Annotated in this window: 47 protein-coding genes and 4 pseudogenes (1 of these 51 running past the window's edge); 30 read left to right on the top strand and 21 right to left on the bottom strand. The window is 65.6% G+C overall.

Translation table 11 applies throughout. The annotated features are described in order from the left end of the window. Window positions 1–886 (top strand): annotated as a pseudogene (locus IPK20_00825) (arginine/lysine/ornithine decarboxylase); it begins 1,360 nt to the left of the window's first position. Between the two features lie 21 nt (window positions 887–907). On the opposite strand, the gene IPK20_00820 reads toward IPK20_00825, so the two are convergent. Continuing rightward, entirely contained in the window at window positions 908–1,396 is a 489-nt protein-coding gene (locus IPK20_00820) for a dihydrofolate reductase (GenBank protein MBK8015369.1), read from the bottom strand. A 113-nt stretch (window positions 1,397–1,509) separates the two neighbouring features. Between IPK20_00820 and IPK20_00815 the strand changes: the two genes are divergently transcribed. After that, on the top strand, window positions 1,510–2,244 hold the full coding sequence (locus IPK20_00815) for an SDR family oxidoreductase (GenBank protein ID MBK8015368.1): 735 nt from the start codon (window positions 1,510–1,512) through the stop codon (window positions 2,242–2,244). A gap of 40 nt (window positions 2,245–2,284) precedes the next feature. Here IPK20_00815 and IPK20_00810 read toward each other — a convergent pair whose 3' ends face one another. Next, window positions 2,285–3,202: a LysR family transcriptional regulator gene (locus IPK20_00810; GenBank protein MBK8015367.1), complete on the bottom strand. Its 918-nt coding sequence runs from the start codon at window positions 3,200–3,202 to the stop codon at window positions 2,285–2,287. Window positions 3,203–3,300: 98 nt separating this feature from the next. On the opposite strand from IPK20_00810, the gene IPK20_00805 reads away from it, so the two are divergent. Both IPK20_00805 and IPK20_00800 read left to right on the top strand, forming a co-directional pair. Next, entirely contained in the window at window positions 3,301–4,521 is a 1,221-nt protein-coding gene (locus IPK20_00805) for an acyl-CoA dehydrogenase family protein (protein ID MBK8015366.1), read from the top strand. A gap of 61 nt (window positions 4,522–4,582) precedes the next feature. Beyond that, window positions 4,583–4,960 carry a PaaI family thioesterase gene (locus tag IPK20_00800; protein MBK8015365.1) on the top strand — a complete coding sequence of 126 codons (378 nt, stop codon included), beginning with the start codon at window positions 4,583–4,585 and terminating at the stop codon, window positions 4,958–4,960. 12 nt (window positions 4,961–4,972) lie between these two features. Here the strand turns inward: IPK20_00800 and IPK20_00795 are convergent, their stop codons facing one another. The 6 genes from IPK20_00795 to IPK20_00770 all read right to left on the bottom strand — a co-directional run bounded on the left by IPK20_00795 (window position 4,973) and on the right by IPK20_00770 (window position 11,615). Beyond that, window positions 4,973–5,401: an FKBP-type peptidyl-prolyl cis-trans isomerase gene (locus IPK20_00795; protein ID MBK8015364.1), complete on the bottom strand. Its 429-nt coding sequence runs from the start codon at window positions 5,399–5,401 to the stop codon at window positions 4,973–4,975. A 91-nt stretch (window positions 5,402–5,492) separates the two neighbouring features. After that, on the bottom strand, window positions 5,493–6,677 hold the full coding sequence (locus IPK20_00790; protein MBK8015363.1) for an acetylornithine transaminase: 1,185 nt from the start codon (window positions 6,675–6,677) through the stop codon (window positions 5,493–5,495). A 118-nt stretch (window positions 6,678–6,795) separates the two neighbouring features. Then, the gene (locus IPK20_00785; GenBank protein ID MBK8015362.1) at window positions 6,796–7,332 is read right to left on the bottom strand and encodes a flavin reductase family protein; all 537 of its coding nucleotides are present in this window, start codon (window positions 7,330–7,332) and stop codon (window positions 6,796–6,798) included. 58 nt (window positions 7,333–7,390) lie between these two features. Further along, the gene (locus IPK20_00780) at window positions 7,391–7,816 is read right to left on the bottom strand and encodes a thioesterase family protein (GenBank protein MBK8015361.1); all 426 of its coding nucleotides are present in this window, start codon (window positions 7,814–7,816) and stop codon (window positions 7,391–7,393) included. 23 nt (window positions 7,817–7,839) lie between these two features. Beyond that, window positions 7,840–8,634: a thymidylate synthase gene (locus IPK20_00775; GenBank protein ID MBK8015360.1), complete on the bottom strand. Its 795-nt coding sequence runs from the start codon at window positions 8,632–8,634 to the stop codon at window positions 7,840–7,842. A gap of 62 nt (window positions 8,635–8,696) precedes the next feature. Next, window positions 8,697–11,615: an EAL domain-containing protein gene (locus tag IPK20_00770; GenBank protein ID MBK8015359.1), complete on the bottom strand. Its 2,919-nt coding sequence runs from the start codon at window positions 11,613–11,615 to the stop codon at window positions 8,697–8,699. A gap of 104 nt (window positions 11,616–11,719) precedes the next feature. Here IPK20_00770 and aroC point away from each other — a divergent pair, with 104 nt between their 5' ends. The 17 genes and pseudogenes from aroC to IPK20_00685 all read left to right on the top strand — a co-directional run bounded on the left by aroC (window position 11,720) and on the right by IPK20_00685 (window position 31,908). Further along, entirely contained in the window at window positions 11,720–12,889 is a 1,170-nt protein-coding gene (gene aroC, locus IPK20_00765; protein ID MBK8015358.1) for a chorismate synthase, read from the top strand. Between the two features lie 75 nt (window positions 12,890–12,964). Continuing rightward, window positions 12,965–14,143: an MFS transporter gene (locus IPK20_00760; protein ID MBK8015357.1), complete on the top strand. Its 1,179-nt coding sequence runs from the start codon at window positions 12,965–12,967 to the stop codon at window positions 14,141–14,143. 70 nt (window positions 14,144–14,213) lie between these two features. Further along, entirely contained in the window at window positions 14,214–15,620 is a 1,407-nt protein-coding gene (leuC, locus tag IPK20_00755; protein MBK8015356.1) for a 3-isopropylmalate dehydratase large subunit, read from the top strand. A 12-nt stretch (window positions 15,621–15,632) separates the two neighbouring features. Next, window positions 15,633–16,271, top strand: coding sequence for a 3-isopropylmalate dehydratase small subunit (leuD, locus tag IPK20_00750; GenBank protein ID MBK8015355.1), 639 nt, complete (start codon window positions 15,633–15,635; stop codon window positions 16,269–16,271). Window positions 16,272–16,314: 43 nt separating this feature from the next. After that, the gene (gene leuB / locus IPK20_00745; GenBank protein ID MBK8015354.1) at window positions 16,315–17,394 is read left to right on the top strand and encodes a 3-isopropylmalate dehydrogenase; all 1,080 of its coding nucleotides are present in this window, start codon (window positions 16,315–16,317) and stop codon (window positions 17,392–17,394) included. Between the two features lie 51 nt (window positions 17,395–17,445). Beyond that, window positions 17,446–18,557, top strand: a pseudogene (gene asd / locus IPK20_00740) (aspartate-semialdehyde dehydrogenase). Between the two features lie 261 nt (window positions 18,558–18,818). Next, window positions 18,819–21,755 (top strand): hypothetical protein, encoded by a 2,937-nt coding sequence (locus IPK20_00735; protein MBK8015353.1) that lies wholly within the window; start codon window positions 18,819–18,821, stop codon window positions 21,753–21,755. Window positions 21,756–21,856: 101 nt separating this feature from the next. Continuing rightward, window positions 21,857–22,621, top strand: a complete 765-nt coding sequence (gene truA, locus IPK20_00730; protein ID MBK8015352.1) for a tRNA pseudouridine(38-40) synthase TruA — start codon at window positions 21,857–21,859, stop codon at window positions 22,619–22,621. 151 nt (window positions 22,622–22,772) lie between these two features. Beyond that, window positions 22,773–23,396: a phosphoribosylanthranilate isomerase gene (locus tag IPK20_00725; protein ID MBK8015351.1), complete on the top strand. Its 624-nt coding sequence runs from the start codon at window positions 22,773–22,775 to the stop codon at window positions 23,394–23,396. Continuing rightward, window positions 23,389–24,582, top strand: coding sequence for a tryptophan synthase subunit beta (trpB, locus tag IPK20_00720; GenBank protein ID MBK8015350.1), 1,194 nt, complete (start codon window positions 23,389–23,391; stop codon window positions 24,580–24,582). Before IPK20_00725 ends, trpB begins: the two co-directional genes overlap by 8 nt. Before the next feature lie 91 nt (window positions 24,583–24,673). Continuing rightward, window positions 24,674–25,471, top strand: a complete 798-nt coding sequence (locus IPK20_00715) for a tryptophan synthase subunit alpha (protein MBK8015349.1) — start codon at window positions 24,674–24,676, stop codon at window positions 25,469–25,471. A gap of 67 nt (window positions 25,472–25,538) precedes the next feature. Further along, entirely contained in the window at window positions 25,539–26,405 is an 867-nt protein-coding gene (locus IPK20_00710) for an acetyl-CoA carboxylase carboxyltransferase subunit beta (GenBank protein MBK8015348.1), read from the top strand. 25 nt (window positions 26,406–26,430) lie between these two features. Next, a pseudogene (gene folC, locus IPK20_00705) lies at window positions 26,431–27,739 on the top strand (bifunctional tetrahydrofolate synthase/dihydrofolate synthase). Between the two features lie 3 nt (window positions 27,740–27,742). Beyond that, on the top strand, window positions 27,743–28,498 hold the full coding sequence (locus tag IPK20_00700; protein ID MBK8015347.1) for an SPOR domain-containing protein: 756 nt from the start codon (window positions 27,743–27,745) through the stop codon (window positions 28,496–28,498). Then, window positions 28,498–28,995, top strand: a complete 498-nt coding sequence (locus IPK20_00695) for a CvpA family protein (protein MBK8015346.1) — start codon at window positions 28,498–28,500, stop codon at window positions 28,993–28,995. Before IPK20_00700 ends, IPK20_00695 begins: the two co-directional genes overlap by 1 nt. Window positions 28,996–29,037: 42 nt before the next feature. Beyond that, window positions 29,038–30,561 carry an amidophosphoribosyltransferase gene (gene purF, locus IPK20_00690; protein MBK8015345.1) on the top strand — a complete coding sequence of 508 codons (1,524 nt, stop codon included), beginning with the start codon at window positions 29,038–29,040 and terminating at the stop codon, window positions 30,559–30,561. A gap of 171 nt (window positions 30,562–30,732) precedes the next feature. Next, a complete protein-coding gene (locus IPK20_00685) occupies window positions 30,733–31,908 on the top strand; it encodes an O-succinylhomoserine sulfhydrylase (GenBank protein MBK8015344.1) in 1,176 nt (391 codons plus the stop codon). A 145-nt stretch (window positions 31,909–32,053) separates the two neighbouring features. Here the strand turns inward: IPK20_00685 and IPK20_00680 are convergent, their stop codons facing one another. The 8 genes from IPK20_00680 to IPK20_00645 all read right to left on the bottom strand — a co-directional run bounded on the left by IPK20_00680 (window position 32,054) and on the right by IPK20_00645 (window position 38,840). After that, window positions 32,054–32,413, bottom strand: coding sequence for a c-type cytochrome (locus IPK20_00680; GenBank protein MBK8015343.1), 360 nt, complete (start codon window positions 32,411–32,413; stop codon window positions 32,054–32,056). Window positions 32,414–32,560: 147 nt separating this feature from the next. After that, window positions 32,561–34,294: a PQQ-binding-like beta-propeller repeat protein gene (locus IPK20_00675; protein MBK8015342.1), complete on the bottom strand. Its 1,734-nt coding sequence runs from the start codon at window positions 34,292–34,294 to the stop codon at window positions 32,561–32,563. 318 nt (window positions 34,295–34,612) lie between these two features. Beyond that, a complete protein-coding gene (locus IPK20_00670; GenBank protein MBK8015341.1) occupies window positions 34,613–35,347 on the bottom strand; it encodes a UDP-2,3-diacylglucosamine diphosphatase in 735 nt (244 codons plus the stop codon). 54 nt (window positions 35,348–35,401) lie between these two features. Further along, window positions 35,402–35,896, bottom strand: coding sequence for a peptidyl-prolyl cis-trans isomerase (locus IPK20_00665; GenBank protein ID MBK8015340.1), 495 nt, complete (start codon window positions 35,894–35,896; stop codon window positions 35,402–35,404). 13 nt (window positions 35,897–35,909) lie between these two features. Beyond that, window positions 35,910–36,482 carry a peptidyl-prolyl cis-trans isomerase gene (locus IPK20_00660; GenBank protein ID MBK8015339.1) on the bottom strand — a complete coding sequence of 191 codons (573 nt, stop codon included), beginning with the start codon at window positions 36,480–36,482 and terminating at the stop codon, window positions 35,910–35,912. 32 nt (window positions 36,483–36,514) lie between these two features. Continuing rightward, a complete protein-coding gene (locus IPK20_00655; protein ID MBK8015338.1) occupies window positions 36,515–37,231 on the bottom strand; it encodes a L,D-transpeptidase family protein in 717 nt (238 codons plus the stop codon). Then, window positions 37,141–37,758, bottom strand: coding sequence for a hypothetical protein (locus tag IPK20_00650; protein MBK8015337.1), 618 nt, complete (start codon window positions 37,756–37,758; stop codon window positions 37,141–37,143). Before IPK20_00650 ends, IPK20_00655 begins: the two co-directional genes overlap by 91 nt. Further along, window positions 37,755–38,840, bottom strand: coding sequence for a tetratricopeptide repeat protein (locus IPK20_00645; GenBank protein ID MBK8015336.1), 1,086 nt, complete (start codon window positions 38,838–38,840; stop codon window positions 37,755–37,757). The genes IPK20_00650 and IPK20_00645 overlap by 4 nt, the downstream gene beginning before the upstream one ends. Window positions 38,841–39,219: 379 nt before the next feature. On the opposite strand from IPK20_00645, the gene IPK20_00640 reads away from it, so the two are divergent. From IPK20_00640 to IPK20_00620, 5 genes are all read left to right on the top strand, one after another. Continuing rightward, window positions 39,220–40,590: a cysteine--tRNA ligase gene (locus IPK20_00640; protein ID MBK8015335.1), complete on the top strand. Its 1,371-nt coding sequence runs from the start codon at window positions 39,220–39,222 to the stop codon at window positions 40,588–40,590. Window positions 40,591–40,651: 61 nt separating this feature from the next. Beyond that, entirely contained in the window at window positions 40,652–43,003 is a 2,352-nt protein-coding gene (locus IPK20_00635; GenBank protein ID MBK8015334.1) for an EAL domain-containing protein, read from the top strand. A gap of 234 nt (window positions 43,004–43,237) precedes the next feature. Continuing rightward, window positions 43,238–43,684 carry a prepilin-type N-terminal cleavage/methylation domain-containing protein gene (locus IPK20_00630; GenBank protein ID MBK8015333.1) on the top strand — a complete coding sequence of 149 codons (447 nt, stop codon included), beginning with the start codon at window positions 43,238–43,240 and terminating at the stop codon, window positions 43,682–43,684. A gap of 61 nt (window positions 43,685–43,745) precedes the next feature. Next, window positions 43,746–45,293, top strand: a complete 1,548-nt coding sequence (locus IPK20_00625) for a hypothetical protein (GenBank protein ID MBK8015332.1) — start codon at window positions 43,746–43,748, stop codon at window positions 45,291–45,293. A 6-nt stretch (window positions 45,294–45,299) separates the two neighbouring features. After that, window positions 45,300–45,968 (top strand): sulfite exporter TauE/SafE family protein, encoded by a 669-nt coding sequence (locus IPK20_00620; protein MBK8015331.1) that lies wholly within the window; start codon window positions 45,300–45,302, stop codon window positions 45,966–45,968. 67 nt (window positions 45,969–46,035) lie between these two features. On the opposite strand, the gene IPK20_00615 is transcribed toward IPK20_00620, so the two are convergent. Beyond that, a complete protein-coding gene (locus tag IPK20_00615) occupies window positions 46,036–46,911 on the bottom strand; it encodes an NAD(P)-dependent oxidoreductase (protein MBK8015330.1) in 876 nt (291 codons plus the stop codon). A 258-nt stretch (window positions 46,912–47,169) separates the two neighbouring features. Here IPK20_00615 and IPK20_00610 point away from each other — a divergent pair, with 258 nt between their 5' ends. Continuing rightward, window positions 47,170–50,499, top strand: coding sequence for a carbamoyl-phosphate synthase large subunit (locus IPK20_00610; protein MBK8015329.1), 3,330 nt, complete (start codon window positions 47,170–47,172; stop codon window positions 50,497–50,499). Between the two features lie 64 nt (window positions 50,500–50,563). Here IPK20_00610 and eda read toward each other — a convergent pair whose 3' ends face one another. The 4 genes and pseudogenes from eda to zwf form a co-directional block, all read right to left on the bottom strand. Beyond that, window positions 50,564–51,226, bottom strand: coding sequence for a bifunctional 4-hydroxy-2-oxoglutarate aldolase/2-dehydro-3-deoxy-phosphogluconate aldolase (gene eda / locus IPK20_00605; protein ID MBK8015328.1), 663 nt, complete (start codon window positions 51,224–51,226; stop codon window positions 50,564–50,566). Then, entirely contained in the window at window positions 51,223–53,091 is a 1,869-nt protein-coding gene (locus IPK20_00600; protein ID MBK8015327.1) for a phosphogluconate dehydratase, read from the bottom strand. The genes eda and IPK20_00600 overlap by 4 nt, the downstream gene beginning before the upstream one ends. An 8-nt stretch (window positions 53,092–53,099) precedes the next feature. Next, the gene (pgl, locus tag IPK20_00595) at window positions 53,100–53,825 is read right to left on the bottom strand and encodes a 6-phosphogluconolactonase (protein MBK8015326.1); all 726 of its coding nucleotides are present in this window, start codon (window positions 53,823–53,825) and stop codon (window positions 53,100–53,102) included. Continuing rightward, window positions 53,815–55,308 (bottom strand): annotated as a pseudogene (zwf, locus tag IPK20_00590) (glucose-6-phosphate dehydrogenase). The gene pgl and the pseudogene zwf overlap by 11 nt, the downstream one beginning before the upstream one ends. A 504-nt stretch (window positions 55,309–55,812) precedes the next feature. Here zwf and IPK20_00585 point away from each other — a divergent pair. The 3 genes from IPK20_00585 to IPK20_00575 form a co-directional block, all read left to right on the top strand. Further along, window positions 55,813–56,475, top strand: a complete 663-nt coding sequence (locus tag IPK20_00585; protein MBK8015325.1) for a carbonic anhydrase — start codon at window positions 55,813–55,815, stop codon at window positions 56,473–56,475. Between the two features lie 19 nt (window positions 56,476–56,494). After that, complete coding sequence (locus IPK20_00580) at window positions 56,495–57,235, top strand: carbonic anhydrase (GenBank protein MBK8015324.1); 741 nt, start codon at window positions 56,495–56,497, stop codon at window positions 57,233–57,235. A 162-nt stretch (window positions 57,236–57,397) separates the two neighbouring features. After that, the coding region (locus tag IPK20_00575; protein ID MBK8015323.1) for a diacylglycerol kinase at window positions 57,398–57,671 on the top strand (274 nt) is incomplete at its 3' end.

Here is a 57,671-nt window from a genome sequence, read left to right as displayed (position 1 = left end):
CGCTCGTCGAGGAGTCGATTCTCGAGGCCATGGACTTCCGCCGCGCGATGCGCAAGGTGGACGAGGAATTCGGTGCCGACTGGTGGTTCAAGGTGTGGGGGCCGGACCATCTGCAGGAGGAAGGGCTGGGAACGCGCGAAGACTGGATGCTGCGCAACAACGAGAGCTGGCACGGCTTCCAGAAGCTCGCGCCCGACTTCAACATGCTCGATCCGATCAAGGCGACGGTCATCACGCCCGGACTGGACATGGCGGGGAGCTTCGCGGACGACTTCGGCATTCCGGCCGCGATCGTGACGAAGTACCTGGCGAGCACGGCATCATCGTCGAGAAGACCGGCCTCTACTCGTTCTTCATCATGTTCACCATCGGCATCACCAAGGGCCGCTGGAACACGATGGTGACCGAACTGCAGCAGTTCAAGGACGACTACGACAAGAACCAGCCGCTGTGGCGTGTCCTGCCGGAGTTCGTCGCCAAGCACCCTCGATACGAGCGCGTCGGCCTGCGCGACCTCTGCGTGCAGATCCACGACATCTATCGCCGCAACGACATCGCCCGCCTGACGACGGAGATGTATCTTTCGGACATGGAACCGGCCATGAAACCGGCGGACGCCTTCGCGCGAATGGCGCATCGGGAGATCGACCGCGTGCCCATCGACGAACTGGAGGGCCGGGTCACCGCCGTGCTGCTCACGCCTTACCCCCCGGGCATTCCCCTCCTCATTCCGGGCGAGCGGTTCAACCGGACGATCGTGCGCTACCTGCAGTTCGCGAAGGAGTTCAACACGCGCTTCCCCGGCTTCGAGACGGAGATCCACGGTCTGGTGGACGAGAACGAGGACGGCACGCTTCGCTACTACGTCGACTGCGTGCGGCAGTAACGGAGCGCTGCGGTACAGCCGTCAGCGGCGGCGCTCGTAGTCGACGAAGGTGTATCGCAGCCCGTCGGCCGTGAGATGGGGCGACCGCAGCGTCTCGATCCACTTCGAGCGATCGATGTCGGGAAACCACGCATCCGCGTCGGGCGAGAGATCGACTTCTGTGATGAAAAGCCGGTCCGCGAGGGCCAGCGATTGCGCGTAGATCTCGCCGCCTCCGATCACGAAGATTTCCGCCGCGTCGCCCGACGCGGTCAGCGCCCTTTCGAGCGAATTCGCGACCGTGGCACCTTCTACGGCGAAACCGGGTTGCCGCGACACGATCACCGTCCTGCGTCCCGGCAGCAGGCGCCCGATGGATTCGTATGTCTTGCGGCCCATGACCATGGTGTGGCCCATGGTGAGCGCCTTGAAGCGCTTGAGGTCCTCGGAAAGATGCCAGGGGAGCGCGCCATCCTTGCCAATTGCTCCGTTGCGGGCGACGGCGGCGATGAGAGAGATTCGAGAGGGCATGAGCCTGCCGGAGTGCTGTTTCCGACCGATTGTACCGCTCGCCTCCGTGGCGCCGTCCATGCGTTAGCATGATGCACATCATCCAAACCGCACGCCGTGCCGGCGGAGGCAGCATGGAATCCGACACAGTCCGGGTAGCGCTTGTTGTGGGAGCAGGGGACGCCACGGGCGGGGCGATCGCCCGCCGCTTTGCGAGAGAAGGCTACGTGGCCTGCGTGTCGCGGCGCAATGGCGACAAGCTCCAACCGCTCCTGGACAGCATTCGCGCAGAGGGTGGAACCGCGCACGGCTTCGCGTCGGACGCACGCCGTGAGGATGCGGTGATCGAGCTGGTCACGGCCATCGAACGCGACATCGGACCCGTCGAAGCCGCTGTCTTCAACGTGGGCGGCAATGTCCGCTACGGCATCACCGAAACGACCGAGCAGGTATACCGCAAAGTCTGGGAGATGGGCTGCCTTGCCGGCTTCCTCGTCGGCCGGGAGGTCGCCCGGGTGATGCGGCCGCGCGGTCGGGGCACGATCGTCTTCACCGGCGCCACGGCCAGCCTGCGGGGAGGTGCCGGTTTCGCCGCGTTCGCCAGCGCCAAGCACGGGCTGCGGGCGCTCGCCCAGAGCATGGCGCGGGAACTCGGGCCCGCGGGAATTCATGTCGCCCACGTGGTGATCGACGGTGCCATCGACACGGAGTTCATCCGGGATCGGTTTCCCGATCGCTACGCCCTCAAGCCGCAGGACGGCATCCTGAATCCGGAAGACATCGCGGAAGCCTACTGGCAGCTTCACCGCCAATCCCGCAGCGCCTGGACGCACGAGCTGGACCTGCGGCCGTGGATGGAGAAATGGTGACGCGCGAACGTCCGGTGCGTGGCGGAAGAATCCCCTCCCCTCAGCGGGGCTCGAACGCCGGAGTCGCGACGTCGGTCACGAGCTGTCTGAGCCATGCATTGGCCGCCGAGGAATCGGCTGCCTCGTGCCAGTAGAGATAGCGGTCAAGCCCCGCGTCCGGCGCCGGGAAGGGCACGATGGCGTGACCGAAAGCCGAGTTCATCACGGCTGCCTGGCTGGCCGGCAGGGTGAGCGCGAAGCCGGTCTCTGCCACGACCCTGAACGCGGCGAAGTACTGCTGGCAGCGGAGTGCCACATGCCGCTGTGCACCGCGTTTCTGCAGGGCGACGTCCTCGAGGCTGGCGCCGCGGCGCCGCGAGCTCACCAGCACATGGTTCCATTCGAGGTAGGTTTCGAGATCCGGCGCGGTGCCTGCACCCGGGTGGTTCTGCCGCACGACCACCACGAGCGAGTCCGTGCCGAGCCGGGTCTGGCGCAAGGCGCCCGACCCGGGCAGCAGCACGTCGATCGCGGCATCGAGCAGACCTGACGCGAGATCGGCCTCCACGCGGCGCCGGTCGATCCGCACCGCGGCCAGTTCCACGGACGGCGCTGTGGCAGACACCCGCGCCACCAGAGCTGGCAGCAGCACCGCTTCCAGCTCCGCCCTCAGGCCCAGAACAAAGCGCCGGTGGCTCGCGACCGGATCGAAGGGTCCCGATTCGTTCAGCGTGCCTTCCAGCGTCCGCAGTGCCTGGCGCACCGGCTCGACGAGATTGCGTGCCAGCGGCGTGGGGTTCATCGACTGCCCCTGCCGCACGAACAGCGGATCCCCGAACATCTCGCGCAGGCGTGACAGCGCGTGGCTGATGGCCGGCTGGGACAGGTGCAGCTTCTCCGCGGCCCGGGTGATGCCACCTTCGGAGTAGATGGTCTCGAACACCACGAAGAGATTCAGGTCGACGCGGGAGATATGCAGGGCTCTCATGACCGCCATTCGGAGAACGCATTGGCCCCATTGTCGCTGCCGGTCTACGCTGCCGGCAATCCCGCTGGGGAAGCTACCGGAGGCAGGCAATGCAGTTCGAGCACACCACGAAGGTCAGGCAACTCATGGAGCGCGTGAGCGCGTTCATGGAGGCGCACGTCTATCCGAACGAAGCCCGATTCGAGGCGGAGGTGGCCGAAGGCGACCGGTGGGCACCGACCCGGCTCATCGAGGAACTCAAGGCGAAGGCAAGGGCACAGGGTCTGTGGAACCTGTTCCTGCCCGAATCGTCGCATGGCGCCGGACTCACGAACCTCGAGTACGCACCGCTTGCCGAGATCATGGGGCGCGTCCAATGGGCCTCCGAAGTCTTCAACTGCAGCGCGCCGGACACCGGCAACATGGAAGTGCTCTCGCGTTACGGCAACGAGGCGCAGAAGGATCGCTGGCTGAAGCCGCTGCTGGCCGGCGAGATCCGTTCTGCCTTCGCGATGACCGAACCGGCCGTGGCGTCGAGCGACGCCACGAACATCCAGGCGAGCATCGCCCGGCAGGGTGACGACTACGTGATCAACGGGCGCAAGTGGTGGACCTCGGGTGCGAACGACCCGCGGTGCAAAGTCCTCATCTTCATGGGCAAGACCGCGCCCGACCATCCGAACCGGCACGAACAGCAGTCCATGCTGGTCATGCCGATGGATCTGCCGGGTATCCGCGTGCTGCGCCATCTGCCCGTGTTCGGTTACGACGATGCTCCGCATGGACACGCCGAAGTGGATTTCAAGGATGTGCGGGTAAAGGTCGCCGACAGTCTGCTGCTCGGCGAAGGCCGAGGTTTCGAGATCGCGCAGGGCCGTCTGGGCCCCGGGCGGATCCATCACTGCATGCGCCTGATCGGCTTGTCCGAACGCGCGCTGGAGCGGATGTGCCGGCGCACGCTGGACCGCGTTGCCTTCGGCAAACCGGTCGCGGAACAAGGCGTCACGCTGGAGCGCATCGCAGAGTCACGCATCATGATCGACCAGACGCGTTTCCTGGTCCTGAACGCCGCGTACATGATGGACACCGTGGGCAACAAGGCCGCGCGCAAGGAGATCGCCATGATCAAGGTGGCGGCGGCGAACATGGCCTGCCGTGTGATCGACTGGGCGATCCAGGCCCATGGCGGCTGTGGGGTGACCGATGACTCGGGCCTCCCGCACGCCTATGCGAGCGCCCGCACGCTGCGGCTGGCGGACGGCCCGGACGAAGTGCACCGCAACCAGATCGGCAAGCTCGAGCTGGCGCGCTACAAGGCGCCTCGCCACTGAGCACCGCATGGGCAACGTGACCTACGATCCCGCGGCGTCCATCGTGGCGGCTGTCACCTCCATGCCGATGGCGAAGGAACTCGGGCTCCGGTTCCTGCAGATCGGCGCGGGTGAGGCCGTGGTGGAGATTCCTTTCGACGAGCGCTGGACGTTCCGGCCGGGGCAGTATCAGGCCACGCCAGTCTTTGCGGTGGCCGACTTTGCCGGCGTCTGCGCGGCGGCCAGCGTGCTGGCAGAGGGCTGGTTCGTCGCGACGGTCGACGTGTCGCTGAAGATGCTCGCCCCTGCGAAGGAGGGCGATCTGCGGGCGCGCGGCCGGGTCGTCGGTCCGGGCAAGCTCCTGACGGTGGCATCGGCCGACGTCTATTGGGTCAAGGACGGGCGGGAAACCCTGTGCGCCACGGCGCTGGTGACCGCGCGCAATCTCCCGCCTGTCTGAAGCGGTGCCGACTCAGCGCCGCACGTCGAGCAGTTCGACCTCGAAGACGAGCACGGCATTGGGAGGGATGACGCCACCCGCTCCGCGCTCTCCGTAGGCGATACCGGGGGGGCACGTAAGCTTGGCCTTGCCGCCGACCTTCATCTTCTGCACGCCCTCGGTCCAGCACTTGATCACGCGGTTCAGGCGGAATTCCGCAGGTTCGTTGCGCGAATACGAACTGTCGAATTCGCGTCCATCCGGAAACATGCCCTTGTAGTGCACCTTCACCGAGTCCGACGCGGCAGGGCTTGCTCCCTTTCCTTCCTGCAGCACGCGGTACACGAGGCCGCTGTCGGTGACGGCGGCGCCGGGTTCCTTCGCCGCGGCCTTGAGAACGTCCGATTGCGCCCACGCGGAAACACTGGCCGAGAACAACAGGAGTGCGAGGATTCGTTTCATGGCGATTTTCCGGGGAGTGAAGAAAGGCGCGGATGATTCCATGCCCCGCATCCGTACGCAAACGCGCAGCGGCATGCCCATCGCGCCACGATCACCGGGCCATCGCTTTGAGAAGTGCCGTCTCGGTCATGGTCAGCATGATGTCGATCTCCTCGGCCGTCACATTGAGGGCAGGCATGAGCCGCAGGAAGTTGGGCCGCGGAGCGTTCAGCAGCAGGCCATCTTCCCGTGCGATGTCCACGACACCGGCCGCGATGTCCCGACCGAGATCCAAGGCGAGCAGCAGCCCGCGTCCGCGCACGTCGCCCAGGCCGTGGCGGGAGGACAACTGCTTCAGTCCCTGAGTGAGCCGCATGCCCAGGGCCTCGACGCCCGCCAGGAATCCGGGCGCGAGCACGGCATCCATCACCACGCTCCCCACGGCCGTCATGAGCGGATTGCCGTTGTAGGTGCCGCCTTGATCACCATGATCGAAGCAGGACACCGCCTTGGTCGCCACGAGCGCGGCAAGCGGCACGCCGCCTCCCAGCATCTTGCCCAGCGTCATGATGTCGGGCGCCACGTCGGCATGCTCGTATCCCCACAGCTTGCCCGTGCGTCCGACCCCGGTCTGGATCTCGTCCACGATCAGCAGCAGTCCGCGACGCTGTGTGAGCGCCCGCAGGTCGCGCAGGAATTCGCTGGTGGCGGGAATCACTCCGGCTTCGCCCTGGATCGGCTCCAGCATCACGGCGACCGTCTTGTCGGTGATCAGACGCTCCACCGAAGCAAGATCGTTCAGCGTCGCCTTGGGAAAGCCGGGCACCTTGGGTTCGAAAAGATCGCGGAACGCGGCCTTGCCGGACGCCGACATGGTGGCCAGGGTCCGTCCGTGGAACGAGTTGTCGAAGGTGATGATCTCGTAGGCTCCGCCACGATGGCGCGAGCCCCACTTGCGCGCGAGCTTGATCGCCCCCTCGTTGGCTTCGGCGCCGCTGTTGGTGAAGAACACCTGGTCGAACACACTGTGCCTGACGATGCGCTCGGCGAGACCGATGGACGGCTCGTTGAAGAACGCCGGGCTGGGCGTGATGAGCTTGCGGGACTGTTCGGCGAGCACATCGCTGATGGCACGGGGCGAATGTCCCAGGCAGTTGACCGCCCACCCCTGAACGAAATCGAGATAGCGCTTGCCCGTGTGGTCCCATAGCCACGAACCTTCGCCGCGGACGAAGACGATGGGAGGGCGGGAGGTGATCTCCATGAGGGTGGAGACCGGGTAGTCGCTGAAGTTCATTTGACGGTGCTCGAGGGTTGGGACGGGTGCACTGCCGCATCCGGAATGCCGGGCCGGGCACGCGCACCGGCAATTCTCCGGCCCGTGCGGAATCCCGGTCAAGAAACGCGATGAGGTCCTACCGCATCCTGGACGGTGTCCTGACGGTCGGACCCGCCTGCATGAATGCTCCCCAGCCGCGGTGGTGGAGCGTGCGGGGATCCGCCACCGTCCGGTCGACGCGGGCGCGAAGCACTTCGAGGACGAAGAAGTTGTAGGCCTTGACGAAGCGCGTGTCGATCACCCTGCATTCCAGGTTGGCATAGCATTCACGCACCAGCGGGACGTCCACCGCAGTGCCGGCCACGCGGGTGAGACCGAAGGCGTCGAACTTGTCGCCGTCTCGTCCCGACGTGTTGCCGCACCCCACCACGGCGTCGGTCAACTCCGCTGTCGGGATGTTGATGGCGCACTGCTTCGAACCCCTGAGCAGCGAGAAGCTGTGGTTGCGGTTGCTCACGACGCAGCCGACCTTCGGCGGTTCGAACTCCATCATCACGTGCCACGAGAGCGTCATCACGTTGTCGCGTCCGCGATGGGACGTGGACAGCAGCACCACAGGCCCCGGTTCGAGCAGACCGTAGACGTCGCGCAGCGGAAAGGCGCGCTTGCTCAAGAGGGAGGGCCGCCGTCGGGAACGGCAGGGCCCGGCTCCGTCAGTGCAGCAAGGGGCCTCAACCCGCCTTGGCTGCCTTGCTCGCCAGCTTCTGGTCGAAGCGCTCGCGATTGATCACGAAGCGCTCGTGCCGGCCACGGGAGATGACGTCGACGCCGTCCGTGGCCTCGACCGTGAAGACGAGCTTCTTGCCTTCCACCGCGATCAGCTCGGCGTCGACGGTCACGCGCATGCCGGGCGGAGTGGCGGCCTCGTGGCTCACGTCGATGTGGGTACCCACGGTCTGCTCGGCCGGCCAGTCCAGATGGGGAAGGGCGAGCTCGAGGCAGGCCCATTCGAGCAGTCCCACCATGAAGCCCGTTGCGAAGACCTCCGGCATTTCCTGGAACCGCTCCGACTCCGGATAGAGCGCTGCGACGGTCTTGGTCCTGGGTACGACGAAACTGTGCTGGTGCTTGAGTCCCGGTTTGAGCGATTCCTTCATGCGGTGTCCTTTTCCGGCCCGGCTCAGACGGCCACGGGCGCCTTGATGTGGGGGTGAGGATCGTATCCGACGAGCGTGAAATCCTCGAAGCGGAACGCGAAGAGATCATCCACCGCGGGGTTGAGCTTCATCACGGGCAGCGGGCGCAGTTCACGGCTCAGCTGTTCCCGGGCCTGATCGAGGTGGTTCAGGTAGAGGTGGGCATCGCCGAAGGTGTGAATGAACTCTCCGGGAGCGAGCTTGCACACCTGCGCGACCATGAGCGTGAGCAGCGCATAGGATGCGATGTTGAATGGCACGCCAAGGAAGATGTCTGCGCTGCGCTGGTAGAGCTGGCAGGACAGACGCCCGTCGGCGACGTAGAACTGGAAGAGCGCATGGCAGGGGGCGAGCGCCATTCGCGGAATGTCCGCCGGGTTCCATGCCGATACGATCAGACGGCGCGAATCCGGCGAGCGGCGGATATCGGCGAGAAGCTGGGCGATCTGATCGACATGTCCGCCCTCCGGGGTCGGCCAGGATCGCCACTGGTGGCCGTAGACAGGTCCCAGCTCGCCGTTCTCGTCCGCCCATTCGTCCCAGATGCTGACGCCGTTCTCGCGGAGATAGCGGACGTTCGTGTCCCCCGAGAGGAACCACAGCAGTTCGTGGACGATCGATTTGAGGTGAAGCTTCTTGGTCGTGACGAGCGGGAAGCCATCGGCGAGGTCGAAGCGCAACTGGGCGCCGAAGACGCTCAGCGTGCCCGTGCCGGTGCGATCGGTCTTGCGCGTGCCGGTTTTCAGCACCCGCCGCATGAGGTCGTGATATTGCTCCATGGAGTCTCCGGCGCGCAGGCGGCCGAGTACGGACGAAGCCGAATGTTATCGGATCGGACGCCTCAGTCCGCCGTCCGCGAGCGGATCCATGCCTCGAGCGCGTCCCGGTCCATGGGGCGGCCGAAGTGGTATCCCTGGGCCTTGTCGCAGTGTTCGGCACGCAGAAAGGCAAGCTGCTCGTCCGTCTCCACCCCTTCGGCCGTGATGGACAGCCGCATGCTGCGGCCGATGGCGATGATGGCGCGCACGATGCTGGCGTCGTTCTCGTCATCGACCACGTCGCGCACGAACGACTGGTCGACCTTGAGCGAATCGATGGGGAATCGCTTGAGGAACGACAGCGAGGAATACCCTGTGCCGAAGTCGTCCACCGAGATGCGCACGCCGCTCGATCGCAATTGCCGCAGGATGTGCGTCGCCGCCTCGGGGTTCTCCATCATGCTGCTCTCGGTCACCTCCAGCTCGAGCCTTGCCGGATCGAAGCCCGTCGTCTGCAGCACCAGCGCGATCCTGGCGGCGAGGTCGCGCTCCCGGAATTGCCGCGGCGACAGATTCACCGCCACCCGCAGCTGATCCGCCCCGGGCGCATCGAGGCTGCCCAGCTGGCGGCAGGCCTCCTCCAGGACCCACGCGCCGATGGGCACGATGAGGCCCGTGTCCTCGGCGAGCGGAATGAACTTGCCCGGAGCCACGAGACCGAGATCCGGATGCCGCCAGCGCAGCAGCGTCTCCACGCCCTCGATGCGGCCCGAACACAGGTCGATGATGGGCTGGTAATGCAGCACCAGTTCCCGGCGGTCCAGCGCCTTGCGCAGTGCCGTCTCCAGCATGAGATGCTCGAACGACGCAGCCGTTGCCTCAGGCGAGTGGAACTGAAAGCCGTTCCGTCCCTGCTGCTTGGCGCGGTACATCGCGATGTCCGCGTTCTTGAGCAGCGTCTGCGCGTCCGTGCCGTCGTCGGGTGCCACGGCGATGCCGATGCTTGCCGACACGTAAAGATCGTGCCCGTCGACCCGGAGTGGCTCGGTGAGGACCCCGATCAGCTTCTGCGCCAGCGTGGCGGCTTCCTGCACGCCATGCACATCGTCCATCAGCACGACGAACTCGTCGCCGCCCAGGCGGCATATGGTGTCCGCGGACCGCACGTTCTGCCGGAACCGTGCCGCCACAGCCTGGAGCAGGCGGTCGCCGGCGTCGTGGCCCAGCGTGTCGTTCACGTTCTTGAAACGGTCCAGATCCACGAACAGCACGGCAGTCTGGTGCTGACCGCGTACGCCCCGCGCCAGGGCGACCTGCAGGTGCTCGGCGAGCATGGAGCGGTTGGGCGGTTGCGTGAGCTGGTCGTGGGTCGCGAGGTATTCCAGCATCTGCTCGTTCTGTTTGCGCGCCGTGATGTCGTTCACGATGCCGAAGTGGCCCAGGACGTGTCCCTGGGCATCCACATGCGGAAGATAGTGGACGTCCAGGAAGTGCTCGCGGCCTTCGTGGTCGCGCGATTGCCTCTCGTAGCGCACCTCGTGGCCGTTCTGCACCTGGGCCAGCCTGGGGCCGATCTCCTCGTAGAGCTTGACACCGATGATGTCCCGGGACAGCTTGCCCAGTGCCTGCTCGCGAGTGGTCCCGAACCAGCGTTCGAACGCGCGGTTCACGAACTCGTAGCGCTGGTCCTGGTTCACGTAAGAGATGATCATCGGCAGCGCGTCGAGAATCATCCGCAGCTGTTCCCGCCCGCGGCCGATCTCTGCAAGCGCGCGGTCGCGTTCCATGGTGATGGCCAGGACATTGGTGCCGATGTCCAGCAGCTTGCGTTCGGCCGCGGTCGGGGCACGCGGTTCGCCGTAGTAGGCCGCGAAGCTGCCGAGGACCGCGCCGTCCGCGCCCACGATGGGCACGGACCAGCATGCCCTCAGTCCATGCGGCAGGGCAGCGGCCCGGAAGTCCCGCCACAGGGGATCGGTGGCGATGTCCTCGACGATGACAGGCTCCCGCCGATAAGCCGCCGTTCCGCAGGACCCCACGCTGGGTCCGATGGCCAGCCCTTCGATGGCGGCGCAGTATTCCGCAGGAAGACTCGGGGCCGCGATGCCGTACAGATGGCCGTCGCGCAATTCCAGCACGGAGCAGCGGATCCCCGGACACTGCGCCTCGACGGCGATCGCCAAGGCTCCCGCCACGTCGGCCACGGGGCGTCCGCGCGACGCCATGTCGAGAAGCTGCTTCTCCGTCTCGAGCCGTTCGCCTGCGACCCTGGCCTCGGTCACATCCTGGGCATCCAGCAGGTACAGCGCGCCACCATCGGCCGGATCGGTGAGGCGCAGGCACTTCACGTCATGCCAGCGCGGACCGTTCTGCGTTTCGATTTTCAGCCGCCGGGAGAAGATCCGCCCCGAGCCCGCAACCGCACGCGCCTCCTCTGCCGTCCTTGAGCTGCCGAGTTGCAGAGCCAGATCGTCGAAGTACCGATCCACGGCACGGGGGCCGAACGCGTGCTCGACGGCCGGATTGCGCGCAATGGACGCGCCGTCCGGCCGGTGAAGCGAAACCAGCGCTGCCGTATGGGTGAACGCCTCGACCTTTCTCAGGAGGGAATCGCGGTCTTCGTCGCGCGCGAGGTCGGCGGCCTCGAACATCAGGGCCGTGTCGCCGCCCTCCATCGCCAGGGCCCGAACGTGGACGTCCTTGATCACTGCCGCGCCCGCTTGCCCGAACGACCACCGCTGGACAATGCGGGCGCCGCCACGCACTTCGTCGAGCAGAGCGGGGCTCCACGACCTGGCGATCCCGCCGCCGTTCGCAAGATCGCGGGCCGCGAGTATCTCGATGCTGTCCGCTTGCCAGAGGGCGAGCGCGGCATCGTTGGCCCAGAGCAGACGTCTGCCGCGAGGATCGCTCAGCCACACGGGTGTGGTCAGTTCGTCGAAGAGGCGCAGTTCGTCGAGGTGAAGCGGAATCCGCGGTATGGCCGCGGCAGGATGTCTCACGGCTGCCGTCTCACGTGCCGGAGAACCGGCATTCCCGTCGCGAAGGCCCGCAGCGGCTGCGAGGGCCGTGGTACGCTGCAATTTTGGCGAAGACGGGTTGGACGATGTCGGGTAATACGCTGGGACGTTCGTTTTGCGTGACTTCCTTCGGGGAAAGCCACGGTCCGGGAATCGGGTGCGTGGTGGACGGGTGCCCGCCGGGCATGGCGCTCACGGAGGCGGACATCCAGGCAGATCTGGACCGCCGCAAGCCCGGCACGTCGCGTTTCGTCACCCAGCGCAAGGAAGGAGACATCGTCGAGATCCTCTCCGGCGTGTTCGAAGGCCGTACCACCGGAACACCCATCGCGCTGCTGATCCGCAACACCGACCAGCGGAGCCAGGACTACGGCAACATCGCGCAGACGTTCCGCCCCGGTCATGCAGACTACACCTATTGGATGAAGTACGGAATTCGCGACCACAGGGGCGGCGGACGCCAATCGGCGCGCGAAACGGCGGTGCGCGTGGCGGCCGGCGCGGTGGCGAGAAAATGGCTGCGGGAAAGACATGGCGTCTCGATCCGTGGCTACCTTTCCCAACTGGGGCCGATACCGCTTGCATTCAAGGGATGGGAGGGGGTGAACGCCAATCCGTTCTTCTGCGCCGACCCCGATGCCGTCGCGGAACTCGAGACGTACATGGACGCGTTGCGCAAGTCCGGCGACTCCGTGGGCGCGAAGGTGACGGCCGTCGCATCGGGTGTCCCGCCAGGCTGGGGCGAGCCGGTCGACGACAAGCTCGACGCCGAGATCGCCTATGCCATGATGGGCATCAACGCCGTGAAGGGCGTGGAGATCGGCGCGGGTTTCGCCTCCGTCGCCCAGCGGGGGACGGAGCATGGCGACGAAATGACGCCGGAAGGTTTCCTGTCCAACAACGCAGGCGGGATACTCGGCGGAGTCTCCACGGGCCAGGACGTCGTCGTCCACGTCGCGATCAAGCCCACGTCCAGCATCCGTCTCGCGCGGCGCTCGGTGGACAAGTCGGGACGTCCGGCCACCGTCGAGACTTTCGGCCGCCACGATCCCTGTGTGGGAATCCGCGCGACCCCCATCGCGGAGGCCATGCTGGCCATCGTGTTGATGGACCACGCGTTGCGGCACCGCGCCCAGAACGCCGACGTCTTGCCGGACACGCCCGTGCTTCCCGCAGCCGCTCCGGAAGGCGCGCGCGGACGGTATCCGCTGTCACCCAGCCGAACATCGACCGATCCCGAAGGCCGGCAGGACTGATCCGGTCCGCCGGCCGGCACGTACCGTGACCCTGCGCGAATTCCCCGCCGGTCTTTCGGGTGACGCGGGAAAGCCATGACCCGGCCCGTACCTGCAGCACCGCTCGCATCGTTCTACTTCTGCTACTTCGCATTCCTCGGTGCCTATGCGCCGTTCTGGCCCCTGTACCTGAAGTCGGTGGGCATGAGCGCCGCCCAGATCGGTACGCTGCTGTCCCTTGTGCCGATCACCCGCGTGGTGGGGCCCGCCCTGTGGGGGTGGCTCGCGGATCACCGCGGCCGCCGCGTTCCGGTCGTCAAGCTCACGTCGGTGGCAACGCTGATCGCCTTTTGCGGCGCATTCGCCGGAACGTCCTACGCATGGCTGTTCTGCGTGATGCTGGTCATGAACGCATTCTGGTGCGGCTCGCTGCCCTTGGTGGAAGCGACCACCATGGCCCACCTGGGGGATCGGGTCGCGGACTACGGACGGATTCGTGCCTGGGGATCGGTCGGATTCGTGGCCGTGGTCGTGGCTGCGGGCTATCTGCTGGATGCAGCCGGCGTCGGGTCGCTGCTATGGCTCATTGCCGTGCTGCTCGCGTTGCACGCTGCGTCGTCGTTCGCGGTGCCCGAAGCGCCGCCCCATGTGCATCACGAACAGGTCCAGGGCATCCTGCAGATCCTGAGGCAGCCGCCGGTGCTGGCTCTTTTCGCCGGCTGCTTCCTGATGTCGGTCTCGCACGGCCCTTATCACACCTTCTATTCCATCTGGCTCGTCGAACACGGTTACACCAAGGCGCACGTGGGCTGGCTGTGGGCGCTGGGCGTGATCAGCGAGATCGTCGTCTTCTTCTACTGGACACGGCTCACCTCGCGTTTCGATGCACGCGCACTGCTCCTCGCCGCCTATGCGATCGCGTGCATGCGCTTCGCCGCCATCGGCTGGCTGCCCGATTCCGTGACCATGATCGTCGCGGGGCAGGTGGCACACGCCGCCACGTTCGGTGTCTTCCACGGGTCCGCGGTCGCGCTCACGCACCGGTTCTTCCGCGGCCGCCATCAGTCGAAGGGCCAGGCGCTCTATTCAGGAATCGGCTTCGGCGCGGGCGGTGCGGTGGGCGGACTCGCGGCAGGTTTCCTGTGGGATCACACCGGCGGCGCGTGGACGTTCACGGCCGGGGCCGCGGCGGGGCTGGCGGCGTTTGCCGTGACGTGGCGTTGGTTGCGTGTTCCGCTTGCCGGTTCGCGCGCGGTCCGCGCGGTGCAAGGCTGATCGACACGCCACGAGGCGGTGAGCCCGGGGACCCTTGTGCCATAATCGCGGGCTCTCTGGAGAGCATCTCATGCAGCCCCAAACGCTATACGACAAGCTCTGGTCGAGCCACGTGGTGCGGGAGGAATCCGACGGCACCGCGCTCATCTACATCGATCGTCATCTCGTGCACGAGGTGACCAGTCCGCAGGCGTTCGAAGGACTGAAGCTGGCCGGGCGCAAGCCCTGGCGAATCGAATCGGTCGTCGCCACCGCAGACCACAACACGCCTACCAGGAACTGGGACCAGGGGATCCAGGATCCCATCTCGCGTCTTCAGGTCGAGACGCTGGACCGGAACATCCGCGAATTCGGCGCCCGGGCCTACTTTCCGTTCCTCGACAAGCGACAGGGCATCGTCCACGTGATCGGACCGGAGCAGGGTGCCACCCTGCCGGGAATGACCGTCGTCTGCGGGGATTCCCACACGAGCACCCACGGAGCCTTCGCCGCGCTCGCGTTCGGCATCGGCACGTCGGAGGTCGAGCACGTCCTCGCCACCCAGTGCCTCACCATGAAGAAGGCCAAGTCGCTGGCCGTCCAGGTGAACGGCGCGCTGGGCAAGGGTGTCACGGCGAAGGACGTGGTGCTCGCGATCATCGGCAAGATCGGCACGGCAGGCGGCACGGGTCACGCCATAGAGTTCGGTGGCGCGGCAATCCGCGGTCTGTCCGTGGAAGGACGCATGACCCTCTGCAACATGGCCATCGAGGCGGGCGCCCGCGCGGGCATGGTGGCCGTGGACGAAAAGACCATCGAGTACCTGCGCGGCCGCACTTTCTCGCCCAAGGGGGACCTCTGGGACCGTGCGGTGGCGTACTGGCGGACCTTGCGCAGCGACGAAGGCGCGCAGTTCGACAAGGTGATCACGCTGAACGGCGCCGACATCGTGCCGCAGGTGACGTGGGGCACGTCGCCCGAGATGGTGGACAGCGTCCTGGCTTCCGTGCCGGACCCGGCGAAGATCGAGGACCCCGTGCGCCGCCAGTCCGTCGAGCGGGCCCTCAACTACATGGGCCTGCAACCCAACACGCCCATCACCGCCATCAAGATCGACAAGGTGTTCATCGGCTCCTGCACCAATTCGCGCATCGAGGATCTGCGCGCTGCCGCCGACGTCGTCAAGGGCCGCCGGGTGGCTGCGAACGTGAAACTCGCGATGGTGGTCCCGGGGTCCGGACTGGTGAAGCGCCAGGCGGAGGACGAGGGACTGGACCGGATCTTCCGCGAGGCCGGATTCGAATGGCGCGAGCCCGGCTGTTCCATGTGTCTGGCGATGAATGACGACCGGCTCGATGCCGGTGAACGTTGCGCCTCCACCTCGAACCGCAATTTCGAAGGGCGCCAGGGAGCGGGTGGACGGACGCATCTGGTGAGCCCTGCGATGGCCGCCGCGGCCGCAGTGGCTGGCCGGTTCGTCGATGTGCGGCAGTTGTAAGCGAGGAACAGCATGGAAAAGTTCACCGTACTGCAAGGCGTCGTGGCGCCGCTCGACCGGCCCAACGTCGATACCGATGCCATCATTCCCAAGCAGTTCCTGAAGTCCATCAAGCGCAGCGGTTTCGGCCCGAACCTGTTCGACGAGTGGCGTTACATGGATCACGGCGAACCGGGCATGGATCCGGCCTCTCGCGTGCCGAACCCCAACTTCGTGCTCAACCAGCCCCGCTTCAAGGGCGCCTCCATTCTGCTGGCGCGCGAAAACTTCGGTTGCGGCTCCTCGCGTGAGCACGCGCCGTGGGCGCTCATGGACTTCGGATTCCGCGCGGTCATCGCGCCGAGCTACGCGGACATCTTCTTCAACAACAGCTTCAAGAACGGACTGCTGCCGGTGATCCTGCCGGCATCGACGGTCGACCGGCTGTTCGCCGAAACGCAGGCGACGCCCGGTTACCGGTTGACCGTGGACCTCGTTCGGCAGAAGGTCGTGACGCCCGGTGGACAGGAATTCGACTTCACCGTCGACGCGTTCCGCCGCCATTGCCTGCTGGAAGGTCTGGACGAGATCGGGCTGACGCTCCAGCACGCGGAGACCATCAAGGCGTACGAGGATCGACGCCGCGCCGAGCAGCCCTGGCTGTTCGTGTGAGCGCGCCCTTCCTGCGGGGCAGGGATCAAACGAAAGGAATCCGATGAAGATTGCGATATTGCCCGGAGACGGGATCGGCCCGGAGATCGTCCGGCAAGCGACGAAGGTTCTGGAAGTGCTGCGCCGCGACGGCGCGACGATCGAAATGGAGACCGCGCCCATCGGCGGCGCGGGCTACGACGCCTCGGGCGACCCCCTGCCTGCGCCGACCCTGGACCTGGCGCGGTCGGCGGACGCCATTCTGCTGGGGGCCGTGGGCGGTCCCAGGTACGACACGTTGCCGCGGCCCGTGCGGCCCGAGCAGGGGCTCTTGCGCATCCGCAAGGAACTGGGCCTGTTCACCAACCTGCGTCCCGCCATGGTGTACGAGGAACTCGCCGATGCGTCGTCGCTCAAGCCGGAACTGGTCGCGGGCCTCGACATCATGATCCTGCGGGAACTCACCGGGGACATCTACTTCGGGCAGCCGCGCGGCCGCCGGGCGCTCGAGAACGGGGAACGCGAGGGATTCGACACGATGAAATACTCGGAGTCCGAGATTGCGCGCATCGCGCGGGTGGGCTTCGAGATCGCCCGCAAGCGCGCGCGCAGGCTGTGCTCCGTGGACAAGGCGAACGTGCTCGACACCAGCATCCTGTGGCGCGAGGTCGTGAACGAGATCGCCAAGGGTTATCCGGATGTCGAGCTGTCGCACATGTACGTGGACAACGCGGCCATGCAACTGGTGCGGGCGCCCAAGCAGTTCGACGTCATTCTCACCGGCAACATGTTCGGCGACATTCTCTCGGACGAAGCCTCCATGCTGACAGGCTCCATCGGCATGCTTCCCTCCGCCTCGCTCGACGCCAACGACAAGGGGTTGTACGAGCCCATCCATGGATCGGCCCCGGACATCGCCGGACGCAATCTGGCCAATCCCCTCGCCACCATCCTGTCGGTGGCGATGATGATGCGCTACACCTTCGACGACACGGCGTCGGCCGACCGCATCGAAGCCGCCGTCCGGAAGGTGCTCCGGGAGGGATGCCGCACCGGTGACATCGCGAAACCCGGCGAAGCGAAGCTGGGCACGGAAGAGATGGGCGACGCTGTCGTGGCAGCGATGGGCGGCGGACACCGGTAACGACCACGTCCGGTCGGGCGGGCGAGCGAACAGGAACGGATTATGGCAAGAATGCGTGTGGGCTTCGTCGGCTGGCGAGGCATGGTGGGTTCGGTGCTGATGCAGCGGATGGTGGCGGAGCAGGATTTCACCGCCATCGATGCACGGTTCTTCAGCACATCCAACGTGGGCGGACCCGGACCTGCAATCGCGGGTTCGACGGCGGCGCTGGCGGACGCCAACGATGTCGCGGCGCTCGGGGCAATGGATGCCATCGTCTCCTGCCAGGGGGCGACTACACGACGTCGATTCATCCGAAGCTGCGCGAGGCAGGCTGGAAGGGATACTGGATCGACGCGGCGTCCTCGCTGCGCATGAAGGACGACGCCGTGATCATCCTGGATCCGGTCAACCGCGACGTCATCGACGCGTCCCTCGCCCGCGGGGTGAGGGACTACATCGGCGGCAATTGCACCGTGAGCCTCATGCTCATGGCGCTCAGCGGGCTGTTCAGGGACGACCTGGTGGAGTGGGTCACGGCAATGACCTACCAGGCCGCTTCGGGGGCCGGAGCGCAGAACATGCGCGAACTGGTGTTGCAGATGGGGGCCGCACATGCGGCCGGAAGGGCGGCGCTGGACGACCCCGCGACGGGGATCCTCGAACTCGACCGCGTCGTCCATCAGTCTCTTGCCAGCGCCGATTTTCCGGTGCAGAACTTCGGTCACCCGCTGGCCTGCAGCCTGCTGCCGTGGATCGACAAGGATCTGGGCAACGGGCAGAGCCGCGAGGAATGGAAGGCGATGGCCGAGGCGAACAAGATCCTCGGCAAGGCGGCCGCGGCCGTCGTTCCGGTCGATGGTGTCTGCGTGAGGGTGGGGGTGATGCGCTGCCACAGCCAGGCGCTGACCATCAAGTTGCGGCGCGACCTGCCATTGGCCGAGATCGAAGAGTGCCTTGCGGCCGCGCATTCCTGGGTGAAGGTCGTGCCGAACACGCGGGACGCTTCCCTGGCACAGCTCACACCCGCTGCTGTCTCGGGCAAGCTCGAGGTTCCGGTGGGCCGGCTGCGCAAGCTTCCCATGGGGCCGGAGTACCTGGCCGCTTTCACGGTGGGTGATCAGCTGCTGTGGGGAGCCGCCGAGCCGCTGCGGCGCATGCTGCGCATCCTGCTCGAGCGCTGAACGCTGCACCGGCCCTCTGCGGCCGCGACGTTTCTCGATGACCATTCCACCTTCTGGCGTCCTGCATGGCGCCGGATGGCGGCTCTCCCCGGTTTTTTCGCATTCCGACCCGCTCCGGCTCCATCTTCACTCTCCAGAAGGCGGCAAATGCGCCGAAAAAAGAGTCGCCAAGGGGGACTATGTAAGAGGGAAGTTGAGCTTGCATCGGTAACCCTATGATGTTATTTTTCTTCTACAGTCCAAGAGTGTAAGGGTGGCGCGGTGAGTAAAAGACTGAAGCGCGCGGCCGCCGCCGCGTTGTTGCTGGGAGCATCGCTTGCGGCCAATGCCGCAGGACTCGGGCGGCTCACAGTCCTGTCGAATCTGGGGCAGCCGTTCCGGGGTGAGGTCGACCTCGTCTCCGTCAAGAAGGACGAGCTGTCGTCGCTGAACGCGAGGATCGCCAGCCCGGAGGCCTTCCGGCAGGCCGACCTGCCATTCACCGCGTATGTTTCCAACCTGAAGGTCAGCGTTCAGCAGCGGCCGAACGGCGAACCTTTCGTCCAGGTCAGCGCGGCCCAGCCGCTCAACGAGCCGTTCATCGATTTCCTCGTCGAGCTGTGGTGGAGCTCTGGCCGTCTGGTGCGTGCGTATACCGCTCTGGTCGATCCACCCTCGGTGACGGACAGTCCCGAAACGCAGAACGGCGACGCGGCCACCGTGAAGCCGGTCGCACCGCAACCCGAAGCGGCGGTCGAATCCGTTCCGGCCCCCGCGCCTTCCCGGAGCGTTCCCGAATCTCCTGTGCCCAGGCCGCAACCGCAGCCTGTGGAAGCGCAGACGCGCGATTCCGCGCCCAAGGCCCCTGAAGCGCCCGCGCCGCAATCATCCGCTCCGGCAACGCCCGCGGCCGAAGCCGCACCGCAGGGCAGCGAGTACGGGCCTGTGAAGAGGGGCGATACCCTCTCCAAGATCGCGCGCGAGAACAAGCCGGCGGACGTGACGCTCGAGCAGATGCTGGTGGCGCTGTACCGGAGCAACCCCGACGCGTTTGCCGGCAAGAACATGAACCGGCTCAAGACGGGGAAGATCCTGCGTGTCCCCGCGGCCGATGAAGCGGTGACTCTCACGGCGCCGGAGGCCCGCAAGGAAGTGAGACTCCAGGCATCGAACTGGAACGCGTATCGCGAGCGCCTGGCCGGTGCGGCCGAGTCCGGTCTCCCCGCCGACGCCGGTGCCGGCCGTCTCGCCACGGGCAAGGTCACGACCAAGCTCGAGGACAAGACCCCACTGCCTGCGGAACCCGGCCAGGACGTGCTGAAACTGTCCAAGGGCGAACCCTCCAAGGGGACGGCGGACAAGGCGCCGCCGGACAGCAAGTCACAAGACCGGATCCGCGCACTCGAAGAGGAAGTCGCGGCGAAGGGCAAGGCCGTTGCGGATGCGAACCAGCGCGTGGTCCAGCTGGAAAAGCAGATCAAGGATCTGCAGGCGCTGGTGGAGATGAAGAGCAAGGGGATGGCGGATCTGCAGAAGCCGCCGGCCAAGCCCGAAGCGCCTGCCACCCTGCCGCCGATTCTGCCCGCGCCCAAGGCGACGGAACCCGCGCCCGCACCGAAGGCGCCCGAAGCCGCAACTCCCAAGCTGCCGGAGATCCTTCCCCCCAAGACGCCTGAACCGGCGCCCATGCCGGGTCCGGCCGCCGGAACTCCGCCCGTGCCGGCCGAGACGCCCGCGGCCGCCCCGTCGGAACCCGCTGCGCCTGCCGAGCCCGCTCCGCCTCCCAAGCCGAAGCGCAAGTTTGTCCCGCCGCCTCCGCCACCGCCCCCGAGCCTGGTCGACCAGATTCTTGGCAACCCGATGGTTCTCGGTGGGGTCGCGGTCGTCGTGGCTGCGCTCGCCGGCCTGGGCTTCATGAGCTGGAAGCGCAAGAAGGGCGCGGGCAGGAGCGAGCCCTCTGCCATGGACGAGGAGGCGGCGGAAGCCGCGGAATCGGAAGACTCCTTCGGACCGGCGGGCTTCGGTGGCGCGGCGGCGGCCACGGCTGCGAGCGCCGTGGCCCCGGCGACCGGCGGGGCGGGGGACGAAAGCGATGCCCTGGCAGAGGCCGAGGTATTTCTCATCTACGGCCGGGACTCGCAAGCGGAGGAACGCCTGAAGGAGGCGATCGCCGCCAATCCCCAACGCCTGGAATTGCACGCCAAGCTGCTCGAGATCTATGCCAAGCGCAATGATCCGCTGGCGTTCGAGGAAATCGCCAAGGACGTGCAGATGGCGACGGGCAGTCAGGGCGAGAACTGGGAGAAGGTCGCGCGGCTGGGGTATCAGGTGGATCCGGGAAATCCGCGCTACGCATCCGGCAAGCCATCCGCAGACGACACGATGGAGCAGACGATACCGGGCATGGAATCGACGGTGCAGATGGAGTCCTTCGACGGTCAGCCCAAGGACGACCTCGATTTCAATCTCGACTTCGAGAGCACCTCGTCCGGTTCTTCCACAGACATCGATCTCGCCCAGCTGGGCCGCGACCTCGACGCCAATCCCGCCACCACGACGGACATCGATCTCGGTCAGTTGAGTGGTGTGGCGACAGCCGACGACGTGTTCGATCCCAGCAAGACGCTGGCGACCGAAGCGTTCGGTATGCAGCCCTCGAGCGACGAATCGCAGGCGTTCGATCCCACGGCGACCATTGCGCCGACGGACGCCGGCGACATGCCTACCCTGCCGGGGGTGGGCCTGGGCGCTGCGGCGAAACCCAAGGCGGGCGACGAACTGGATTTCGAGATCTCCGGGGACGAGGCAACCCTGAGCGGCACCACCAACGTGAGTTCCATGGACGATCTGGGATTCGACCTGGATACGCTGAAGCTGGATTCGCCTCCGCTGGAGAGCCCGGAATCGCTCGACGCTACCCGTCCTGGCACCCTGGCTCCGGCGAACGTGGAAGATACGTCAGCCACGATGCCGGGTGGCGCGCCCGATCTGGACCTGTCATCCATCAGCCTCGAACTCGGCGACACCAATGCGACGATGCCGGGAGGGGGCGCGAAGGACGAGAAGTGGTACGACGTGCAGACCAAGTTCGATCTGGCCAAGGCGTACCAGGAGATGGGCGACAAGGAAGGCGCACGGGAGATCCTGGAGGAGGTGATTGCGGAAGGGGACGCCGAACAGCAGCAGGCAGCCCGCGATCTCCTGACTTCGCTCGGTTGACGGTCCCCATCCTCACCCTGCCATGACGAACGCCGCCTCCGGGCGGCGTTTGCCATTCGCAAGCCCATGAATCCGCCCTGTCCGCACCGGTCTTGCAGGTCATGAGAGTCGCTCTCGGGGTCGAGTACGATGGGCGGGGATTCTGCGGCTGGCAGACCCAACCGGCGGGCTGCGGTGTCCAGGACGCGCTGCAGCGCTCGCTCGCACGCATCGCCGGCCATCCAGTCGACGTTGTCTGCGCAGGTCGAACCGACGCTGGCGTGCATGCCAGGGGCCAGGTCGTGCACTTCGACACCATTGCCGAGCGGCCGGAAACCGCATGGACCCGGGGAGTCAACGCTTCCCTGCCGGACGGAGTAAGCGTCCTGTGGGCGCGCCCGGTCGACAACGCTTTCCATGCACGGTTCGACGCGCTCGCTCGGGCGTATCGCTATACGATTCAGGTTCGTTCCGCCCGCCCGGCGCTGGAGCATGGCCGCGTCGGCTGGTGGCCGACGGAACTCGATCTGGAATGCATGTGCGATGCGGCGGCGCATCTCGTGGGCACGCACGACTTCAGCGCATTCCGGGCTGCCGAATGCCAGGCGCGTTCGCCCGTGCGCACCCTGGAGGCGCTGCGAATCCGCCGCCGCGGCGACCTTCTGTTCTTCGATCTGCGTGCGAACGCGTTTCTCCATCATATGGTCCGCAACATCGTCGGCAGCCTCGTATACGTGGGCGCAGGGCGTCGACCCGAGGAATGGATTCGCGCTATCCTCGAGTCGCGCGACCGCCGCCTCGCCGCGCCGACGTTCGCGCCCGACGGGTTGTGCCTGCAAGCGGTGTACTACGACGCGAAGGTCGGTCTGCCAGTACCCGATTCATAGGGAAGGTCTCATCAATGGGCGCGGATCGCATGGCAGTCGGAAACGGGCGATGGCAAGGCGTGAGGCGAAGGCGAGATGGACCTCCGTCGCGATCGCACACGTCGATCAGATCTTCATGGCATCCCCGCACGTCTCTCTGCATCCATCACGCATGCCTACTCGCATAAAGATTTGCGGAATCACCTGGCTCGATGATGCACTCGAGGCGGCAAGACTGGGTGCGGACGCCATCGGGCTCATCTTCTTTGCGGGAAGTGCGCGGCACGTGGATGCGCAGCGGGCCGGTGACATCGTGAGTGCGCTGCCTCCCTTCGTGACCACAGTGGGTCTGTTCGTGGATCCGTCCCGGGCGGAGGTCCTCTCCGTACTCGAGCGCGTGCCCCTCGACCTGTTGCAGTTCCACGGCGGCGAGACGGCCGATTTCTGCGCATCTTTCGGACGGCCCTACATCAAGGCGATCGCGGCGGCGCCGGGGGTCGATTTGCTACAATCCGCCGCGACATATCCGGCTGCCCGCGGAGTCCTCGTCGATGCGTTCGTGCCTGGAGCGCATGGCGGAACGGGAGTCACGGCAGACTGGAGTGCCATCCCCAGGCAGATGCCGCTGCCGGTCGTTCTGGCCGGCGGACTTCATCCAGGCAACGTCGCGGAAGCGATCCGCGCCGTGAGGCCCTGGGCCGTGGACGTCTCGAGCGGTGTGGAAAGCACCAAGGGCGTCAAGGATCACGACAAGCTGGCCGCATTCGTGCGAGGAGTTCGCAATGCAGATGTATGACTTGCCCGACCAACGCGGGCACTTCGGTCCCTACGGTGGTGTGTTCGTCGCGGAAACGCTCATCCACGCGCTCGACGAGTTGCGCACCGAGTACGAGAAGCTCCGCAAGGCCCCCGCTTTCATCGCGGAGTTCGAGTACGAACTCAAGCACTACGTCGGCCGCCCGAGTCCCGTGTACTTCGCGAAGCGCCTCACCGACAAGTGCGGCGGAGCGCAGATCTGGCTGAAGCGGGAGGATCTGAATCACACCGGCGCGCACAAGATCAACAACACCATGGGGCAGGCACTCGTCGCGCGTCACATGGGCAAGAAGCGGATCATCGCCGAGACCGGCGCAGGTCAGCACGGCGTCGCTTCCGCGACCGTCGCCGCCCGCTACGGCATGGAATGCGTGGTGTACATGGGGTCGGAGGATGTGGAGCGCCAGGCCCCGAACGTCTATCGCATGAAGCTTCTCGGGGCATCCGTTGTTCCGGTCGAGAGCGGTTCACGCACGCTGAAGGATGCCTTGAACGAGGCGATGCGCGACTGGGTCACCAACGTGGAAAGCACGTTCTACATCATCGGCACCGTGGCCGGACCTCACCCCTATCCGATGATGGTGCGCGACTTCAATTCCGTCGTGGGCCGCGAGTTGCTGCAGCAGATGCCCGAGGCGATAGGCCGGCAGCCCGATGCCATCCTCGCGTGCGTCGGAGGCGGCTCCAATGCCATGGGGGCGTTCTATCCGTACATCACGCGCGACGAAGTGCGCCTGATCGGCGTCGAAGCCGGCGGATCCGGCATCGCATCGGGCAAGCATGCCGCGACACTGTGCGCCGGCCGGCCCGGTGTTCTGCACGGCAATCGCACCTATCTGATGCAGGACGCCAACGGGCAGATCACCGAGACGCACTCCATCTCCGCAGGACTGGACTATCCGGGCGTCGGCCCCGAGCACGCGTGGCTCAAGGATTCCGGCCGTGCCGAATACGTGGCCATCACCGACGACGAAGCCCTCGAGGCCTTCCATACGCTCTGCAGGCTGGAAGGCATCATCCCCGCGCTCGAGTCGAGCCACGCAGTTGCGCACGCCATGAAGATGGCGAAGGACATGCCTCGCGACAAGGTGCTTCTGGTCAATCTTTCCGGCCGGGGCGACAAGGACATGAACACGGTCGCCAAGCATTCCGGCATCACGTTCTGAACGGCCGGACACTCCGCCAGTCGTTCGACCTCCCATCCCGCACCGTGCCGCTGCCAAAAAGGGCCGGACATCCGAACGAACAATTCATCCCATGTCTCGCATAAGCACGACCTTCCAGCAGCTACACCAGCGCGCCCGCAAGGCGCTCATTCCTTTCGTGACGGCCGGCGATCCGGACAAGGCGGCCACCGTGCCGATCATGCATGCCCTCGTGGAAGCGGGTGCAGACATCATCGAGCTGGGTGTCCCGTTCTCGGATCCGATGGCCGACGGGCCGACCATCCAGCGCTCGAGCGAGCGGGCGCTGAAGAACGGCACCTCGCTCGCCGACGTCCTCGCCATGGTGTCCGAATTCCGTGCGCGCAACGATGCGACGCCCGTTGTCCTGATGGGCTATGCCAACCCCATCGAAGCGATGGGGTACGAGGCCTTCACTGCCGCAGCGAAGAAGGCGGGGGTCGATGGCGTGCTGGTCGTGGACTATCCCCCCGAGGAAAGCGCAGCGCTCACCCATCGGTTGCGGGAAGGCGGCATCGATTCCATCTTCCTGCTGTCGCCGACCTCCGATGACAAACGGATGCAGGACGTCGCGCGGCTGGCGAGCGGCTACGTGTACTATGTGTCTCTGAAGGGCGTCACCGGTGCGGCGCACCTGGATCTCGCAGAGGTGTCCGCGAAGATCCCGGCGATTCGCAAGCACGTCGCGCTGCCGATCGGCGTCGGCTTCGGCATTCGCGATGGCGCCACGGCGCGCGCGATCGCTTCCGTATCGGACGCCGTGGTGATTGGCAGCCGTCTGGTTCAGGAGATCGAATCGTCGGCACGCGATCAGGTGGTGGGCAACATCGGCGCGCTCGTTGCCTCCATCCGGCAGGCAATGGACGCGTGAGCGCTGCGTCCGAGTTCATCCACGAGCCCGCAAGAGCGGTCGCGGGCGTCATGAGGGAGGCGTCGAAATGAGCTGGTTGCAGAAGCTTCTTCCGCCCAAGATCAACCGCAACGCCGGCACGTCCCGCAAGGCGGTCCCCGAAGGCCTGTGGAGCAAGTGCGAGGTCTGCGAGACCGTCCTCTACCGTGCCGATCTGGAAAAGAATCTGAGCGTCTGCCCCAAGTGCGGCCACCACATGCGGCTCACCGGTCGCGAACGCCTGGATTGCTTTCTCGATCCCGAAGGCCGCTTCGAGATCGGAGCGGAAGTGGTTCCCATGGACTTCCTCAAGTTCGTGGACAGCAAGCGCTATTCCGACAGGTTGCAGCAGGCGCAGGCCGAGACGGAAGAAGAAGACGCGCTGGTCGCCATGCAGGGCAGCGTGAAGAACATCCCCGTGGTCGTCGTGGCGTTCGAGTTCAGGTTTCTCGGAGGTTCCATGGGATCGGTCGTGGGCGAGCGCTTCATCCGCGCCGTTCAAACGGCCGTGGAGCAGAACATGGCTTTCGTGTGTTTCAGTGCGAGTGGGGGAGCGCGCATGCAGGAGGGGCTCATGTCCCTCATGCAGATGGCCAAGACCACCGCTGCACTCACGCGGCTCGGCCGGGCTGGCTGCCCATTCATCTCCGTCCTGACGGATCCGACCATGGGGGGCGTCTCGGCGAGCTTTGCCATGATAGGTGACCTCGTCATCGCGGAACCCAATGCGCTCGTGGGTTTCGCGGGACCCCGCGTCATCGAGCAGACGGTCCGGCAAACGCTTCCGGAAGGGTTCCAGCGTTCCGAGTTCCTTCTCGAACACGGTGCTGTGGACATGATCGTCGACCGCAGAGAGATGCGCGACCGGGTTGCGGCCCTTCTCGCGATGCTTTCGAGGCTGCCTCAGCCCGGTTGATCCTGCAGGCTTCACCCATACCCTCATGACGTCTTCTGGCAGCGTGCCCGGCACTCCGGGCAGCGCAGGCCGCAGCCTGCACGATTGGCTCGCCTACATCGAAAGCCGGCATCCGAAGGCAATCGACATGGGGCTCGAGCGAGTGCGCGAAGTGGCCGCGCGGCTCTCCCTGCTGAAGCTCCCGTTTCCCGTCATCACGGTGGGGGCACCAACGGCAAGGGATCGACCTGCGCGATGCTGGAGGCGATGCTTGCCAGCGCGGGGCATCGGACGGGTGTGCCACGAGCCCCCATCTGGTTCACTACAACGAACGCGTGCGGGTCGATCGCAGACAGGCGAGCGACGAGGAACTCTGCGACGCATTCGAGGCAGTCGAGAGCGCGCGCGGCGACATCACCCTGACCTACTTCGAGTTCGGCACCCTTGCCGCGGTCAGGCACTTCATTCGCACGCAGGTCGATGTGGCGATTCTGGAGGTGGGACTCGGGGGGCGGCTGGACGCGGTGAACGTCTTCGATGCCGACTGCGCGGTCGTCACCTCCGTCGGCATCGATCACATCGACTACCTGGGAACCACCCGCGAGTCGATCGGGTTCGAGAAGGCCGGCATTTTCCGGGGGGGGCGCCCCGCGGTCATCGGCGACCCCGAACCACCCGACTCCCTCGTCCGGCATGCCCTCGATGTGGACGCCACCCTGATGAGGGCAGGTGCGGACTTCCGCGGCGTCATCGAAGAGGGGCAATGGCGATACGAGGGGCCAGGTGGCCTGCGGGCCGGTCTGCCGTTTCCCGCGCTTCGGGGCGCGTGTCAGGTTAGCAATGCTGCAGTTGCCATCACCGCACTGGATACCTTGCGCGACCGGATTCCAGTAAGCGCGGGGGCTCTCCGCGAAGGTCTGCTCATGGTGATGCTCCCGGGCAGATTCCAGGTGCTTGCCGGCCGTCCGTCGACGATCCTGGATGTCGCGCACAATCCGCATGCAGCCCGGGCCTTCGCACAGACGCTCGGCCATATGGAGCGGGCACGTCGCACGGTCGCGGTGTTCGGCATGCTCCAGGACAAGGACATCGCTGCGGTGGCACGGGAGATGAGGCCGCATGTGGACTGCTGGAACCTCGCTCCGCTACCGGGGGTGCGAGGCGCCAGTGTGGACATTCTCGAACGGGCGCTGGATGACGCCGGGGTCCTCGACGAGATCCGCCGGTACGATGACGTGGCTTCGGCGTTCGATGCAGCGAGGGCCGAAGCGCACGCCGATGATAGAATTTTGGTGTTTGGTTCCTTTCTCACCGTTTCGCAGGCTCTCGCGTCCCTATCGCGGCGAGATCATTGATCGATGGCGCACCCCGTTTCCGACGAAGAGATAAAGCTGCGCAAACGTGCCCGCCGAAGACTGGTCGGCGCGATCGTGCTGGTGGCGATAGTGGTGGTGGTACTGCCCTGGTTCGTGGACAACGACCCGCCGCCGCCTCTCAAGAACGTCAACATCGTGATTCCGAACGTGCCGCCCGTGGAAGAGAAGTTCCCCGCGGCAGCCGAGCCGAGCACCGCACCGGCGCAGACTCCGCAGACACCTTTGCCACCGGCTTCGACCGGGACCGGGCCAGTGCCTTCTCCCTCCACGGGGGCGGAATCCGGCAGTGTTCCACCGCCTCCGGCAGGGAGCGCGCCAGCGGCAGAGCCCCCTGTAGCTGCGGACCCGCCGGCCATTCCCAGAACGACGGTCACGGAAGAACGGCGCAGCTCCGCGAAGCCACCGGAGGCGCACTTGGATCAGAAGAACGGGCCAGAGACCAAGTCCAAGGATCCGGCGCCGCAGAAGCCGGGACCCAAGGCGAACACGCCGGCCAAGGGGTTCGTGGTGCAGTTGGGTGCGTTCTCGTCGCGCGACAACGCGAAGCAGCTGCTCGATCGCATGCGGGCCAAAGGCTTGAACGGGTATCTCGAACCGGTCAAGACACCGGATGGCACGAAGACTCGCGTGCGAGGCGGACCCTACGCGACGCAGGAAGCTGCGCAGAAGGCGCGGACGAAGCTCCTCGCGGAGAAACTGGGCTCGGGTGATCTCAAGATCGTGCAGCACGGGCAGTGATGACCTGGTTCGACATCGCCGTGCTGGCGATTCTCGGTGTGTCGATGTTGCTGGGGCTCTTGCGCGGCCTGGTCAAGGAGCTGGTGTCCCTGGTGGCGTGGATTGCGGCATTTTTCGTGGCCCGGCAATTCGCGCCGTCGGCCGCGGTGCTTCTTCCAGCCGCGGTACGACCCGATCCGGTCCGCTATGCCGTCGGCTTCGTGCTGGTACTGATCGCTGTCCTGCTCGTGCTCTGGATCATCGGTTTCCTCATGACGGAATTGCTGAAGGCCGGCGGATTGTCGGGCACGAACCGTGCCCTCGGGGCATTGTTCGGTCTGGCGAGGGGAGCGGTCATCGTGACCATTGCCGTGGTCCTCGGCGGGCTCACGCCACTGCCGCAAAGCGTGGGCTGGCGCAATGCCTGGCTTTCACCCCCGTTCGAGCAGATCGCCAGAAGTGCGAAACCGTGGCTGCCCGACGTGGTGAGGGCGAACATTCGCTATGATGAAGATTGATGTGCCGGCCGCAGGGCCGGAGCTTCTATAGGTCCTGGGAACATGTGTGGAATTCTGGGTGTCGTGTCGACCGGCCCCGTCAACCAGTTGTTGTACGACGGATTGCTGGTTCTTCAGCACCGCGGTCAGGATGCCGCAGGCATCGTCACCGGCGAGGGCAGCATGTTCCACATGCACAAGGGCAGCGGCTTGGTGCGTGACGTGTTCCGCACCCGCGACATGCGCAATCTGAAGGGTACGGCCGGTATTGCACATTGCCGGTACCCCACAGCCGGTTCTGCGGCGAATTCCGCCGAGGCTCAACCCTTCCACGTCAATTCGCCATTCGGCATCGTCCTTGGCCACAACGGCAATCTCACCAATTCCGAACAATTGAAGCGCGACCTGTTCCTGGAGGACCTGCGTCACGTGAATACCAATTCGGACTCCGAGGTGCTGCTGAATGTCCTGGCGCATGAACTCCAGACGAGCGCGCCCGGATTTCGACTCACACCTGATGCGATCTTCGAGGCAGTGGCCGGCGTTCACCGCCGCTGCCGCGGGGCTTACGCCGTGGTCGCGAGCATCGCCGGATTCGGATTGCTGGCATTCCGTGACCCCTACGGCATCCGGCCGCTCATCGTGGGACAGGCCACGACCGAGGCAGGCGTGGATTACATGGTGGCTTCGGAAAGCGTTGCGCTCGACACGCTGGGCTACAAGATCATGCGCGACGTCATGCCCGGCGAAGCGATTCTCATAGACTACGAGGGCAACTTTCACGCACGCCCGTGCGCGCAGAATCCCTCGCTCAATCCCTGCATCTTCGAGTACGTGTATCTCGCTCGTCCGGATTCGGTCATCGATGGAATCTCTGTCTACGAGACCCGGCTGCGCATGGGGGAACGCCTGGCCGAGAAGATCCTGCAGGATCACGGCGATCTGGACATCGATGTCGTCATTCCCATTCCGGATTCCAGCCGGCCCGCCGCCATGGAACTCGCCAGCCGGCTCGGAGTGGCGTACCGGGAAGGATTCATCAAGAACCGTTACATCGGCCGGACCTTCATCATGCCGGGCCAGTCCGTGCGCAAGAAATCGGTCCGCCAGAAGCTCAACGCGATCGGCATGGAATTCCGGGGCAAGAATGTGCTTCTCGTCGACGATTCCATCGTGCGGGGAACCACGAGCCGGGAGATCGTTCAGATGGCGCGCGAGTCCGGCGCCAACCGCGTGTATTTTGCGTCGGCCTCGCCCCCCGTCCGCTTTCCGAACGTGTACGGAATCGCCATGCCGTCTGCCAAGGAACTGATCGCGAGCGGGCGCAACGACGACGAGATCGCGCGCGAGATCGGCGCGGACCGCCTCGTGTACCAGGATCTCGATGCGCTCGTGGATGCTGTCCGTTCCGTGAACCCGGCCATCGAGAACTTCGAGACGTCCTGTTTCAATGGCGTCTATGTTACGGGTGACGTCACTGCCGAGTATCTGGCGGGCATCGAGGCGCAGCGAAACGACGATTCGCTGGCGCGCCGGGGTTCGGTCGCCAATACGCAGCTCGATCTCAATCTCGTCGAGGCGGGGTGACGTGGCGGCGAAGATGACGTAGACTCGTTCTGGCTGTTCGAGAGGGCAGCGGCGCCGATTTGAAGACAGCTTGCGGGCGCCATAGAAATCCGGCTAAAGCGTTCCGAATGAAGAACCCGTTCGAGCGCCCGCGCCGGACGGGTTTTTTCGTTCTGGAGCACCCAAATGAGAATGACGGAATACGATGCGCAAACGCTGGCGATACGCAGTGGCATCCATAGGACTGAATTCGGCGAACACGCCGAGCCCCTGTTCCTGACGTCCAGCTTCGTTTTCGAGAGTGCTGCCCAGGCAGCCGCCCGGTTTGCCGGTTCCGATGCCGGGTACGTCTACTCGCGCTACACCAATCCGACCGTGGATGCGTTCGAAGAACGCCTCGCCGCCCTCGAGGGCGCCGAATGCTGCGTGGCGACTTCATCAGGCATGGCGGCGATCCTGGGATGCGCGATGGGACTTCTGCGCTCCGGCGATCACATCGTCGCTTCGCGCAGCCTGTTCGGTGCCACCACGCAGCTCTTCAACAATCTTCTCGGGAAGTTCGGTATCGCCACCACGTACGTTCCACTGGCCGATCCGGCCGCGTGGGCGGCGGCTGTCCGTCCCCAGACGAAGCTCTTCTTCGTCGAGACGCCTTCCAATCCCATGATGGAGATCGCCGACATCCCGGCGCTTGCCGACATTGCGCACCGGGCCGGCAGTCTGCTGGTAGTCGACAACTGTTTCTGCACCCCCATCATTCAGAAGCCTCTCGCGCTCGGTGCCGACATCGTGGTTCACTCCGCGACCAAGTACCTGGACGGACAAGGGCGGGTCATGGGCGGCGCGGTCCTGGGCAGGCGTGACGTGGTGCTCGAACCGTTGACGGCGTTCCTTCGCAATGCCGGCGCGACCCTCAGTCCGTTCAATGCGTGGGTGGTGTTGAAAGGGCTCGAGACTCTGCCCATCCGGATGCAGGCACAGTCCGCGACCGCGGACTTGCTGGCGCGCTGGCTGGAATCGCATCCCAAAGTGAAGCGCGTTCACTATCCGGGCCTGGAATCGCATCCTCAGCACTCGTTGGTGAAGGCTCAGCAGAAGACCGGCGGGGCTGTGCTCTCGTTCGAGGTGGCCGGGGACCGCGACGCTGCGTGGCGCATCGTCGATTCCACGCGGATGATCTCCATCACGGCCAATCTGGGGGACACCAAGAGCACAATCACGCACCCCGCGAGCACCACGCACGGGCGAATCTCGCCCGAAGCCCGGCAGGTGGCGGGGATTGGCGAAGGGTTGCTGCGCCTTTCGGTCGGGTTGGAGTCGTTCGACGACCTTCAGGCCGATATTGCCCGCGGACTGGGTTCGATCTAGAGAACGTCTGATTGCGGCCCGTGCATCCTTTTGGCGGCCTGAGACAGGCGGATGGCAAGTCCGGAGGAGTTGTGCGAGACGTGGCATCTGGCTGAACCGGTCGATGCCGCCACCACGCGTGTCCGACGCAGCGCGGGAACGGTCTTCAGTGACCGCCCGGTTTGGGAGCGCTTTCGCCGGGGGGATCGGCATTGCGCAAGGAAACGATCGCCGCCACGGCCGACCAGATCGCATCATCGGGCAGCGAGCCTTTCCACGCCGGCATCATCTTTCCGGCGCGTTTTCGGCCATAGGAAATTGTGGCGTGGAGCGAATCCACCGACAGATCGCTCCGGTTGCGCAGCGAGGGCGCCTTGAAGCCGCGAGCTTCCGTCCCATGACAATAGCCGCCACAGGTCTTGTTGAGCAGATCGAGGCCCTGCGCGATGACATCCGGACTGGCGAGATCGATGCCTCCCGTCTTCCGGAGGCGGCAGATCCTCCGCAGTGACGGTGCCCGCAGCAAGGCACACGGCCAGCAGCCACAGATGTTTGGTGAGCGAATGGTTCATCATGAATGAGCGCCGTCCTGAGGAACGGCACTTCGAGGTTTTCGTGGAACGGGAGGCCCCGCTCCGGGGAATTCGAGGCAGCCCGGAGCGGGGCAGGAAGGTCAGCGGGTCAGCTTGAACGCGAACAGATTCGCGCCCGCGGGAAAGTCGCCGACTTCCGGATAGATGGCAGCCACGATCGCCTGAGCGGCAGAGCCGATTCCGCTCGGCACGAGGATGTACTGCTCCCCGCCGGCCATGTAGCTGATGATGCCGCCACGCGAGCCGGACCCCATGTTGAACCGCCACAGTTCCGTGCCGCTTCCAGCGTCATACGCGTACACGTACCCCTTCATGTCGCCGCTGAAGACCAGGTTGCCCTTGGTCGCCAGAATGCCGGAGATGCGGGGGTACTTGTCGTGGACGGTCCAGAGCTTCTTGCCGGTGAACGGATCCCATGCATCGATGGCACCATGCGCCACGTCGCCGGGCGGATGCACCCACGACAGATCGGCGCCCGCGTACCAGCCGGGCAGGGGGTCGAGCGAAGGACGTTCCGGCCGGACCTTGGCCACCTCGCAGATCTCCTGCCGGGAGTTGAACCACACTCCGGTCTCCGCGTTGTAGGCACCCGCATTCCAGCTTCGTCCTCCCAGCATCGACGGGCAGAACATGGCGCCCTCGGAGATGGACGGCGGATTGCGGCCCACGAGCTGGCCGGTCTTCGGGTCCACGGTCTTCACGAACGTCATGTGCTTGTTGATGCTCCACGCGTTCTGGACCTTGCCGTTCGTCCGGTCGTAGATGAACACGAAGCCGCTCTTCGCCTGATGGATCATCAGCTTCTTGTCGCCCTTGTTGACCAGCACGAACTCGCCGAGCGTCGAGTCGAAGTCCCAGTCGTCGTGCGGATGCTCCTGGTGGTACCACACCAGTTCGCCGGTGTCCGGACGCATTGCCAGCACGGACGAACTGTAGAGGTTGTCGCCAGGACGGGCGCCTACGCCGCTTGCACGCTTGTGGCCGTCCGGGCCATCCAGGGGAGCAGCCCAGTCGAACCACGGGGAAGGATTGGACGTGCCGTAGTAGATGAGATCCAGCTCCGGATCGTAGCTGCCCACGTGCCATGCACCGACGCCGGCGTACTTCGCGCTCGATTCGCCGAAATCGTTCATGCCCCAATGGTCCTCTCCCTCGAGAACGGGATCGAAGTACCAGACCTGCTCGCCCGTCTTCTGGCTCAGCCCGAAGATGCCGCCTCCCCGCGCCGGAATGCCTCCCTGGGTGGAACCGAAGATGAGCTTGTCCTTCACGGCCAAAGGCGGGGAAGTGAACATGCAGCCGCACTTGAGCGTGTCGACGAGCTGCGTCTCCCACACGACCTTGCCGGATTTCTGGTCGAGCGCGATCGCCCGTCCGTCGATGGTGCCTACGTAGACCTTTCCATTGGCGACCGTGACGCCGCGTGAATAGGGACCCACGGGAAGCTTGTCCACACCGTCCTTCACCTTGGGGAAGTAGTGCCAGATTTCCTCGCCCGTCCGTCCGTCGACCGCGAAGACCCGGTTGTAGGACGCGGTGTAATAGATCACACCGTCGACAACGACGGGCGTGACTTGCAGGCCCTGCGTGATTTCGCCCGCTTGATGAACCCAGGCAACGCCCAGCTTCTTGACGTTTGCGCGGGTGATCTGCGTGAGGGGGCTGAAGCGGTGTGCGTCGTAAGTCCGGTGGTAGCTTGGCCAGTCGCCTGGTGCCGCGTTCTGGATGGTGTCGACGCCCGCCGCGGCGCTCGTCTGAGCGACCGCTGCCACGAGCACGCCGAGCATCCAGCGCCCGTACGTTGGATTTCTCATGCCCTACTCCTCCTGTTGTCGTTGACATATCGGCCGTCCGACGTTGCGGGCTGCCGTCCCTGCCGCCGGAACTCGGGGAGTACCGGCGGTATGGGAGCCCTGACGGTAGCCAAGGCAGGAGTGGCGACCTACGGACATTTCTCCACGGAGACTGGGGAAAACGTCCAAGGATTTCCGGGAAGCAGTGGCGCCGTGGCCGAGCGTGTTCCCGTTGATCAGGGGGGGATATTCCTCGACAACAGCGGGAGGACGCCTGAGGAAGGAAAGCGTCGCGCTCCGTGCGTCCAGCCATGGCGGACGCGCTACTGCGGCGCAGTGTCAGCCGGGAATCGTGACCGGAATGCGAGTACAGCCACCGGCGTCGGCACGAAGATACTCGGCGCGTGTCTCCCAGTCGGACAACACCCAGCGTTCGCAGAGGTGTCCATCGACCACATGTTCGTGCCGTGCGGGACGATGCGTGTGACCGTGGATCATGCGGGCGAAGCCATGATCCCGGAACGTGGCGCTGACCGTATCGGGGGAAACGTCCATGATGACCATGGCCTTCTCGCGCTTCTCGCGTTCGGAGGAGGCGCGCACCTGTCCGACCTGCGCCCTGCGCGCTTCCAGGGGCATGGCCAGAAACTGCCGCTGCACGCCCGGGTCACGCACGTGGCGCCGGAACGCCTGGTAGGCGACATCGTCCGTGCAAAGGGTGTCTCCGTGCAGGAGGAGCGATGGTGCTCCGTGGAGATCGACATGCAGCGGATCCGGGACGAGCCGGGCGCCGGTTGCCGAGGCGAAAGCAGGACCCAGCAGGAAGTCGCGGTTCCCGTGCATCACGGACAGCGGGACGCCGCTGTCCGTGAGCTGCCGCATGGCCGAGACGACCGTCGCGTTGAGGGGCTCGTCGAGGGTGTCGTCACCCACCCAGAAGTCGAAAAGATCGCCGAGCACGTAGACGTGTCCGGCGTCGCGTGCCGGACCGCCGAGGAATGCGAGCAATGCCTCCGTGATGTCCGGCCGGGTCTCGGACAGGTGAAGGTCGCTGATGAAGAGGGTAGGGGACACGAGCGGTCCGGATCCGGTTGTCCCGGGCGCGCGCCGGGACAACCGGTGCCGCGCTTACTCGACGACTTCGGCCTTCATGATCACGACGTCCTCGGCGGGAACGTCGCGGTGCATGCCGCGGCTGCCGGTCGTGACCTTCTTGATCTTGTCGACGACCTCTTGCCCGGCGACGACCTTGCCAAATACGCAGTAGCCGTACTCCTGGGCATTGGGTGCGCGGAAGTTGAGGAAATCGTTGTCGCGAACGTTGATGAAGAACTGCGCCGAGGCCGAATGCGGGTCCGGTGTGCGGGCCATGGCGATCGTGTAGGCGTCGTTCTTCAGGCCGTTGTCGGCCTCGTTCTTGACGGGGTCGCGCGTGGGCTTCTGCGTCATTCCCGGTTCGAACCCGCCGCCCTGGATCATGAAGTTGTCGATGACGCGATGGAAGATCGTGTTGTCGTAGTGGCCGGCCTTCACGTACTCCACGAAGTTCGCGACCGTGAGCGGCGCCTTGGCGGCGTCCAGTTCCAGGCTGATGGTGCCGAGGGAAGTGACGAGATTGATCATGCGATGCTCCTGATTATTTTGTTCCGAGGACGCGCACATCCTCGATCACGACGGTCTTCTGCGGCACGTCGGTCGGAAACGGTCCGCCGGGTCCTGTCGGGACGGACACGATGGCCTCCGCCACTTCCATTCCCTTGATCACCTTGCCGAAGACGCAGTAACCCCAGCCGCGGCCGGTGGGTGCCGTGTGATCCAGGAAAGGATTGTCCACGACGTTGATGAAGAACTGCGCGGTGGCCGAGTGCGGGTTGCCCGTCCGCGCCATCGCGAGCGTTCCCACCGTATTGTGCAGTCCGTTGTTCGCTTCGTTCTGCACCGGCTCGCGCGTGGGCTTCTGCGCATAGTCCTTGGTGAATCCGCCCCCCTGGATCATGAAGCCGGGAATCACGCGGTGGAAGATGGTGCCCTTGTAGAAGCCGTCCTTCACGTACTGAAGAAAGTTCTCGACGGTCTTCGGGGCCTTGTCACCATACAGCTCGATGGTCATCACGCCGAGATTGGTCTTCAACTCCACGGTCTGTGCAGATGCGGAGAGCGCCGGAAAAACGAGCGCCGCGCACACCGCGAGGGTGCTGACGAATTTCATGGGTCTTCCTCCGAAGGGGTCGATGCTGCGGATCAGGCGGCGCTTTCCTGGATGATCTTCCAGCGGCTGCCTTCGCGGATCCAGTAGACCCGCTTCTTCATCACGTTCGACAGATTGTTGCTGCGGTAGTCCTGAGTGAAAGTCGACACGGCGAGAGGCTGCTGGCCCGGATAGAGAAACAGGCTCACGTCGTCGAGCTTCACCTTCACCCACTGCTTGCCGGCGTTGACCTGCCGCTTCTGCGCCGCCCATTCGGCCAGTCCGGCGCTGCCGGACGAAAAACCGCTGGCGTAGTGCCCCAGGTAGCGGTCGGTCTGAAGACTTTCCCAATCGTTGCGCCATTGCTCGATCGCCGTTTCGAGTTCGGCGCGCGACTGGCCGACATCCGCATTGGAGACCCACTGGACGTCGTTGGCGATGACCACCGGCGTCACCCCCACCTGAAGGTACTTCTCGATGGATTCGAGATCCTGGTTGGTGAGAACGACGCATCCGTCGGATGCGCGCGGAGGCCGGCTGTAGGTGTCGCGAGGAGTGCCGTGGAGCCAGATGCCGTGCCCGTCCCGGCCATTGCGGCGGTCCCATTCGTTGGGATAGTTGAGCGGGAAGGCTCCGGAACCGTAGAAATCGGTCAGCTTGGCCCGGGGCAGATTGGCCGTCACGTGGTAGACGCCCACCGGGGTGCGCTTGTCACCTTCGCGGCTCTTCTCCACGCCGTTCTTGCCGATGGTGATGTAGTAGTCACCCACGTAGTGGGCGTACCGCCGCGGTTCTCGAACATGAACAGCGTGGAGCGGGTCGTATCGACGACGATGGCGAACTTCTGCTCCGGGGCCAGGCGCAGCAGGTTGCGCGGAACCCGATCTCCGGGCAAGGGCAGCTGCTGCCTTTGCAACCGTGCCTTGGCTTCGTCGCGCAGGTCGGCCAGACGGTCTGCGGGGCCGTCAGGTGCATTGCCCATCGTCACGAGAGGGCGGACCCGGGCCATCAGCAGATCGCCCTTGATGAGCTGAGCGAGCCGGAAGTTCGGATTGGCCTGCAGCAGTCGGTCGAGCTGGTCGTGCGCTGCTGCCAGGCGGTCTTCCGCAATGTCCTTCAGCACGCCGACCAGCAGAGCCTCGGGGCCTTCACCTGCACGAAGCTTGCGCTCGACGGTGCGGGTCGCATGAAGCGGTTTGCCGCCCATGGCGAGGGTATCGGCCGTGAGACAGGCGACCGTCGCTGCCGCGGCGAGGGCGCTGAGGGTGCCGGACCAGAACTGCGCGCGTGGAGTCATCGGACCACTTCTTCTTGCTGTATGAGCCACCGGCCGTTGGCGCGGATCATCGTGACACGCTTCCTGCCGCTCGTCTTGAGCGACTCCGACTGGTACAACTGCCTGAAGGTTACGACGGCCTCTTCGGGTCTGGCAAATGTGACCTTGGGCCCTTGCACCTGGACCGTGATGCGCTTGCCCTTGCCCACTCTGTCGCGGCGGGATTGTTCCCAGTCCGCCCGGCTCTGGCCGCCAGGGGGACGGAAACCGGGAGCGTAGAAACCGAGATACTGCTTGATGTCTCCCGCCGACCAGGCTTTGGCCCAGGCTTGAAGCGCGCGCAGCACGTCCGCCTGCGGGTCTGCCGTCTCCCGGCCGGGCGGTTCCTTGTCTGTGGCGGTGGGCTTGAGCACCGGTGCGTTGTCCACCGAGGGCGCGGGTGGCTTGCTGCCGGCTGGCGGCGGCGATCCTGCCGCCGGAGCGCTGGGCTGAGGGGCGGGCGAAGCGGAGGCCGATGGCGTGGTCGAGGGAACCGGAGGCACGGGCGGGTCGGCAACGGCCGACTTCACGAGGGGCTGGGCCGAGCCTGGGCGCTGTGAAAAGAGATCCTTCACCATGGCCAGCTTCGCCCTGGCCGAACTGTTGTTGGAATCCAGCTGCAGCGCCTTGTCGTAGGCCTCCCGCGCCATCTTGGCGTAGATGTCGCCGAGATTCTCGTGCGCCGTGGCATAGGAAGGATGGGTTCTGATCGCCGTCTCCAGAGCTCGCCGCGCCTTGTCGTCCTGCCCCTGCGCGGCGTACAACACGGCGAGATTGTTGTACGGCTCCGGCAGTTCCGGGAAATCTTCGGTCAAGGCGGTGAATATCTTTATGGCGTCCGGCTGTTTTCCCTGCTCGGAGAGAATCACCCCCTTCAGGAAGCGGGCGCGGGCGTCGCGCGGTTGCCTTGCCAGGATGGCATCCACCTTGTCCATCGCGGAGGCAAGGCTGCCCTGTGCATGGAGCCGGCGCGCTTCCTGGAAATCGTCGGTTGCAGCATGTGCCGGAACAAGAGTGGCGAGGGCGAGAACGACGCAGGCGAGGGCACTGCTTAACCGAATCATCGTGCTATACTTTTTTTTGAAGTTTCTCTGCGAGATATCGCAGATATGTTGCTGTATTGAGGAACGATTTTAACAACAAGGGGCGCCCCTCACAATTGCAGAATGCATCGATCACGGACGCGTTCTCCTGCGGCGCTCCAGCGTTCCCCATTCTGCCTGCCGCTTCCGCTGCCGCCCCGCTGCCGGCTTCGCCGGGTAGCTGTGGCGCCGGAATCGATCCTCCGGTATGTTCGTTTCAACACTTGCCGCCCAATAGAGACTGGACGCCCCATGGTACTACCGCGGGCGCCCGACTGCGGCTTGTCCATGAATTCAACGGGCTCTCTTCCCGAGTAACCCGTGCGCCGGCCCGTGCCGCGCACTCGCACAGCCGGTAGCCATGCTTCGCATCCACAACACGCTGACCCGCCAGAAGCAAGACTTTGTCCCGATCCGTCCGGGGGAAGTTCGAATGTACGTCTGCGGAATGACGGTTTACGACCTGTGCCACGTCGGCCACGCGCGAGTCATGGTCGTCTTCGACACGGTGGTCCGCTGGCTGCGGGCCCAGGGTTACCGCGTCACCTATGTCCGGAACATCACGGACATCGACGACAAGATCATCGAGCGGGCCGCGAAGAACGGTGAGACCATCACCGCGCTTACCGACCGCTTCATCGCTGCGATGCACGAGGATGCCGACGCGCTGGGTGTCATGCGGCCGGACCACGAGCCTCGTGCCACCGGGTCCATCGCCGGAATGCTGGGTCTCATCGCGAAGCTCGTCGAACGCGGACTCGCGTACCCCGCCGCGAACGGCGACGTCTTCTACTCCGTGCGCAATTTCGCCGGCTACGGCCGCCTGTCCGGAAAATCGCTGGAAGACCTCCGCGCAGGGGAACGCGTGGACGTCGACGGCAACAAGCGCGATGCGCTCGACTTCGTGCTCTGGAAAAGCGCCAAGCCGGGTGAGCCGCAGTGGGACTCGCCCTGGGGACCCGGGCGACCCGGTTGGCACATCGAGTGTTCCGCCATGAGCGAGGAGTTGCTGGGCGAGCACTTCGACATTCACGGCGGCGGCCAGGACCTCCAGTTCCCGCACCACGAGAACGAGATCGCACAGTCCGAAGGCGCGCACGGTCACACATTCGTGAACTACTGGATGCACAACGGATTCGTCCGCGTCGACAACGAGAAGATGTCGAAGTCCCTCGGCAACTTCTTCACGGTCCGCGACGTGCTGTCCCGCTACGACCCCGAGGTGGTCCGCTTCTTCATCGTGCGTGCGCACTATCGCAGCCCGCTCAACTACTCCGATCAGCATCTCGAGGATGCTCGCAGCGCGCTGACGCGGCTGTACACGGCACTCAGGAACGTACCGCCGATCGACGCTCCCATCGATTGGGCGGATCCCTGCTCGACACGGTTTCGCGAGGCCATGGACGATGACTTCAACACGCCGGAGGCGTGCGCGGTCCTGTTCGAACTGGCCAACGAAGTGAACAGGACGCAATCCCCGGCGCGTTCTGCCTTGCTCCTTCGACTCGGAGCCCTCCTGGGCATCCTGCAGCGCGAGCCTGCGGAGTTCCTGCGCTCGGGTCCGGGAAGCGGCGGACTCTCGGACAGCGACATCGAAGCGAGCATCGCCCAGAGAACCGCGGCGAAGAAGGCGCGCAACTTTGCCGAGGCGGACCGGATCCGCGCCGAACTCACGGATGCCGGGATCGTGCTGGAAGATTCTTCCTCGGGCACGACTTGGAGACGGAAGTGACAACGTACGGAGGACTGCCATAGACCAGTTCCGCACGGCCTTCCCGCCGCTGCTCATCGCGATGCAGCGGCACCTCGCATTGATCCACCGGCTTGTGCAGAGCGTCGCCACGGGCCAGGCGGTCGAGACGATCGACTCGGAATACTGGGACTGGGTGCGTTCGGGCGCCGGCGGCCTCGCCGCGGAACTGCGAAACCCGGAGCTGAGGCGTTCGTGGGAGGAACTGCAGCGGGTCCACGGCGAGCTGCTGGTCGTCGCCGAATCGTGTCTCACGGCGGTGCGGGCAGGGGATGCCGGGCTCGCCCAGCGCTGCCTCGATCAGGTCTTCGACAACTCCAGCCGCCTCGTCGAACTGATCGTCGGCGGCTCTCTGCTGGAGCTCACCGACGCGTTCACCGAGCGCGAGAGGATGATTTCGGAACGCTACGAGCGGGAATTCCTGGAAGCAGCGGAGATCGGCCGCTTTTCCGTGAGCCTCGCCGACCATCGTGTGCTGTCGGCGGACGAGAACTTCGCCCGGCTGTTCGATCGTAAGCCCGACCAGATCCTCGGCAACGACATCCGCAGCATCCTGGATCCCGACGCCTACGACGAACTGGCGATGGGCACGCTGCCGGGTGCCACCGCGCGCGTGCTGACGGGAGTCGTGTCGGACGGCGGACCGTCCCTCGAGATCGTGGGGTACCGGGAGCGCGACCGCTCCAAGGAAGTCCTGCACGGATTCGCGGTCAACGCGACAGCTGCGGTGCATGACGCCCAGCAGCGCCGGTTGCTCTCCACCGCCATCGACTGTTCGGACCAGGTGGTCGTGGTGACCAATGCCCGCCAGGAGATCGTGTACGTGAATCCCGCGTTCACGCGCCTCACGGGCTACACGAAGGACGAGGCCACCGGCCGCAACCCCAGGTTCCTGCAGGGGCCGGCGACCAGCGAGGATGGTCGCAAAGCCCTGCGGGACTGCATTGCGCGAGGCATCCAGGGGCACCGCGAGCTCGTCAACTATCGCAAGAACGGCACGACCTATTGGGTGGAGCTGTCCGTCGTGCCGGTTCGCGACGATCGCGGCGTTCTCACCCACTGGATCGCCATCGAACGCGACATCAGCGATCGCAAGGCGCAGGAGAAGGAAATCGAGCGCCTGGCGATGGAGGATCACCTCACCGGCCTGCTCAACCGTCGGGCGGCAGAGGCGCGGCTGGAAGTGGAGTGGAGCCGTGCGCGACGCGAGAAGAGCCCGTTTGCCGTGGCGCTCGTGGATGCGGACCGCTTCAAGCTCGTGAACGATCAGTATGGCCACCATGTCGGCGACCAGGTTCTGATCCATCTCGCCCGTACTCTGGAGAGCAATCTGCGGGGCGGCGACTGGATCGCCCGCTGGGGCGGGGAGGAGTTCCTCATGTGCCTGCATGGTCTGGATGCGCGCGGAGCCGTCAACGCAGGGGAGCGGGCCCGCAAGTTCGTGAAGTCCAATCCGGTTCCCATTGCCGTGGGCAGTCTGCCCATCACCGTGTCGATCGGCATCGTGCTCTACTCGTCGCAGGTGGACAGCATCGAGCAGCTCCTCGCAGCAGCCGACGCACTCCTGTACGAAGCGAAGCACACGGGACGGGACAAGGTGCTCGTGGCGGGTTCGGGGGGCGGTTCGCGTACCGGGCTGATCTGGGAGGGCTCGCAGGTGCAAAGCGCCCTGCACGAGTCGCGAGTGCTCCCCGCCTTCCAGTCGATCGTGGATCTCAAGACCGGCGAATTGGTGGGGGAGGAGGTGCTGGCGCGGATCAGGACGCGGGAGGAAGCGATCATCCAGGCCCAGCAGTTCATCCTGGCGGCCGAAGCGTTGCATCTCATCAACGCGATCGACCGTACGGTCACCCGGAGCGCGCTGGAGCGCACGGCCGAAGCGGTGGAGCGTTCCACCGTGCTGGATGCGTACTTCATCAACCTCTCTGCGCAGTCGCTCGCGGACAAGGACCTCGTCACCACGCTGTGCGACCAGGCGCTCGCCTTCCGCATGCTGAAGGGAGGCGAGAATCCCATGGTCATCGAGATCACCGAGCGCCAGACGGCGGACATGAGCACGTTGCGCGCTCATCTGGATCCACTGCTGGAAGTGGGTTTCCGGCTCGCGCTCGACGACTTCGGCAGCGGGTATTCGTCGTTCCGCTATCTCGCCGAACTGCCGGTCCACTTCCTCAAGCTCGAAGGATGGATGGTGCGGGAGCTGATTCATGTTCCGCGTGTGCGTCAACTCGTGGAAACCATCGTCGGGACGGCGCGCACGTTCGGACTGAAGACGGTGGCGGAATGCGTCGAAGACGGAGAGACCGCCCAGGTTCTCTGCGACATCGGCGTCGACTGGGCGCAGGGTCATTACTTCTCCCGGCCCCGGCTTGCTTCCGGCCAGGAAGTCGACTGACACCCCGCGCTCCCGCCGGCTTTCGCACCCTTTCTCTTTCGGAACCGCGCCCGCGCCCCGCTTTTCCCTCCGTCCGACCCGGACGTTTCGAACCTCAAGAAAGCGCCGCCCGCGCCGAAATGTCTTCCGTATTCTGAAGTGTCGTCGGCGGGCGTCGTTCGTGCTCGACAGAGCCCGAATGCCCGATTCCCGCCGCATCCGTTCAGTGCGCATCAAGGAATTGCGGAATTGGCAGTGGTCTCTCGCGGCTTCACCCTCATCGAACTCGTGGTCGTCATCGTCATCCTGGGCGTTCTCGCGGCGATCGCTCTGCCCCGATTCATCGACCTCACCGGCGATGCCGAGCGCGCGAGCATCCAGAGCTTCACCGGAGCCTTGGCGGCTGCCCAGTCCCTGGCATTCACCAAGATGACCGTGGCGGGCGTCGGTTACGCCAGTCACTCGGAGCTGAGTCTCAATCAGATCGTGCGGTGCGCCTCCAATCCGCAGATCGGTCCCAACGGCAATTCCTGGGGTGGCCACTACATCGCTCTGGCCGGCCTGAGGTCCTCGGTATTCTCCGATCCGGTGCAGAACGCATGCAGCGGCAACACCATCAGCTTCAACACGAAGTCCGGCCGCAGCGTCACGATCACCAACAGCGCAAGCGGCATCGCCTGGTCGGCCACGCCGGCATACTAGGAAAGGCCTGATCGATGTTCTCGAACCGTTCACGGTAACTGGGCCGATACGACGCAAGGCGATGCGCGCTCTGCCTCTTCTCGCTGCCGTACGCACCGGATTCGCCGGACACACCTCCGCCCGCTGGGGTCTCCTGACCTGTGCAGTCCTTTGCAGCGTGTCGTTCGCGCTCGTCCTGCTGAACGACACGGTTCGCGTTCTGTTCAAATGGCTGATCGATCCTGTATTTCACACCACTTCCTCTGCCGCCACGCTGCAGATTCTGGCAGCGGGAGCGATCGCCTCCGGTCTCCTTGCGTTGCCGCGCGGCCGGAATGCAGAGGGGTCTCCCACGCGGGACCGGTCACTGGCGGTCATTCTGATCGGCACGCTTGTCTTCGGTCACGCCATCGTGCTGGCGATGCATGTCCGCTACGCGTCCGCCATCGGCATTCCGTCGACTCTGCACGGCTATCACTGGCTCGGCGAGCAGAATACCTACAGCTTCCTGTTGCACACGCATGTCGGCAAGGCGCTCCTTGCCGTCCTGGATCCTTGGATCGCGGCACTGCCCGGCAACTACGACACGGGACTTGCGCTGTCGCAACGCACGCCGGGCGCATTCGCGCTCTCCGTGGGCGCGGCCCTGCTCGCCTCGTGCATTGCGGCATTCGCGCTCCTGCCCGGCATCGCCACGCGATATCGAGACGATTGGGCACTCATATGGGCGTACTTCTTCGCGGCGCTCAACTGCATCAAGACGATCGTGGACGGCGGGCCGCTGACCTACCGGTTTCTGCCGTCCTTCCTCGTGCTGCTCCTCCTCTGTGCCGCTCGCGACGCCGGGCATCTGCGACAGCTGTTGAGGAAATTCACCGGACCTTGCATTGCCCTTCTCGCCGCCTACCTGGCCCTGTGGTGGCGCGTCGGCGGAGAGGACTACGGCTCCGCTTTCAATGCGACCCTGATTCTCGTGTCGGCGCTCGCCGTCCCGGTGCTGCTGCGCTGGAAGCCCCCACGAGCGGCCAGACGTCACGTCCGGACGGTGGCGGTGACGGCTCTCCTGATCCATGCCGGCGCCATCTATTCGGTGGAAGCGATGCACGGCACGGGAATGCTCCTGCACCCGCTGCCGTCAGGCTACCGCGTCAGCGTCCTCGATCTGCGTGAACCTCGCGTGCTCGTCTCGCGGCCGGTGCCTGTGGGAACGTTGCCGCTGGATCTCTACCGGTACTACGGAGACGATCCGCTGAAGCCTTCGCGCGTATTCATCTGGAACGAGAACGAGATGCCGCAGAGCGCGCTGATCGCCGGTGTTTCCTATCTCGATGCGGGAGCCAACGGCGGGCGAATTCCGATTTCGAGCCCTACGCGGGTTTCCGAACTCTGGCGCGCAGGCGACGGCACGCATGCGATCCTTGCATTCCGGGCGGACGAGAGCCGGGTGCCGCCGTACTTCTCCGACACCGCCTCGGCGCTGTCCAACAACAACTACCACGTGCATCTTCATCTTGCGGCGGCGGTGCTCCGGTCGGCCGGACTCACCGAGTTCGTACTGCTGCCTCTTCTCGACCGGCAGCACGTGGAGCGCTACGCCGGGCGTCCCCTCGCCGCGAATCCCCTGGACTGAACCGGGGTGCACACGTACCTCATGCTCCTGCTGGGGTTCGGGGCGGGCGTTCTGTCCGGTGCGGGTGGCTTCGGCGGAGGGCTTCTCCTGGGGGTTCTGTGCGCGGATGGCGTCTCGCTCGCGGCTTCGTTCGGCATCGTGAAGCTTCACGCCGCGGTCAACGATACCGGCTCGATCGCCGGCTTCCGCCAGGATGGACACGCCGGTTGCGACGTTCGCTGGCGCGATGCGATCGTGCTTCTCGGCTGCGGCGCAGCGGGCGCCTGTCTGCTCCACTACATTGCAGTGGAACGCACATTCACGAGCCTGGGGATCCTGGGATGGACCGCGCTGTGCCTTGCCTGCTGCGGTGCAGGGGCGATGGTGCGGGCCGGAGACTGCCGCAGCACCACCGCGGCAGGGTTCGGCCTCTACGTCGGAATGTGGGGATTCGGCGCAGGAACCGTGTACGCGCTGGCTTCGGTGGCGTCTCGCGGCGCGAGCTACGTTCGTGGCGTGGCCCAGTCGCGGTCCTACGGCGCCATCGCGAATCTTTCCGCGCTCGCCGCACTTGCCTTGCTGGGCGATGTCGACTGGTCTCTGGCGGGTCCGCTGCTCCCGGGTCTGGCGGCCGGGGCCTTCGCCGGGTCGAACTGGCTCGCCCGCACCACACCTGACCAGGGAAGGCCCGACTGATGAGCGCGACCTTCGTTCCACCCCCCCGCCACACCATTCATGCAGGTCTCGAGGACCTCGAGACCCGTCAGTCGGTGCCCAGCAGATGCATCAGCGAGCAGGTATCCCAACGGCTGCCGCCTCGTCCCTGCACCTGCGCATAGAACTGGTCGATGAGAGCGGTGGCCGGCAGCCGGGCGCCGTTGCGATTGGCTTCGTCCAGGCAGATCGCGAGATCCTTGCGCATCCACTCGACGGCGAATCCGAATCCGTCGAACTTCATGTCGTTCATCGCCTTCCAGCGATTTTCCATCTGCCACGACTGAGCAGCGCCTTTGGAGATGACCGAAATGACCTTCTCGATGTCGAGGCCTGCATGCCTGCCGAAGGCGACTGCTTCCGCCAGACCCTGGAGCACGCCGGCAATGCAGATCTGATTCATCATCTTCGTGAGCTGGCCTGCGCCCGGTCCGCCGATCAGGACGCAGCTCTTGGCGTAGATGTCGAGCACCGGCTTGGCACGATCGAAGTCGGCGACATCTCCACCGCACATGATCCCGAGCTGTCCATTCACGGCGCCCGCCTGACCGCCCGATACCGGAGCGTCCACGAAACCCAGACCGCGATCCTTGCATGCCGAGTGCAGTTCCCGCGCGACGACGGCCGATGCGGTCGTGTGGTCGACCAGCACCGCGCCGGTCTTCATGCCCGCCATCGCGCCGTTCTCTCCCGTGGCCACAGCACGCACGTCGTTGTCGTTGCCCACGCACATCATCACGAGATCGCAGTCCGTGGCGGCTTCTCGCGGTGTTGCGGCGGACTTGCCGCCGTACTCGGCAGCCCATTGCTCCGCTTTTGCGCGCGAGCGGTTGTACACGGTGACATCGTGGCCGCCCTTCTTCAGCAGATGGCCTGCCATGGGGTAGCCCATGACTCCAAGACCCAGAAAAGCGACACGCATGATGGAAGACCTCCGTGAGAAAGCGCCTGATCAAGGCGCAGGATGCTCTGCGGGCCACCGGGTCCTGTCAAGTACACAGGGTGCGCCATGCCACCTGGTAAAGGCGAGACATGGAGCCGGCAGAACGCTTCCGATATCCTCGCGCCAAGAGGCGACACTCCGTGTGCATTCCGGCCCCGCTGCCCCGGCTCGAATGCCGGGAGGTGAACCGGATCGCGAGCGGGACGTGCGCTGACCGTTCGACCTCCTGACCGGGATGCCATGAACCTTCGCAAGCTTCTCATCGCCAACCGTGGCGAAATCGCCGTGCGCATCGCCCGCACGGCTGCCGATCTCGGAACGCGCACCGTCGGCATTCATGCGGCCGACGATGCCGACTGTCCGCATGTCGATCGAGTCGACGAGGTGTGGGGCCTCGCGAAATCGGGTCCGGCCGCTTACCTCGACATGGCAGCGATCGTGGATGCCGCCTTGGCAAGCGGGTGCAACGGGGTGCATCCCGGCTACGGCTTCCTGAGCGAGAACGCCGCCTTCGCACGTGCGTGCCGCGCCGCTGGTCTGATGTTCATCGGGCCTGACCCCGAGACACTGGAAACTTTCGGCGACAAGACCAGGGCGCGACGGCTCGCGCAGTCGTTGGGGATTCCCGTCGCCGTCGGATCGGACGGCCCGGTGACTGCGGGACAGGCAAGGCGGTTCTTCCAGGAACAAGCGACCGGTGGCGTGATGGTCAAGGCGATCGCCGGTGGCGGTGGCCGGGGCATGCGGCCGGTGCGGAGCGTCGAGGACATCGAATCGGCGGTGGAGCAGTGTGCCGCCGAAGCGCTTGCAGCGTTCGGCAATGCCGGCCTCTACGTCGAGGAATTGCTGCCCGATTGCCGCCACGTCGAGATCCAGGTGGCGGGCGATGGCGAGCGCGCGGTGGCGTTGGGGAGCCGCGATTGCACGCTGCAGCGCGCACGGCAGAAGCTGATCGAGATCGCGCCAGTCCCGCACATGTCGCCGCGGCTCCTGGACCGGATGTCCGAAGCTGCACTTTCCATGGCCACGCAGGCGCGGCTGACGGGCTTGGGCACATTCGAATTCCTGGTGGACGCATCCGGGGGCGAACGCTTCGTGTTCGTGGAAGCCAATCCGCGCATCCAGGTCGAGCACACGGTCACCGAGGAAGTCCTGGGACTGGATCTCGTGAGGTTGCAGATCCAGCTGGCCAACGGCGCGCGGATCGAGGACACGGAGCTGGAGGCAGAAGGCCGCCTCGAATCGTCCGGGTTCGCGATTCAGCTGCGCATCAACGCGGAGAGGATGCTCACCGGCGGTGCCGTGGCACCTTCGGTGGGAACCATCGAGACCTTCGACGTGCCAGGGGGGCCGGGGGTGCGATGCGATACGCATGGCCGGGTGGGACTCGCTCTGCGTGGCCGCTACGATTCTCTCCTGGTCAAGGTCATCGTTCATTCGCGCACGAACGACTTCTCCGCTGCGGTTGCCAAGGCAGGCCGTGCTCTGCGCGAGCTTCGCATAGCGGGGGTCGACACCAACGCGGATGTCCTCGCGGCGGTACTGGAGTGTCCCGAAGTGGCATCGGCGCGATTTCACACGACGATGTTCGAGGATCGGTTCGCCGACTTCGTGTCGCGCGCCTACGAAATTGCTTCGCAGACCGCGAAGGCTCGCGCGCTGTCTCCTGCAGGGTCAAGGCCGGATGCCGGTGCCGAGGAGACATGCCCCATGCCGGAATCCGATGCTGCCGCGGCCGAAGGGGTGTCGCTGCTCCGTGCGGTTCTGCATGGAACGATCGTGAGTTGGCTCGTCGGGCCCGGGGAGAAGGTGACGGCGGGCCAGACGCTGGGATTCATAGAAGCGATGAAGATGCAGCACGCCGTCGAAGCTCCCGGGACGGGCGTGGTGCAGTCCGTATCCGCGTCCGTGGACCGGCTCGTGAGCGAAGGCGATGTCCTGTGCGGGATCCGGCTCGATGCGGAGGCGGAGGTGGGAACGGGTCCTGCGGTGGACGAAGATCCGGACCGCATCCGCGCGGATCTGGCCGAAGTTCATGCACGGACACGCAAACTGCTGGACGAGTCCCGGCCCGAGGCCGTGGCCAAGCGCCACGCTGCAGGAGGCCGGACCGCGCGCGAAAACATCGAGGATCTCTGCGATCCGGGGTCGTTCCAGGAATACGGCGGACTCGCCATCGCAGCGCAACGTCATCGCCGGAGCCTTCAGGATCTCATCGATCGCACTCCGGCGGATGGCATGATCGCCGGAACGGGCCGGGTGAATGGCGAGCGGTTCGCCGACGAGGCCGCGCGTTGCATGGTCATGGCCTACGACTACACCGTGCTGGCGGGCACGCAGGGAACCAAGAACCACGAGAAGAAGGACCGCATGTTCGAACTGGCGGCCGAACATCGCTGGCCCGTGGTCGCGTTTGCGGAAGGCGGCGGCGGGCGCCCCGGGGATGTCGACATCCACTATGCGGCAAGCCTGCACATCAAGGCGTTCACCTCGTTCGCTCGGTTGTCCGGCAAGGTTCCGCTTGTCGGCGTGGTGTCCGGACGCTGCTTCGCCGGCAACGCCGTCATCGCCGGCTGCTGCGACGTGATCATCGCGACGGAAAACACTTCGCTGGGCATGGGCGGCCCGGCCATGATCGAAGGTGGCGGGCTTGGAGTCTTCCGGCCCGACGACGTCGGGCCGGTCGAGGTGCAGAGTCCCAATGGCGTGATCGATGTGGTCGTGCGCGACGAACGCGAGGCCGTGCGTGTAGCAAGGCAATATCTGTCCTATGTCCAGGGCAGCGTAAGTGACTGGACCGCCCATGACCAGCGACGGTTGCGCAACGTCGTGCCCGAGAACCGGTTGCGTGCCTACGACGTTCGCGCGGTAGTCGACATCCTGGCGGACTCGGATACGGTGCTGGAGCTTCGCCCGCGCTTCGCACCGAACATGGTGACGGCGTTCGTTCGCGTGGAAGGCCGACCGATGGGCGTGATCGCCAACAATCCGCGGGTGCTGGGCGGTGCGATCGATGCGGATGCCGCCGACAAGGCGGCGCGATTCCTGCAGCTGTGCGACGCCTACGGGCTTCCTGTGCTGTCCCTGTGCGACACCCCCGGGAACATGGTGGGTCCGGAGGCCGAGAAGACCGCGCTCGTGCGGCACTGCTGCCGTCTCTATGTCGTCGGCGCGAACCTGCGGGTGCCCATCTTCTCGGTCGTGCTGCGCAAGGCCTACGGTCTCGGCGCACAGGGAATGGTGGGGGGAAGCTTCCATCGTCCCGTCTTCGCCGTGTCCTGGCCCACGGGCGAGTTCGGACCGATGAACCTCGAAGGCGCGGTGCGTCTGGGTTACCGCAAGGAACTCGAGGCCATCGGCGATCCGGTGGCGAGGACGGCGGAGTACGAGCGCCTGGTGGCCGAAGCCTACGAACGCGGCAAGGCGCTCAATGCGGCCACGCAGTTCGAGATCGACAACGTCATCGATCCCGCGGATACCCGCGAATGGATTGTCCGCGGGCTTCGCGCGATGCCGCCCTCCGACCGCTCACCCGCCATGCGCGCCAGAGCGTGGGTCGACACCTGGTAGGTGGCACCGTGTCCCGGACGGTGGGTTCGTTCGAACTCCTGACCGCGCCGACGAATCGAGCGCATCAAACCGGTCTGCCTTCTCCACCGGAGAAGCGTGAAGCTTCGGCGGCCAGGGAGGTGATGCCCGTCCAATCGCCTGCGGCCACCCGATCGCGGGGAATCATCCAGGATCCACCGACGCACAGCACGTTGGGCAATGCGAGGTAGGACGGTGCATTCTGCGGCGTCACTCCGCCGGTGGGACAGAAGCGCAGATCGGCGATCACCGAGGCCAGCGAGGACAGAAAGCGAACGCCGCCCGATGCCTCGGCCGGAAAGAACTTGAGGTGACGAAACCCGAGTTCGCGCAGCCGCATGGCCTCCGAAACAGTGCTCGCACCCGGCAGAAGCGGCACCGGATGATCGACGGCCGCCTGCAGCAGTGGCTCCGTGGCACCCGGAGAAACCGCGAAGGCCGCGCCGGCGGCGTGCGCCTGGTCCAGCTGTCCCGCGTTCAACACCGTTCCCACGCCCACGACGGCTTCGGGCACCGCGTCGCGCATGATCCGGACGGCATCGAGTGCCGCCGCGGTACGGAGGGTCACCTCCAGCACGGACAGTCCCCCAGCCACCAGGGCGCGTGCGAGCGGTGCGGCATGTGTGACGTCGTCGACCACGATCACCGGAATGACCGGGCCGCGCATCATGACCGCAGCGACGGCTGATTGAGCGGCGGTGAGATTCATGCGGTATGTTCTCCATCGAGTCCGGGCGCACGGTTGTCGCCGTCGTCGGGGTTGCCGAAGATGGACGCGCCCGCATCGGCAGGACCGGCGTTCCGCCGGAACACCGAGAACAGTTCGCGTCCGACGCCCAAGTCGGATCGCTTCGACGGCGGTGGTGTTTCGCGGCGTGACAATTCGGCCGCATCCACCAGAACGTCGAGACGTCCCGACACACCGTCCACGCGCACGACGTCACCGTCGCGCACCTTGCCGATCATTCCGCCGGCAAGGGCCTCGGGCGTCACATGGATGGCGCCCGGCACCTTGCCCGAAGCGCCGGAGAGTCTGCCGTCCGTGACGAGCGCCACCCGCCGCCCGTGGTCCTGGAGCGAAGCAAGCGGCGGCATCAGCTTGTGCAGTTCCGGCATCCCGTTCGCCATGGGGCCCTGATGCCGGACCACCGCCACGAAGTCCCGGTCGAGTTTCCCGGCCTTGAAGGCACGCTGCACGTCTTCCTGCGAATCGAAGACGAGCGCGGGCGCTTCCACCACGTGGCGATCGGCGGGAATCGCAGAGGTCTTCATCACGGCGCGGCCGAGGTTTCCCGAAAGCAGCTTGAGTCCGCCGGTGGGCTGGAACGGATCGCCCGCCGGCCTCAGTACGCTCGCGTCGGAGGTTTCGCGGGCGGCAGGCCGCCATTCGATCCCGCCGTCCGTCCCCAGAAAGGGTTCGGTCAGATATCCCCCCAGACCTGTCCCGTTCACCGTGGTCACGTCCTCGTGCAGCAGACCGGCATCGAGCAGGGTGCCGATGAGAAAGCCCATGCCCCCGGCCGCGTGAAAGTGATTCACGTCGGCCTTGCCGTTGGGATAGATCCGGCACAGCAGGGGAACGGCCCCGGCGACCTCCGCGAAGTCGTCCCAGGTGATGCGGATCCCGGCCGCGGCGGCCATGGCGACGAAGTGCAGGGTGTGGTTCGTCGATCCGCCGGTGGCGTGCAGGCCGACGATGCCGTTCACGATCGCGCGCTCGTCGATCACATGGCCGATGGGCGTGGGATCGGATCCGAGGGTACTGATGGCGATGGCGCGCCGGGTCGTGGTCCGTACGATCTCCTCGCGCAGAAGCGTGCCGGGATTCACGAACGTGGTACCAGGAAGATGGAGTCCCATGATCTCCATGAGCATCTGGTTCGTGTTGGCCGTGCCGTAGAAGGTGCAGGTACCGGGACCGTGGTAGGAACGCGCCTCTGCTTCCAGGAGTGCATCCCGTCCCACCTTGCCCTCTGCATGGAGTTGCCGGATCTTGGCTTTTTCGTCGTTGGGCAGGCCGGATGTCATGGGGCCGGCCGGCAGGAACAGGGCGGGCAGATGGCCGAATCGCAACGCCCCTATCAGCAGCCCCGGAACGATCTTGTCGCAGACGCCCAGATAGAGCGCGGCGTCGAAGCACTGATGCGAAAGCGCCACGGCGGTGGAAAGCGCGATGACGTCGCGGGAGAAGAGCGAGAGCTCCATGCCCGCTTCCCCCTGAGTCACGCCGTCGCACATCGCTGGAACGCCGCCCGCGACTTGCGCCGTGCCTCCCGCCGTACGCGCAGCATCGCGAATCAGCGCCGGAAAGCGCTCCAGCGGCTGGTGAGCCGACAGCATGTCGTTGTAGGCAGTCACGATACCGATGTTGGGCCCGCTGCCGGAGCGCAGCGCATCCTTGTCGCCGGGCTCGCACGCGGCAAAACCGTGCGCCTGGTTGGCACAACCGAGCGCCTGCCGCTGCGGGCGCGTCAAACCGGCGGCCGCGATCTGTTCGAGATATCGGCCCCGGCTCCCCCGGCTGCGGTCGCGGATGCGCTCGGTGACGCGTTCGATCAGCGGATGGACGGGCATGGCACTCCTCAGGGACACCAGAAGACGGAGACGGGTGTGCGGCTTTGCCGCAGGATGGCGCGCACGGGAAGCTCGGTCTCGTCTCCCTCGTCCAGGGCGCGCGCGAGAGTCGATCGTTTGGCATCACCCTCGATATGCAGTGCGATCGCCCGGCTCGCCAGAAGTTTCACGAGCGACAGGGTGAGTCGCGCCTCACCGGGGGCATCCGGGGCGATCGCGATCACCGAGTCCGCCGATGAGGGATCCAGGCACGCGCCGAGTTCGGGCGCACCGGGAAAGAACGAGGCCGTATGGCCGTCCTCTCCCATGCCGAGGACGACCGCCGCGAACGGCGAGGGCAACTGCGCGACCGCGGCATCGACGGTCGCGCGCGAGGCATGTGGTGATTCACCACCGTCGTACAGAGGAAGGAACGCAGCCCGGGAGGCGAAGTCCCGCAGGAGATGCCGGCGGACCAACCGGCCGTTGGATCGCGCGGAATGCTCGTCGGTCCAGCGCTCGTCCACCAGCGTCACGTCGACGCGCGACCAGGGCAGTTCACGCGACGCCATCGCTTCGAAGAAGCGTGTCGGCGTCCGGCCGCCGGAGACGGCGATCGCAGCCCGCAGAGCCGACCGCAATGTTTCCTTGATGCGTGCCGCGACGAAATCCGCGAGTTCGCTGGCCAGGACGGCACCATCGGGACATTCGATCCACCGGTGGCCGGCCCGCGCGAGTCCCTCGTCAACCGGCATCACGGTTCCACCCCATGTCCTCGTGCCACGTGCGGCCGTCCCGTTCAATGAGAGCGACCGCAGCGGAGGGTCCCCACGTACCCGCGGCGTAAGGCTTGGGCGGTTCCTCGCCGTCCCGCCAGAGTTCCATGATCGGGTCGACGCACGATCATGCCGCTTCCACGTCGTCGCGACGCATGAACAGCGTCTGGTCGCCCCGCACCACGTCCATCAGCAGGCGCTCGTAAGCGTCCGGATTGCGCACGGCGAAGGCCTCCGCGAAGCTCATGTCCAGTGGCACCTGCTTCAATCGCATGCCGCCGGGGCCGGGGTCCTTGATCATGAGCCAGAGCTTCACGCCCTCGTTCGGCTGCAGCCGGATCACCAGATGATTGGAGTGGATCGTCCCCGCGCGGTCTTCGAAGACCGAATGCGGAATCGGCCGGAAAGCCACCACCACTTCGGACACCCGCTGCGGCAGCCGCTTCCCCGTGCGCAGATAGAACGGCACGCCTGCCCAGCGCCAGTTGGCGATCTCGGCCTTCAGCGCCACGAACGTTTCCGTGTTGCTGGACGCGCCGAGTTCGTCCGCATAGCCCGGCACCGAGCCGCCGTTCGCGACTCCGGACCGGTATTGGCCCCGCACCACGCCGGTGGACTGGTCCCGGTGAGTGATGGGTTTCAGGGCCTTCAACACCTTGAGTTTCTCGTCGCGCACCGCATTGGCCGTGAGCGATCCTGGAGGTTCCATGGCGACGAGGCACAGGAGCTGGAGCAGGTGGTTCTGCACCATGTCCCGCATCGCGCCTGCGGTGTCGTAGTAGCCGGCCCGGCCCTCGACGCCGAGCGATTCCCCGGCCGTGATCTGTACGTGATCGACGTGCGCGGCGTTCCACAGCGGTTCGAACAGCGCGTTCGCGAAACGGAGCGCCATCAGGTTCTGGACCGTCTCCTTCCCCAGGTAGTGGTCGATCCGGTAGATGGTGTGCTCGGCGAATACCGCCCCCACCGCATCGTTGACGGCCCGCGACGACTCGAGGTTCTTGCCGATGGGTTTTTCCAGTACCACGCGGGAGTCCGCGCTCACCAGCGAATGTGCGGCAAGGCGGCTGCAGATGGGGCCGAACAATTCGGGCGACGTGGCGAGATAGAACACGCGGATGCGGGAGCGTTCGGCGTCCAGCAGGGCGCTCAGCGTGTCGAGCCCCGAATCGGTGGCCGCATCGGCCTTGACGTAGTGCAGCCTGGACAGGAATCGCTCGGCCGCGGCCGGGCCCTCCGCCGTGCTCAGGGTGTCCGGATCGATCGCCTGGCGCGCGACCGAGCGGAACTGATCCGTGGTCTGGGATGACCGTGCCGTGCCGATGATCCGCGCGCCGGGCGGGATCTGACCGGCAAGGTCGCGGTGGAACAGGGCCGGCAGCAGCTTGCGGCGGGAAAGATCGCCGGTGGCGCCGAAGACCACGAGGTCGAAAGGTTCGACCTGGATGATGCGAGCCGTCATGGGCACTTCACTCCTGGCATCGACACGGGAACCGGACAGGCCGCGTCCAGGGAAGGTCTCGTCAGTGGCCGCCTTCGCCGGGAAGTCCCGTCGGACGGCCGAGGCGAGATTGCGCGACTCGCCGAGCCGGCCAACGACGCCGGCGTCCATGGCCGGCTGCCTGGCAGACCACGCGGATCGATCGGACCTTCCTCAAGGCGACTCCGCGTCCCTCGCACATAGTACAGGCTGATGCGCGAAAGCATGACGAATGCGTGCCGGATCCGGCACTGCAGGATAACGGCACGATGTTCCCGCCGCTCAAGATCTTCCGGCCGCGGCCGTAACCATCGTCGACGACCCGAACCAGCATCACGGAGAACGCGCATGTTCCTGCACCAAAGATTGTCCCTCTCGGTCCTGGCCCTGCTTCTGGCCGCCTGTGCATCCGGTCCCGCCGTCGGGCGCAGCGAGACCGCCAAGGAACCGGCGGTGGCCGATGCTCCGTACGTGGCCGGAGCGGCCATGACCAAGGAGCGGCAGGGGCGCGTCACCCCGGAGTCGGCGCTGAAGATCCTGCGGGATGGCAATGGCCGCTTCCTGAGCGGCAAGATGGTCAAGCGGGATCTGCGCGAACAGGTCAAGATCACCGGGCACGGCCAGTTTCCGTTTGCCAGCGTGGTGAGTTGCATCGATTCCCGCGCTGCGCCCGAGGTCGTGTTCGATCTCGGTGTGGGCGACGTGTTCACCGCTCGCGTCGCGGGCAATGTGATCAACAAGGACATCCTGGGCAGTCTCGAATACGCCTCCAAGGTCGCCGGTTCCCGTCTCATCGTCGTGCTGGGACACTCCCACTGCGGTGCCGTGAAGGGGGTGTGCGACAACGTGAAGATGGGCAATCTCACCAGCCTGCTGGAGAAGCTGAAGCCGGCCGTCGCCGCCGTGCCGGAGGACGGCAGCCCGCGCAACTCGAAGAACGAGGCGTACGTCGAGCACGTGGCCGAGGCCAACGTGAAGCTGACGGTGCGTCAGATTCTCGAGGACAGTCCGATCCTTCGCGAACTGGTCGAGCAGCGCAAGCTCATGGTCGTGGGTGCGATGCTGGATGTGGAAACCGGAAAGGTCGAGTTCATGGAGATGAGTCATCCGGCGGAGAAGGTCGCGACGCATGAGTCGCTGCATCTCTGACAGGAAGCCGCCATCTCCCGTGAAGCGCCTGCGTCTGCTGGTTCTGGGTGTTGCTGCTCTGTTCGGTAGTGGCTGCGCCGTCCTGCCGGCACCGGAGACTGCCTCGGCCGTGGAGGTGCCTGCCTTGGCTGCCGAAGATTCGGGCCCGCTATCGAAGTCCGCGCAGGCCGCTGTCACCCCCGATCAGGCCATGCGCTGGCTGAGGGAGGGCAACGAACGATTCGTGTCCGGCAGGCCGTTGCAGCGCAATGTCTACCGCCGGGTGATGGCCACCGCTCGTGACCAGTACCCGTTCGCCAGCATTCTGAGCTGCACCGATTCGCTCAGCAGCCCGGAACAGGTGTTCGACCAGAGCGTCGGGGATGTCTTCTCCGTACGGGTGGCCGGCCATGTGGTGAATCGGGACGTCCTTGGAAGTCTCGAATACGCGTCCAAGGTGGGAGGAGCGCATCTGATCGTCGTGCTCGCCCACACGCACTGCAGCACGGTCCGCGACGCCTGCGATGGAAGGAGTCTGGGGAACATGGCGGGTGTCGTGCACGAACTGCAACCCGCCGTGCGCAATGCGCAGACCGGCCTGGCCTCGACACGTACGAGGGAGGATCTCGTTCGCGCAGCCACGCTGGAGAACATTCGCCTGAGCGTGCGGCGGATCCTGGAGGAAAGCCCCGTGCTGCGAGAGCTGGTGCAGCAGCGCCGGCTCGCGGTCGTGGGCGCCATGTTGGACGAAGATTCCGGAACGGTGAGCTTCGAGCCGTGAAGGGGAGCGATTCCGGTGTCCGGCCGCCCGGTGACTTGTGTTGGCGCCTGACAGCAGGGAAAATTGCCGGCGACGCTGTCCAGACCAATACAAGAACGTCTGCATGTTGCCGAAATCCGGAACAGTAGCGACCCAATCGAGTGCAGCGCCGTGATCCCCTGCGTGATCGCCAACGCCGCCTCCATCGAGCCTTCCCTCGCCAGGCAACTGGAAGAGACGGTCGGCCGGCGCATCCCGGCCGGTTTCTTCTACACGTCCCATAGCCGAACGGAATTCCGCAAACTAGCTGCGGCGGCGCTGGCCAAAGGCGCCAGGCGGATCGTCGTGGCTGGAGGGGATGGATCCATGGCGGCGGCAGCCAACGCCTTCGCCGGTACGGATGTCGAGGTGGCCTTGTTGCCGTTCGGCGGCGAAAACGATTTCGCACGCACGTTCG

The organism is Betaproteobacteria bacterium (assembly GCA_016713305.1).
Taxonomy (GTDB): Bacteria; Pseudomonadota; Gammaproteobacteria; order Burkholderiales.
This window is presented reverse-complemented; position numbering and strand designations above follow the sequence as displayed.

What these genes read in the sequence shown, in the direction of transcription:
- IPK20_00820 (MBK8015369.1), bottom strand. Translation starts at nt 1,396, where the DNA reads ATGCCCTCTCGAATCTCTCTCATCGCCGCCGTCGCCCGCAACGGAGCA.
- IPK20_00815 (MBK8015368.1), top strand. Translation starts at nt 1,510, where the DNA reads ATGGAATCCGACACAGTCCGGGTAGCGCTTGTTGTGGGAGCAGGGGAC.
- IPK20_00805 (MBK8015366.1), top strand. Translation starts at nt 3,301, where the DNA reads ATGCAGTTCGAGCACACCACGAAGGTCAGGCAACTCATGGAGCGCGTG.
- IPK20_00800 (MBK8015365.1), top strand. Translation starts at nt 4,583, where the DNA reads ATGCCGATGGCGAAGGAACTCGGGCTCCGGTTCCTGCAGATCGGCGCG.
- IPK20_00795 (MBK8015364.1), bottom strand. Translation starts at nt 5,401, where the DNA reads ATGAAACGAATCCTCGCACTCCTGTTGTTCTCGGCCAGTGTTTCCGCG.
- IPK20_00790 (MBK8015363.1), bottom strand. Translation starts at nt 6,677, where the DNA reads ATGAACTTCAGCGACTACCCGGTCTCCACCCTCATGGAGATCACCTCC.
- IPK20_00780 (MBK8015361.1), bottom strand. Translation starts at nt 7,816, where the DNA reads ATGAAGGAATCGCTCAAACCGGGACTCAAGCACCAGCACAGTTTCGTC.
- IPK20_00775 (MBK8015360.1), bottom strand. Translation starts at nt 8,634, where the DNA reads ATGGAGCAATATCACGACCTCATGCGGCGGGTGCTGAAAACCGGCACG.
- aroC (MBK8015358.1), top strand. Translation starts at nt 11,720, where the DNA reads ATGTCGGGTAATACGCTGGGACGTTCGTTTTGCGTGACTTCCTTCGGG.
- IPK20_00760 (MBK8015357.1), top strand. Translation starts at nt 12,965, where the DNA reads ATGACCCGGCCCGTACCTGCAGCACCGCTCGCATCGTTCTACTTCTGC.
- leuC (MBK8015356.1), top strand. Translation starts at nt 14,214, where the DNA reads ATGCAGCCCCAAACGCTATACGACAAGCTCTGGTCGAGCCACGTGGTG.
- leuD (MBK8015355.1), top strand. Translation starts at nt 15,633, where the DNA reads ATGGAAAAGTTCACCGTACTGCAAGGCGTCGTGGCGCCGCTCGACCGG.
- leuB (MBK8015354.1), top strand. Translation starts at nt 16,315, where the DNA reads ATGAAGATTGCGATATTGCCCGGAGACGGGATCGGCCCGGAGATCGTC.
- truA (MBK8015352.1), top strand. Translation starts at nt 21,857, where the DNA reads ATGAGAGTCGCTCTCGGGGTCGAGTACGATGGGCGGGGATTCTGCGGC.
- IPK20_00725 (MBK8015351.1), top strand. Translation starts at nt 22,773, where the DNA reads ATGCCTACTCGCATAAAGATTTGCGGAATCACCTGGCTCGATGATGCA.
- trpB (MBK8015350.1), top strand. Translation starts at nt 23,389, where the DNA reads ATGTATGACTTGCCCGACCAACGCGGGCACTTCGGTCCCTACGGTGGT.
- IPK20_00715 (MBK8015349.1), top strand. Translation starts at nt 24,674, where the DNA reads ATGTCTCGCATAAGCACGACCTTCCAGCAGCTACACCAGCGCGCCCGC.
- IPK20_00710 (MBK8015348.1), top strand. Translation starts at nt 25,539, where the DNA reads ATGAGCTGGTTGCAGAAGCTTCTTCCGCCCAAGATCAACCGCAACGCC.
- IPK20_00700 (MBK8015347.1), top strand. Translation starts at nt 27,743, where the DNA reads ATGGCGCACCCCGTTTCCGACGAAGAGATAAAGCTGCGCAAACGTGCC.
- IPK20_00695 (MBK8015346.1), top strand. Translation starts at nt 28,498, where the DNA reads ATGACCTGGTTCGACATCGCCGTGCTGGCGATTCTCGGTGTGTCGATG.
- purF (MBK8015345.1), top strand. Translation starts at nt 29,038, where the DNA reads ATGTGTGGAATTCTGGGTGTCGTGTCGACCGGCCCCGTCAACCAGTTG.
- IPK20_00685 (MBK8015344.1), top strand. Translation starts at nt 30,733, where the DNA reads ATGACGGAATACGATGCGCAAACGCTGGCGATACGCAGTGGCATCCAT.
- IPK20_00675 (MBK8015342.1), bottom strand. Translation starts at nt 34,294, where the DNA reads ATGAGAAATCCAACGTACGGGCGCTGGATGCTCGGCGTGCTCGTGGCA.
- IPK20_00665 (MBK8015340.1), bottom strand. Translation starts at nt 35,896, where the DNA reads ATGATCAATCTCGTCACTTCCCTCGGCACCATCAGCCTGGAACTGGAC.
- IPK20_00660 (MBK8015339.1), bottom strand. Translation starts at nt 36,482, where the DNA reads ATGAAATTCGTCAGCACCCTCGCGGTGTGCGCGGCGCTCGTTTTTCCG.
- IPK20_00650 (MBK8015337.1), bottom strand. Translation starts at nt 37,758, where the DNA reads ATGACTCCACGCGCGCAGTTCTGGTCCGGCACCCTCAGCGCCCTCGCC.
- IPK20_00645 (MBK8015336.1), bottom strand. Translation starts at nt 38,840, where the DNA reads ATGATTCGGTTAAGCAGTGCCCTCGCCTGCGTCGTTCTCGCCCTCGCC.
- IPK20_00640 (MBK8015335.1), top strand. Translation starts at nt 39,220, where the DNA reads ATGCTTCGCATCCACAACACGCTGACCCGCCAGAAGCAAGACTTTGTC.
- IPK20_00635 (MBK8015334.1), top strand. Translation starts at nt 40,652, where the DNA reads ATGCAGCGGCACCTCGCATTGATCCACCGGCTTGTGCAGAGCGTCGCC.
- IPK20_00625 (MBK8015332.1), top strand. Translation starts at nt 43,746, where the DNA reads ATGCGCGCTCTGCCTCTTCTCGCTGCCGTACGCACCGGATTCGCCGGA.
- IPK20_00610 (MBK8015329.1), top strand. Translation starts at nt 47,170, where the DNA reads ATGAACCTTCGCAAGCTTCTCATCGCCAACCGTGGCGAAATCGCCGTG.
- eda (MBK8015328.1), bottom strand. Translation starts at nt 51,226, where the DNA reads ATGAATCTCACCGCCGCTCAATCAGCCGTCGCTGCGGTCATGATGCGC.
- IPK20_00600 (MBK8015327.1), bottom strand. Translation starts at nt 53,091, where the DNA reads ATGCCCGTCCATCCGCTGATCGAACGCGTCACCGAGCGCATCCGCGAC.
- pgl (MBK8015326.1), bottom strand. Translation starts at nt 53,825, where the DNA reads ATGCCGGTTGACGAGGGACTCGCGCGGGCCGGCCACCGGTGGATCGAA.
- IPK20_00585 (MBK8015325.1), top strand. Translation starts at nt 55,813, where the DNA reads ATGACCAAGGAGCGGCAGGGGCGCGTCACCCCGGAGTCGGCGCTGAAG.